32 protein-coding genes and 1 pseudogene are annotated in these 40,621 nt (G+C 50.9%); 21 read left to right on the top strand and 12 right to left on the bottom strand.

Going from position 1 to position 40,621, the window contains the following annotated elements; translation table 11 throughout:
• Positions 1-32: 32 nt before the first annotated feature.
• Positions 33-1,396 (bottom strand): IS3 family transposase gene (locus tag OGV65_RS12240; protein WP_155849795.1). Its coding sequence is split into 2 segments (ribosomal slippage): positions 33-919 and positions 919-1,396, totalling 1,365 coding nucleotides; the frame shifts between segments, so codons are not numbered across the junction.
• Between the two features lie 290 nt (positions 1,397-1,686).
• Between OGV65_RS12240 and OGV65_RS12235 the strand changes: the two are divergent.
• Positions 1,687-2,726: pseudogene (locus OGV65_RS12235) on the top strand (IS3 family transposase).
• A 328-nt stretch (positions 2,727-3,054) separates the two neighbouring features.
• Here OGV65_RS12235 and uspF read toward each other — a convergent pair.
• The 4 genes from uspF to nifJ form a co-directional block, all read right to left on the bottom strand.
• On the bottom strand, positions 3,055-3,489 hold the full coding sequence (uspF, locus tag OGV65_RS12230) for a universal stress protein UspF (protein ID WP_016153190.1): 435 nt from the start codon (positions 3,487-3,489) through the stop codon (positions 3,055-3,057).
• Positions 3,490-3,570: 81 nt separating this feature from the next.
• On the bottom strand, positions 3,571-3,783 hold the full coding sequence (locus tag OGV65_RS12225) for a KTSC domain-containing protein (protein WP_016153189.1): 213 nt from the start codon (positions 3,781-3,783) through the stop codon (positions 3,571-3,573).
• A gap of 145 nt (positions 3,784-3,928) precedes the next feature.
• Complete coding sequence (gene ompC / locus OGV65_RS12220) at positions 3,929-5,062, bottom strand: porin OmpC (RefSeq protein WP_016156616.1); 1,134 nt, start codon at positions 5,060-5,062, stop codon at positions 3,929-3,931.
• A gap of 368 nt (positions 5,063-5,430) precedes the next feature.
• Complete coding sequence (gene nifJ, locus OGV65_RS12215) at positions 5,431-8,955, bottom strand: pyruvate:ferredoxin (flavodoxin) oxidoreductase (RefSeq protein WP_286455003.1); 3,525 nt, start codon at positions 8,953-8,955, stop codon at positions 5,431-5,433.
• Positions 8,956-9,229: 274 nt separating this feature from the next.
• Here nifJ and OGV65_RS12210 point away from each other — a divergent pair, with 274 nt between their 5' ends.
• Positions 9,230-9,496 (top strand): putative hemolysin, encoded by a 267-nt coding sequence (locus tag OGV65_RS12210; RefSeq protein WP_003020360.1) that lies wholly within the window; start codon positions 9,230-9,232, stop codon positions 9,494-9,496.
• Between the two features lie 13 nt (positions 9,497-9,509).
• Here OGV65_RS12210 and hslJ read toward each other — a convergent pair whose 3' ends face one another.
• Together hslJ and OGV65_RS12200 are read right to left on the bottom strand one after the other, a co-directional pair.
• Positions 9,510-9,929, bottom strand: coding sequence for a heat shock protein HslJ (gene hslJ / locus OGV65_RS12205; protein WP_016153186.1), 420 nt, complete (start codon positions 9,927-9,929; stop codon positions 9,510-9,512).
• A 112-nt stretch (positions 9,930-10,041) separates the two neighbouring features.
• On the bottom strand, positions 10,042-11,031 hold the full coding sequence (locus OGV65_RS12200) for a 2-hydroxyacid dehydrogenase (protein ID WP_003833196.1): 990 nt from the start codon (positions 11,029-11,031) through the stop codon (positions 10,042-10,044).
• 690 nt (positions 11,032-11,721) lie between these two features.
• Between OGV65_RS12200 and OGV65_RS12195 the strand changes: the two genes are divergently transcribed.
• From OGV65_RS12195 to OGV65_RS12180, 4 genes are all read left to right on the top strand, one after another.
• The gene (locus OGV65_RS12195) at positions 11,722-14,361 is read left to right on the top strand and encodes a YdbH family protein (protein ID WP_200046741.1); all 2,640 of its coding nucleotides are present in this window, start codon (positions 11,722-11,724) and stop codon (positions 14,359-14,361) included.
• Positions 14,358-14,549, top strand: a complete 192-nt coding sequence (locus OGV65_RS12190) for a YnbE family lipoprotein (protein WP_016156612.1) — start codon at positions 14,358-14,360, stop codon at positions 14,547-14,549. Before OGV65_RS12195 ends, OGV65_RS12190 begins: the two co-directional genes overlap by 4 nt.
• A 7-nt stretch (positions 14,550-14,556) precedes the next feature.
• A complete protein-coding gene (locus tag OGV65_RS12185; protein WP_049041608.1) occupies positions 14,557-14,880 on the top strand; it encodes a YdbL family probable chaperone protein in 324 nt (107 codons plus the stop codon).
• A 127-nt stretch (positions 14,881-15,007) separates the two neighbouring features.
• On the top strand, positions 15,008-15,193 hold the full coding sequence (locus OGV65_RS12180; protein WP_016153181.1) for a hypothetical protein: 186 nt from the start codon (positions 15,008-15,010) through the stop codon (positions 15,191-15,193).
• A 43-nt stretch (positions 15,194-15,236) separates the two neighbouring features.
• Here OGV65_RS12180 and azoR read toward each other — a convergent pair whose 3' ends face one another.
• Positions 15,237-15,842: an FMN-dependent NADH-azoreductase gene (azoR, locus tag OGV65_RS12175; RefSeq protein ID WP_006684422.1), complete on the bottom strand. Its 606-nt coding sequence runs from the start codon at positions 15,840-15,842 to the stop codon at positions 15,237-15,239.
• Positions 15,843-16,043: 201 nt separating this feature from the next.
• On the opposite strand from azoR, the gene hrpA reads away from it, so the two are divergent.
• From hrpA to aldA, 3 genes are all read left to right on the top strand, one after another.
• A complete protein-coding gene (gene hrpA / locus OGV65_RS12170; protein ID WP_047498566.1) occupies positions 16,044-19,946 on the top strand; it encodes an ATP-dependent RNA helicase HrpA in 3,903 nt (1,300 codons plus the stop codon).
• Between the two features lie 85 nt (positions 19,947-20,031).
• Positions 20,032-20,823, top strand: coding sequence for a YdcF family protein (locus tag OGV65_RS12165; protein ID WP_279265766.1), 792 nt, complete (start codon positions 20,032-20,034; stop codon positions 20,821-20,823).
• Between the two features lie 199 nt (positions 20,824-21,022).
• On the top strand, positions 21,023-22,462 hold the full coding sequence (gene aldA, locus OGV65_RS12160) for an aldehyde dehydrogenase (protein WP_016153178.1): 1,440 nt from the start codon (positions 21,023-21,025) through the stop codon (positions 22,460-22,462).
• 40 nt (positions 22,463-22,502) lie between these two features.
• Here aldA and OGV65_RS12155 read toward each other — a convergent pair whose 3' ends face one another.
• Complete coding sequence (locus OGV65_RS12155) at positions 22,503-23,429, bottom strand: alpha/beta hydrolase (protein WP_279265767.1); 927 nt, start codon at positions 23,427-23,429, stop codon at positions 22,503-22,505.
• A gap of 240 nt (positions 23,430-23,669) precedes the next feature.
• Between OGV65_RS12155 and cybB the strand changes: the two genes are divergently transcribed.
• The 7 genes from cybB (at position 23,670) to OGV65_RS12120 (ending at position 31,268) form a co-directional block, all read left to right on the top strand.
• On the top strand, positions 23,670-24,200 hold the full coding sequence (gene cybB / locus OGV65_RS12150; protein WP_019076843.1) for a cytochrome b561: 531 nt from the start codon (positions 23,670-23,672) through the stop codon (positions 24,198-24,200).
• 171 nt (positions 24,201-24,371) lie between these two features.
• Positions 24,372-24,791, top strand: a complete 420-nt coding sequence (locus OGV65_RS12145; protein WP_016153176.1) for a translesion error-prone DNA polymerase V autoproteolytic subunit — start codon at positions 24,372-24,374, stop codon at positions 24,789-24,791.
• A 2-nt stretch (positions 24,792-24,793) separates the two neighbouring features.
• On the top strand, positions 24,794-26,062 hold the full coding sequence (locus tag OGV65_RS12140; RefSeq protein WP_029139549.1) for a Y-family DNA polymerase: 1,269 nt from the start codon (positions 24,794-24,796) through the stop codon (positions 26,060-26,062).
• A gap of 278 nt (positions 26,063-26,340) precedes the next feature.
• Complete coding sequence (locus tag OGV65_RS12135; protein ID WP_200079969.1) at positions 26,341-27,642, top strand: AppA family phytase/histidine-type acid phosphatase; 1,302 nt, start codon at positions 26,341-26,343, stop codon at positions 27,640-27,642.
• Positions 27,643-27,983: 341 nt separating this feature from the next.
• On the top strand, positions 27,984-28,259 hold the full coding sequence (locus OGV65_RS12130; RefSeq protein WP_003833178.1) for a metal/formaldehyde-sensitive transcriptional repressor: 276 nt from the start codon (positions 27,984-27,986) through the stop codon (positions 28,257-28,259).
• A 32-nt stretch (positions 28,260-28,291) separates the two neighbouring features.
• Positions 28,292-29,410 carry an S-(hydroxymethyl)glutathione dehydrogenase/class III alcohol dehydrogenase gene (locus OGV65_RS12125; protein WP_016153173.1) on the top strand — a complete coding sequence of 373 codons (1,119 nt, stop codon included), beginning with the start codon at positions 28,292-28,294 and terminating at the stop codon, positions 29,408-29,410.
• A 169-nt stretch (positions 29,411-29,579) separates the two neighbouring features.
• Positions 29,580-31,268, top strand: coding sequence for a methyl-accepting chemotaxis protein (locus tag OGV65_RS12120; RefSeq protein ID WP_286455000.1), 1,689 nt, complete (start codon positions 29,580-29,582; stop codon positions 31,266-31,268).
• Between the two features lie 45 nt (positions 31,269-31,313).
• On the opposite strand, the gene pcaQ is transcribed toward OGV65_RS12120, so the two are convergent.
• Positions 31,314-32,237, bottom strand: coding sequence for a pca operon transcription factor PcaQ (pcaQ, locus tag OGV65_RS12115; RefSeq protein ID WP_003020288.1), 924 nt, complete (start codon positions 32,235-32,237; stop codon positions 31,314-31,316).
• A 229-nt stretch (positions 32,238-32,466) separates the two neighbouring features.
• Between pcaQ and OGV65_RS12110 the strand changes: the two genes are divergently transcribed.
• From OGV65_RS12110 to OGV65_RS12095, 4 genes are all read left to right on the top strand, one after another.
• The gene (locus tag OGV65_RS12110; RefSeq protein WP_286454999.1) at positions 32,467-33,369 is read left to right on the top strand and encodes a manganese-dependent inorganic pyrophosphatase; all 903 of its coding nucleotides are present in this window, start codon (positions 32,467-32,469) and stop codon (positions 33,367-33,369) included.
• 120 nt (positions 33,370-33,489) lie between these two features.
• The gene (gene hglS, locus OGV65_RS12105) at positions 33,490-34,833 is read left to right on the top strand and encodes a 2-oxoadipate dioxygenase/decarboxylase HglS (protein ID WP_016156596.1); all 1,344 of its coding nucleotides are present in this window, start codon (positions 33,490-33,492) and stop codon (positions 34,831-34,833) included.
• A gap of 193 nt (positions 34,834-35,026) precedes the next feature.
• Complete coding sequence (locus OGV65_RS12100; RefSeq protein ID WP_029139548.1) at positions 35,027-36,682, top strand: glucan biosynthesis protein D; 1,656 nt, start codon at positions 35,027-35,029, stop codon at positions 36,680-36,682.
• Positions 36,683-36,849: 167 nt separating this feature from the next.
• Complete coding sequence (locus OGV65_RS12095) at positions 36,850-37,074, top strand: HP1242/YdcH family protein (RefSeq protein WP_003833168.1); 225 nt, start codon at positions 36,850-36,852, stop codon at positions 37,072-37,074.
• Between the two features lie 208 nt (positions 37,075-37,282).
• Here the strand turns inward: OGV65_RS12095 and OGV65_RS12090 are convergent, their stop codons facing one another.
• Together OGV65_RS12090 and OGV65_RS12085 are read right to left on the bottom strand one after the other, a co-directional pair.
• Positions 37,283-38,314 carry a fimbrial protein gene (locus tag OGV65_RS12090; RefSeq protein ID WP_286454998.1) on the bottom strand — a complete coding sequence of 344 codons (1,032 nt, stop codon included), beginning with the start codon at positions 38,312-38,314 and terminating at the stop codon, positions 37,283-37,285.
• 4 nt (positions 38,315-38,318) lie between these two features.
• Entirely contained in the window at positions 38,319-39,200 is an 882-nt protein-coding gene (locus tag OGV65_RS12085) for a fimbria/pilus outer membrane usher protein (RefSeq protein WP_286454997.1), read from the bottom strand.
• A 25-nt stretch (positions 39,201-39,225) separates the two neighbouring features.
• On the opposite strand from OGV65_RS12085, the gene OGV65_RS12080 reads away from it, so the two are divergent.
• Positions 39,226-40,589 (top strand): IS3 family transposase gene (locus OGV65_RS12080; protein ID WP_155849795.1). Its coding sequence is split into 2 segments (ribosomal slippage): positions 39,226-39,703 and positions 39,703-40,589, totalling 1,365 coding nucleotides; the frame shifts between segments, so codons are not numbered across the junction.
• Positions 40,590-40,621: the final 32 nt, after the last annotated feature.

Below are 40,621 nucleotides of genomic sequence, written 5' to 3'. Positions count from 1 at the left end.
TGGACTGACCCCATAAAGTTGGACAGTTCATGTTAAGCGGCTTTCAGAGCCTGGGTTCGGTATTCTACCGGACTCAGGCCTTTTAATTTCAGGCTTATTCGTTCGTTGTTGTAGTAATGGATATAGCTCTCTATCGCTTTCCTTAGTTCGCTGACACTGCTGAACTGACTCAGATAAAAACATTCCGATTTCAGCGTCCCGAAGAAGTTCTCCATCACCGCATTGTCCAGACAGTTACCTTTACGCGACATACTCTGCGTCATGCCCTTCGCCTTTAACCTGGCCTGATAACCTTCCATTCGATATTGCCAACCCTGATCCGAGTGCAGCAGCGTGCTATCTTCCGGGCTGAGCTTCAGGAACGCATCGTGCAGCATCGTATTAACCATCTCCATCACCGGCCTTTCCGACAGGCTGTAGGAGATAATCTCCCGGTTAAACAGGTCAAGAACCGGTGACAGGTACAGCTTTTTACCCTGTACCGAGAACTCAGTAACATCTGTCACCCATTTTTCGTTGGCTTTTGACGCGCCGAAGTTCCGGTTCAGTATATTGGGCGCTGCCCTGCCAGTTTCGCCTTTCCAGGAACGATATTTCTTCACCCTTATCAGGGACCGGAGCGACAGCTCTGCCATCAGTCGTTGCACTGTTTTATGGTTCACCAGCAGCCCCTGTTTTTTCAGCGAGAGCGTGATCCTGCGGTAGCCATAACGTCCTTTGTGATAGTGGTAAATCTCTCTTATTTTATCTTTCAGTCCGGCATGCCTGTCCATGCGCTTTAGCGCGTTCATATTGTGATACCACGTGCTGCGGGACATACCCGCGGCACGCAGAAGATCACTGAGCGCATACTCCAGCCTTAGCTCACTGATTATTGCGGCTTTTTGCCGTTTTTCTCGCTTTGAACTAAGGCCTTCAGCTTTTTTAGGTAGGCATTCTCTGCACGCAGGTAACGGAGTTCAGCCCGTAGTTCTTCGGGCGATAACGTTTCCAGTGCAGCATCGGTAAGTGGAGATGATTTTTTAGGTTTTTTCATGTCCTTGCTCCGGCCCTGTTTTATCCTCAGAAGTCCTTTCTCACCAGCATCCTGGTAAACATTAACCCAGTGCCGGACAACGGTTTCGGTTGAGATATTAAACCGTGCGGCGGCCTCGCGCATGGAAAGTTCTTCAGCGAGTACAGTCCGGACTACAGCAATACGGAACGACGGTGAATGGCGGTCATTTTTCCAGGTAATACCATCAATACCGTGAAGTTGCCAGGCTCTTACCCAGCGTCGCACCGATGTTCTTTCAACACCAAAACGTTCAGCGGTACGATGTGTGCCATCGAGTCCGGCAAGGTAATGATTAACTACAGCTAATCTGGTTTCGAGGGAATATTTTGGCTTTGCCATAAAAAACTGCACCTTAGTCAGTTGGGTGTCCAACTTTTGGGGTGCAGTCCATATTCGCCGGGGCTTTTTCATATCCGCTTTCCGTAAACCCCATAGTTAACCATCAACTTTCTAGTCTGGTCGTTAAATCCAATCTGTGGGATTTGCAGAAAAACAAAGTAGCAATCCACTCCCCGCGCTGACGGGGTTTTTATTCAAATACGCGTCTGCCTGTAAGTCTCCCGCATAATCGTGCCATTCACATTTAGAGATACTCCGGCATAATCAATCTGCCAACAAAGGAGGTCGCTATGCGTAAAGCCCGTTTTACTGAGCATCTGATCATCGCCGTGATTAAGTCGGTTGAAGCCGGACGAACTGTTAAGGATGTCTCCCGGGAGACCGGTATCTCTGAAGCCACCTACTACAACTGAAAGTCCAGATACGGCGGTATGTAGGCTTCTGATATTAAAAAGATTAAGGATCTTGAGGACGAGAACCGGGCGCTGAAAGACATTATCGAAAAAAAGCTTTAAAACCAGCCTTTAAGCGTGAGCTGGTCACTCATCTGATAACGACATTTGGACTCAGTATCCGTCAGGCCTGCCGGAGTCTGAACCTGAGCAGAACGGTTTACCATTACCGTCCAGATACCACGCGTGACGAACCCGTTATTGTCGCGTTGCAGGCAGTGGCAGGGCGATACCCACGATACGGTTTTCCGAAACTTTTCCTGGTTCTGCGGCGGCAGGGATACCCGTGGAATCACATATTTACTGTCTGCTGGAGCTGAATTTTCGCCGAAAGGGCAAACAGCGCTTGCCGGTGCGTAATCCCTCGCCACCGGCCACGCCTGAAGCGCTGAACCAGAGCTGGTCTGTCGATTCTATGCATGATGCTCTGGTCTGTGGCCATCGTTTTCGCACATTCAATGTTGTTGATGACTTTAACCGTGAGGCATTGTCGATTGAAATCGATCTGTATCTGCCAGCTTTGCGCGTGGTCCGTGTACTCGACAGGATCGCGGCAAATCGCGAACTGGATGATTCAATAGGTATCATGGTCCGGAATCACTGGCCGAATGGGCAGAGAAACATGCAGTAAAACAGGAGTTTATCCAGCCAGGTAAGCCGACGCAGAACGCTTTCATTGAACGCTTTAACCGGACATACCGTACAGAAAAACTCGATTTTCATCTGTTCAGAACGCTGAATGAAGTGCGGGAAATCACGGAGAAATGGTGTCAGAATATAACTGTGAACGCGCGCATGAATCACTGAACAATATGACACCGGAGGAATATCGACAACACCATTATTTGGCCGGGATCTCAAAAAATGCATGGAACTAAAACGGGTCTATTTACACGCTTATCTTTTTGATTATTCGATAAAAATAGTCTTATCAATAAGCTACGTTTTTTAATCCTTCATGTTCAGGTTGTATTGTTCTTTCTTGCTAATATCTTGATTTTGCGACATTTAATAGAGGCTCAATTCATAGTGTGGCATCAGAAGAGTAGGCATCACGCCGGATAGTCCGGCAAAAGAAGTCTGATATAAAAACTGTGGCGTGTATGGTACGGATAAGCGGGAAAAATGTCAGCACATTTAGGACAGGAATCGTGGGGTATAAGAGGTAGAAACAAAAAGCCCGCAGCGATGTGCGGGCCAGACAGCTTAGCGGACTACCAGTACCGAACACTCCGCATGACGTACCACGGCTGCGGCGTTAGACCCCAGCAGGTAGGTGGTGATGTCAGGTCGATGTGAGGCAATAATGACCATATCAGCCGGTAATTTTTTGGCCATCTCCAGAATCTTATCTTTTGGCGCACCTTCTGTGACATGTACGTGCACTCTGTCCGTTGGGATATTGAACTTCTTGATAATCTCTTCCAGTTGAGATTTTGCTTCGGCTTTCAGATCTTCCATGGCCGGTAACTCTGCCGAGTAGGCCAATCCCAGGGAAGCATAATAGGGCAGTGACGGAATTACGGTCAAAAAATGAACCTGTGCATCGTCAATTTTTGCCTCTGCTTCAACATGGGCAATAACACGTTGAGTTAATTCTGAGTCTGAAATATCGATGGGTACAAGAATCGTTCTGTTCATAAAACCTCCTGTTTAAGTATCCACCCAAAGCTTACCGCGTAATTGCACTTTATGTACAATGACAAAGATCACATTTTGGCATCACTTTATTTTTATTTCAGGAAACTTTCCTTTTATTACCCCATCGTAAAATCGACCTTTAGAAACGACGCTCAGGAAATCACGAAAAATACGAGCAGGGACATGCTGATATTGCAGAGTAGACAACTGGTGAAAGCGAATTTCTAGCGTGCGGGAGGATTCGTCATAGCCGACGGATGCAATACGGGATGATTTTACAGGATGATGATTCATTGCAGGTATCCTCTACTACAGGTCTTAATGCAAGATATCATCTATCAAAGATGTATTTTAGCGCAACAGATATAATGTTTTGATCTGGATAAAACAGAATTGTTAGAACATAAAGAGAGCCCGCTGTTGCCAGCGGGCTGACGGATTAGAACTGGTAAACCATACCCAGTGCTACTACGTCATCAGTAGAGATGTCGTTTTGGCTGTAGAAGTTTTTATCTTCATCCAGCAGGTTGATTTTGTAATCAACATAGGTGGAGAAGTTTTTGTTGAAGTAGTAAGTAGCGCCAACGGATGCATATTTCACCAGATCCTGGTCGCCATCAGATCCGTTTACACCCAGATCCTTACCTTTAGACATCAGGAAAGAAACTTCCGGACGCAGACCGAAGTCGAACTGGTATTGCGCAGTCACTTCAAAGTTCTGAGTTTTGTTGGCAATCGTATTATCACTACCGTTTGAGCCACCATAAGGGGTCATGTTGCGGGTTTCGGAGTACATGGTTGCCAGATAGATGTTGTTCGCGTCGTATTTCAGACCGACTGTCCACGCGTCAGCTTTATCACCGCCCGCGGTAGAATCGTTAACCTGCTCGTTAGTACGGTCAGAAGAGGTGTATGCTGCACCGAAGCTTACACCCATACCCAAATCGTAGGTCGAGGAGATACCGAAGCCGTCACCGTTAGAGTTCTTCATGTTACGATCGTCGCCACCGTTATTGGTGCCTTCCTGCTCTGGTGACTGATTTTCGTTCGCGCCCTGGTACTGCAACGCCACGTTCAGACCGTCAACCAGACCAAAGAAGTCGGTATTACGGTAGGTCGCCACGCCGTTCGCACGACCGGTCATGAAGTTGTCTGCTTTGGTGTAAGAGTCGCCACCGAATTCCGGCAGCATATCGGTCCAGCCTTCAACGTCGTACATTACGCCGTAGTTACGGCCGTAGTCGAATGAGCCGTAGTCGCCGACTTTAATACCTGCGAATGCCAGACGAGTCCAGGAGTCGCCTTTATCACCTTCGGTGCCGTTAGCCTGAACCTGATATTCCCACTGGCCGTAACCGGTGATCATATCGTTAACCTGAGTTTCGCCTTTGAAGCCCATACGCATATAAGTCTGATCGCCATCACTGTTAGCGTCATCAGAGAAATAATGCAGGCCGTCTACTTTGCCATAGAGATCTAATTTGTTGCCGTCTTTATTATAAACTTCAGCCGCGTGAGCAGCGCCTGCAGCCAGCAGGGCAGGAATTACGAGAGCCAGTACTTTTCTGTTCATTGAAATAATCCTTTAGTTTTTTTATTAACCTGTGACTACCCATGTAGGGAGTAAAAGCATGCTAAAGGAGAAGTTCCGTAAAGGGATAAATATGAATTGTTACGCCTTAAGTAAAACCTTAAAGAAATAATTCTACGGAAATGATGATAATTGTGGTGAATGTATTGTTGGTAAATATATAAAATAAAAATTATACAATTTAAGTGTGTTGGGCTATTCTGCGCGTGTTATATGCCTTTATTGTCACGTTTTATTTTTCGTTGACGTATTGATAGCTATTATTAATTAGCCAGCGAATAAATTGACAAGCCCGAACAACTGTTCGGGCTTTTTTTTTTGGGTTCCAGGTTAATACTGAGATAAACGCATTACTCGGTACCGCTCTTTTCCGCTTTTCCAGCCAACTGCGCAAGGAAGTCGTAGCGTTTTTGCAGATCGGCTGCGGCGTCTTTCCAGAGCTGTTCTGCGACTTCTGGCTGTTGGGCATTCAGGCGGCGGAAGCGCTGCTCGTTAAGCAATGTTTCGGCCAGGGCGTCTGACGGTGGCCGAGAGTCCAGCGCCAGCGGCAGCTTACCTTCATCTGCTCGACGCGGATCAAAGCGGTACAGCGGCCAGAACCCGGTTGCCGTGAGCTGACGCATCTGATCATGGCTTAGTGCGAGATCGTAACCATGCTCTTCACATGGGCTATACGCGATAATCAGCGACGGACCTGGATAGGCCTCCGCTTCCTGGATAGCTTTCACCGTCTGGTTCAACTGCGCGCCCAGAGAGATTTGTGCAACATACACGTGCCCGTACATCATCATACTGACGCCAAGATCTTTGCGAGCTTTGCGCTTGCCATGCTCACCAAATTTAGTGACGGCCCCGAGCGGCGTAGCTTTCGACGCTTGTCCGCCTGTATTGGAGTAACACTGAGTATCCAGTACCAGAATATTGACGTTCTCGGTCAGGCTCAGGACGTGATCCAGTCCCCCAAAACCAATATCGTAAGCCCAGCCATCACCGCCAATCAGCCAGATAGATTTCTCGACCAGCGCGTCGGCATCGGTTAACAACTGCTGTGCGCCGTCGACATCTTTCAGGTGCTGGCGCAGTGCTGCAACTTGCTCACGGCGCACCTCTGGCGTAGCTTCAGCGTGCAGGGCGTCATTCAGTTCTGCCGGAATGTTATCGGCAAACTGTTCCACTAAACGCATGACGCGTACACGGTGCTGATCCACCGTCAGGCGGAAGCCCAGCCCAAACTCGGCGTTATCCTCAAACAGGGAGTTTGCCCACGCAGGCCCGCGACCATTGGCGTCGGTAGTATAAGGCGTTGAGGGCAGGTTACCGCCATAAATTGATGAACAGCCGGTCGCATTGGCGATCAGCATGCGGTCGCCGTACAACTGCGTAAGCAATTTGATATACGGCGTTTCACCACAGCCAGAGCAGGCCCCAGAGTACTCAAACAGCGGTGTTATCAACTGCGAGGTACGAATATCAATGCGTTCCAGTTTAGTGCGATCGATTTCCGGCAGATTGAGGAAGTAGTCATAGTTAACTTTTTCTTCTTCCACGTGCTCAAGGCGCGACATCATATTGATGGCCTTGATCTCCGGGTTTTGGCGATCTTTCGCCGGGCATACTTCGACGCACAGATTACACCCGGTGCAATCCTCTGGCGCAACCTGCAGGACATATTTCTGACCGCGCATATCGCGTGATTTCACATCCAGAGAATGCAGGCTGGCAGGGGCATTTTCCATCGCTTCTGGTGAAACCACTTTGGCGCGGATAGCCGAGTGCGGGCAGGCGGCTACGCAGTGGTTGCACTGGGTACACAGCTCTTCTTTCCAGATGGGGATCTCTTCAGCGATATTGCGTTTTTCCCAACGCGTGGTGCCCATCGGCCAGGTGCCGTCTGGCGGCAGCGCTGAAACGGGGAGGGCATCGCCCAGACCGGCGAGCATTGCCGCGGTGACGGTTTTCACGAAATCAGGTGCGGCATCAGAAACCACCGGTGGGCGATTAGCGCTATGTGAGTCAACCGGTTGAAGCGCCACTTCGGCAACGGATTCACGCGCCAGGGCCAGCGCCTGCCAGTTACGTTCAACCAGATCCTGACCTTTACTGCTATAGCTTTTCGCAATCGCACCCTGCAATTCAGCCAGAGCGCTGTCGCCTGGTAAGATTTGCGTCAGATGGAAGAACGCCATCTGCATAACGGTGTTAATACGTGCAGCCAGACCACACTCGCGGGCGATTTTGGCCGCATTAAGCACGTAGAAACGCGCTTTCTTCTGATTCAGAACAGCCTGAACTTCCTGCGGCAGACGTGTCCAGACTTCATCCACACTGTACGGGGTATTAAGCAGGAATATACCGCCAGGTTTCAGGCGCTCAGCCATCTGATACTTATCGATAAATTGCAACTGGTGACAACCAACAAAATCGGCTTGCGACACCAGATACGCTGAGCGAATAGGTTGTTCACTAACGCGCAGGTGAGAAACCGTCAGACCGCCTGCTTTTTTCGAGTCATAGACGAAATAACCCTGCGCATACCACGGCGTAGAGTTACCGATAATCTTGATGTTGTTTTTGGTGGCCGACACGCTACCGTCACTGCCCAGCCCGTAAAACAGTGCCTCGAGCTTCGCGGTACCGGGCAGGGTGTTTTCCGGTAACGGTAGCGACAAGTTGGTGACATCATCATAGATACCGACCGTAAAGCGAGATTTCGGCTTCGCGCTACTCAGCTCATTAAAGACCGCCATGACGCAGTCCGGGCCAAACTCTTTAGAAGAAAGTCCATAACGCCCGCCAATCACGCGCGGTAGCGTTTCTCGTTCGCCGCAGTTAAAGGCTTCCGCCAGCGCGGTCATTACATCCAGATACAACGGTTCAGCTTGCGCGCCGGGCTCTTTGGTGCGATCCAGGACGGCGATGCTCCGTACCGTTTCCGGCAGAGCGCGCAGTAAATGTTTGGCAGAGAATGGGCGGAACAGACGCACTTTCAGAACGCCAACTTTCTCGCCGCGTGCCAGCAGCTCTTCGACGACTTCTTCACTGGTTCCAATCGCCGAGCCCATCAAAATAATGACGCGTTCTGCCTGCGGATGACCGTAGTATTCAAATGGCTGGTACTGACGGCCCGTCGCAGCAGCGAAATCGTTCATCGCCTGTTCTACGTGATCGTAAACCGCGTTGTACCACGGGTTTGTTGCTTCGCGTGACTGGAAGTAGGTGTCCGGGTTCGCAGACGTACCGCGAATAACCGGATGCTCTGGGTTGAGTGCGCGCGCGCGGTGAGCATCAATTTCTGCCTGTGGCATCAGCCCGAGGATTGTGTCATCGGCCAGCGGCACTATTTTATTAATTTCATGCGATGTGCGAAAACCATCAAAGAAATGAATAAACGGGACCCGGCTTTTCAGGGTGGCCATTTGCGAAATTAGCGCAAAGTCTTGTGCTTCCTGAACGCTGCTGGCGCACAGCATTGCGCATCCCGTCTGGCGCACCGCCATCACGTCGGAATGATCGCCAAAGATGGATAATGCGTGAGTGGCAATCGTACGCGCCGCAACGTGCAGCACAAACGGAGTCAACTGACCGGCCAGTTTGTACAGCGTCGGGATCATCAGCAACAGGCCCTGCGATGAAGTAAACGACGTAGAGAGCGCACCGGTCTGCAACGCGCCGTGAACGGTCGCTATCGCACCGCCTTCCGACTGCATTTCTACGACACGAGGGGTATCCCCCCACACGTTTTTAAGCCCGTTCCCGGCCCAGGCATCCGCCTGTTCAGCCATCGTCGAACTGGGCGTAATCGGGTAGATGGCGATAACCTCGCTGGTACGAAATGCGACCGAAGCAACCGCACCATTACCGTCAATTGTGATCATACTGACACCCTTACATTGCGCAAAAAAAGGGACACGCGTAACAGCGGCGAATCCTGTAGTTATCCTTTTAGTTTAGCAAAAGCGCTAAAGACAGATTTTCGCTTTTGTGTCCCTCGAATAAACAGAATGAATGGTTTGATCAAAGGAGCAGCCAAAAAATTGCCAGAAAATGTAAACAGTGCGCATAAATGCGCATATTGCCTCTCGACGGCGGTGTTTCCGCTGCCTATTATTTATGGCTGTGTCGTTTGGTTAATATTCAGAGGGGAGTAAGATGCGTGCAGCGTTTTGGGTAGGGTGTGCCGCGTTATTATTATCGGCTTGTAGTAGTGAACCTGTTCAGCAGGCAACCGCCGCGCATGTCGCACCGGGGATGAAGGCCGCAATGTCCAGTTCTGGAGAAGCTAATTGCGCCATGATTGGTGGTTCGCTCTCCGTTGCCCGTCAGCTGGATGGTTCAGCTATCGGAATGTGTGCGTTACCCAACGGCAAACGCTGTAGTGAGCAGTCGCTTGCCGCCGGAAGCTGTGGCAACTATTAAGCCACCGCGTTTCCTACATTAAATCCGCGAGTTTATACGTCAGCGTTTGTTCTGCTGTCGCCAGTGTTAACTGGTCAGCAGTCAGATCGACCTGTGCGCCTTGCTTAAACATGTCGCTGACGATCCCGTCGAGCGCGTTAAGCTGCGGATCGGCGCACATCATGCGGGTCATCGCCATATCTTTAACCTTCAACTCGCCGTCGGACAGTTTGCCCTGACCGTGGAATTGATTACACATCTTTCCCGATACCGTCATGTTTTCGCCAAAACTCAATTCGGGTGGGTTATTAGCGACGGTGACGGCTTTACCATTCACGCTCTGCAAAACGAAGCGGTGATGCTGCAACTGTTCGCGATTGACGGAAACTTTTCCATTGCTCACACAGCCAGCCATCAGCATGCTGAGCGCAATCAACGTGACAACTTTTTTCATTCAATTTCTCTACGTTTGTGACGGGAATACATTCAATATAATAATGATACTGAAGATTTTAGCATCGGTGATTATCTGAAAATGCCCCCCTGAATCCAGGGGAGCACAGGGATTAGAAGAGGGCGTTTGGACAGGTTTCGCCTTTGGAGATCTGTGCCAGATTCTGCAGCGTGGTCTCAGAAATGCTGGTCAATGCTTCGGCCGTCAGGAACGCCTGGTGACCGGTGAACAGCACGTTATGACAGGCCGACAGGCGGCGGAACACATCATCCTGAATCACGTCATTGGATTTATCTTCAAAGAACAGGTCGCGTTCGTTTTCATACACGTCCATACCCAGAGAACCAATTTTCTGGTTTTTCAGCGCATCGATAGCGGCTTGTGAATCGATCAATGCCCCGCGGCTGGTGTTAATAACCATCACGCCATTTTTCATTTGCTCAAAGGCTTCGTGATTGAGCAGGTGATAATTCTCCGGCGTTAACGGACAGTGCAGGGAGATGACATCGGACTCCGCGAACAGCGTTTTAAGATCGACATATTCAACGCCTAACTCCAGTGCGGCAGCGCTTGGGTAGGGATCAAACGCCAGCAGGCGCATCCCAAAACCTTTCAGGATCCGCAGTGCCGCAATCCCAATCTTACCGGTACCGATCACCCCAGCCGTTTTGCCATACATGGTAAAGCCGGTCAGCCCCTCAAGAGAGAAGTTGGCATCACGAGTACGCTGATAGGCGCGGTGAATACGGCGATTCAACGTCATCATCATGCCAATCGCATGTTCAGCGACGGCTTCGGGTGAATAGGCTGGCACACGGACGACCTGCAGGCCGAGCTCTTTTGCCGCGTCGAGATCGACGTTATTGAAGCCGGCGCAACGCAGCGCAATATATTTCACGCCATGCTTTTTCAGCTCTTCCAGAACCGGGCGGCTGCCATCGTCGTTGACGAAGATACAGACGGCTTCACAGCCATGGGCTGTTTTGGCTGTTTTCTCCGTCAGCAGAAAGTCAAAGAATTCAAGTTCAAAACCAAAAGCCTCGTTAACCTGCTGCAGATACTTCTTGTCGTACTGTTTTGTACTATAGATGGCGAGTTTCATAAGACTTTCTCCAGTGATTTTGACGTCACATTAATCCAATTCAAATTATTTTACAAAATCTAAAAAGTTATTGATAGTCATAGGCGTAATGAATAATTTCAGCGCATCTGTTGTTAGTGTGGGCAGGTTACTCAATTTCAACAACTGGATATTTTTCCGTCCAACTCAATACCCGTAATCGATGCAGGTAAAAAGCCAGCCGAATCACATCCAGACAGCTACGCTTATACAGGTAGCAAATATCGGGAGGGGTCATGTTAACTCACTCTGAAGCAAAGCGATGGGCCACCTTAATGCTTAAGGCGGCATTATGTGATGGTATGAAACCTGAGGAGATTTCCCGGCAGGTACATCTGGTCTGCGATCATCATGGTAGGGAGTGCCTCGAAGAGCTCATTGAGGAAATTCTGATAGAAGCTGGTCGTTTAGGACCTAAACATAGCGATGGAGAACTGAGGCCTCATTGAGTCTGAGTTCTTTATATTCCCGACGGCACGTGTAACAGCGTGCCATATAAAATCATGCGTTATCTAATTGAATTAACTATTATTTTATTAATTCTCGTTGATTGATAAATAGTGCATATACTTCATGGGAATTTATTCTTAATGTGGGCATATCCTGTTAAACATGCCACAATACTGGCCTAAACCGGCTTAAATTTTCGCTAAATCAGGATATTAACTACCCATGAAGGGTAAATATAAAGCCGCTCTGGCACTTCTCTTATTATTGATTCTCGTGCCGCTGACGTTGGTGATGACGCTTGGCCTGTGGGTTCCTACGCTGGTGGGCGTCTGGTTACCTGTTGGCACGCGCATCGCGCTAGATGAGAGCCCACGGCTGACACGGCATGGGCTGCATATCCCGGAACTCCGCTATCTGGTCGATGATTGCCCGCTAGCGCGCATTACTCAGGCCGATCTTTCCCATCCCAGCCGCTGGTTGCTTAATGTCGGGACAATTGAGCTGGATTCCGCTTGCCTGGCTAAATTACCGCAGACAGAAGCGTCTCCGGCAGCGCCCAAAACGCTGGCTGAATGGCAATCGATGCTGCCCAATACCTGGATTAACATCGACAAAGTTATTCTCTCCCCCTGGCAGGAGTGGCAGGGAAAACTGTCTCTTTCGCTAACGCCATCGACCCAGCAACTGCGCTACCAGGGTGAAAAAGTGAAATTCCAGGGGCGTCTGCACGGGCAAAATCTCACGGTAAATGAGCTGGATATAGCCGCGTTTGAAGGGCAACCGCCGGTAAAACTGGTCGGTGAATTTACCATGCCGCTGGTTCCTGATGGACTACCGGTGAGCGGTCATGCGGTTGCTACTCTGAGCTTGCCGCAGGAGCCCTCACTGGTGGACGCAGAACTGGAGTGGCAAGAAAACAGCGGACAACTGATCGTCATGGCGCGGGATAATGCCGATCCGTTGCTCGATCTTCCGTGGGAAATAACCCGCCAGCAATTAACCATCAGCGACGGTCGCTGGAACTGGCCTTATCAGGGATTCCCGCTCAGCGGGCGGTTGGGCATGAAAGTTGAAAACTGGCAGGCCGGGCTGGAAAATGCGGTGGTGAGCGGGCGTCTGAACATACTGACCCAAGGCGATGCAGGTAAAGGAAACGCCGTATTAACGCTGGGGCCGGGTAAGCTGGGTGTGGATAGTAGCGATATGCCGTTACAGTTGATAGGCGAGGCGAAACAGGGTGACCTGATCTTCTACGCCAAATTACCCGCCAGACTCACCGGAAGCCTGAACGACCCGCAGCTGGCTTTCGAGCCAGGAGCGCTGCTGCGTTCGCGTGGACGGGTGATTGACTCGCTGGATATTGACGAAATTCGCTGGCCGCTGGCGGGCGTAAAAGTAACGCAGCGCGGCGTAGATGGCCGTCTGCAGGCTATATTGCGCGCGCATGAAAACCAGATGGGCGGTTTTGAATTGCATCTGGATGGTCTGGCAAATGATTTTCTCCCTGACGCGGGCCGCTGGCAGTGGCGGTACTGGGGCAAAGGCAGCTTTACGCCAATGCATGCGCGTTGGGACGTGGCGGGTAAGGGCGAATGGCATGACAACACCCTGAAGCTTTTTGATCTCTCCACCGGATTTGACCACCTGCAATACGGCACCATGAAGGTGGAAACCCCACGCCTGGTGATGGACGAGCCGATCGTCTGGGTACGGGATGCCAACAAGCCGACGTTTAGCGGCGCGCTGTCGCTGGACGCAGGGAACACCACCTTTACCGGGGGGAGCGTGTTACCGCCGTCAACCCTGAAGTTCAGCGTGGAAGGCACCGACCCGACGATTTTCCAGTTTAAAGGCCAGCTTCACGCGGGCGCGATAGGTCCAGTACAGGTAAATGGCCGTTGGGACGGGATCCGTCTGCGCGGACAGGCCTGGTGGCCAAAACAATCGCTCACCGTATTCCAACCGCTCATCCCACCAGACTGGAAAATGAAGCTACGTGAAGGTGAACTGTATGCGCAGGTTGCGTTTTCGGCTGCCCCGGAACAGGGCTTTGAAGCGGGCGGCCATGGGGTATTAAAAGGCGGTAGCGCCTGGATGCCCGATAACCAAATTAATGGCGTCGATTTTGTGTTGCCTTTCCGGTTTAGTGAAGGCGCATGGCAACTGGGTACGCGTGGACCTATTTCACTGCGTGTTGCGGAAGTGGTGAATCAGGTGACGGTGAAAAATATCGCCGCCGATCTACAGGGGGCGTATCCCTGGAGTGAAGACAATCCGTTACTGTTAAGCGATGTCAGCGCCGAACTGCTGGGGGGCAAAGTCATCATGCAACAACTGCGGATGCCGCAGCACGATCCGGCATTATTACGGGTGCAGAATATCTCTTCCAGCGAGCTTATCAGCGCGGTTAATCCCAAACAATTCGCCATGTCTGGCCCGGTCAGCGGTGCGTTGCCGTTATGGCTGGATAACGAAAAGTGGATCATTAAAGACGGCTGGCTGACCAACCCGGGGCCTATGACGCTGCGTATTGATAAAGACACGGCGGATGCCGTCGTCAAAGATAATATGGCAGCCGGTGCGGCCATTAACTGGCTGCGTTATATGGAAATAAGCCATTCCTGGACGAAAATAAATTTGGATAATCTCGGTGTCTTAACCATGCAGGCAACCGTAACTGGCAATAGCCGGGTGGATGGCAAAGTGGGGACGGTTAATTTGAATTACACCCATGAGGAAAACGTCTTTACGCTATGGCGTAGTTTGCGTTTTGGCGACAATTTACAGGCATGGCTTGAACAAAATGCAGCGCTGCCGGAATCCCATTGCCCGGAAGGCAAGGAATGTGAGGAACAACAATGAAAACGATAGCTGCCATGCTGGGTCTGCTGGCTTCATCTCTGCTGATCGGCTGCACACCCAGAATCGAAGTGGCTGCGCCTAAAGAGCCGATCACTATTAATATGAACGTCAAAATCGAGCATGAGATCCATATCAAAGTCGATAAAGACGTTGAGAGCTTATTAAAATCGCGCAGCGATTTGTTCTGAGGTCACGATGAAAAAACAGCTTGCAGTGATCCTGGTGGCATTGAGTTTATTCAGTGGCAATGTGTGGGCATTGACCTTGAATGAAGCCAGATCCCAGGGGCGGGTGGGCGAAACGCTTAATGGTTATCTGGTGGCATTGCAAACCGACGCCGAAACGCAGGCGCTGGTGAGTGAGATTAATAAAGCACGCAGCGCCAGCTATCAGCAACTGGCTGAGAGCAATAACATTCCTCCAGATGAAGTGGCGAAAATGGCCGGACAAAAGCTGGTCGCTCGGGCTAAACCAGGGGAGTACGTCCAGGGCATCAATGGTAAGTGGTTGAGAAAATAATAAATCTTCTCTGCACACAACCGGAGAGGCACGACGCTGACTTATTCATCGACATCGCAATAGTTGCCACACGGCATCAAACTGAGGCTGATATAGTTCAACACCGGTCGCGTTGCGGAGTGAAATCATGTGGCTTTTCAAGTGGTATGTCTGGAATCGTTGGATATTCAAGCTGTTAAGCCGGGATGTTGCCGAGCCAGAACAATTTTTGCTGCATTGCTGGGAAGAGAATCTGGCGAAGTGCAGAGATTATGCAACCATCTGGCGCGATATTAACCGCATTCACGGCAAACAGGTGCAGGTAAAGAAGTAAATGCTGGAGAAACCCTCCCACCGGATGGTGAGAGGGTGAATTATCAGGCAGCGACGACGCTGTCGATAGCGGCTTTCGCATCGGACTGCGCTTTGGACGCCACTTCCGGGCCGTACGCAATGCCTTCAGCAAAGACGACGTTCACGTCGGTGATGCCGATAAAGCCCAGGAATACGTTCAGATACGGCGTGATCAGGTCAGTCGGCGTATCTTTATGGATACCACCACGGCTGGTCAACACGACTGCGCGTTTACCCGTCACCAGACCTTCTGGACCTTTCTCGGTATAACGGAAAGTCACACCTGCACGGGCAATCAGATCGAAATAGTTTTTCAGCTGGGTTGGGATGTTGAAGTTATACATCGGCGCAGCGATAACAATCACATCATGCGCTTTCAGCTCAGCAATCAGCTCATCGGACAACGCCAGCGCTTCCTGCTGACGCGGTGTCAGCGGTGCATCGCTCGGGCGCAGCGCACCCACCAGTTCGCCATCCAGTACCGGAACAGGATTTGCAGCCAGGTCACGGACGGTGATTTCATCAGCGGAGTGCTTTTCACGCCACTGTTCAACAAAATAATCAGACAACTGACCAGACTGAGAGTACCCTGCCAGAATACTGGATTTAAGAACTAATACCTTGCTCATGGGTGTTTCCTTTTATGTGTTTGAAGGGGGAGTGCCCCGTTGCTTGTTGACACTTTATTCACAATCCTGTCGCAGTGATAGCGCAATATATCGAATCCTATGTTCGAAATTATTGAACAACACATGAAAAGCGCTGATGTGGTACTCTATACCTATCATCTAAAAGAGATTTAACCCGGCAGAGCACTGCCTTTTAACGCTATGACAGAACAACAAAAATTAACCTTCAACATGTTGCAGCAACAGCTGGATTCACTGATGCTGCGTGACAGACAGCGTTTTGCCCGCCGCCTGCAGGGCGTGAAGAAGGTTAAAAATCCTGATGCACAACAGGCCATTTACCAGGAGATGGCAAAAGAGATTGATCACGCTGCAGGTAAAGTTGTGCTGCGTGAAGCTGCGCGTCCGGTCATCAGCTACCCGGAAAACCTGCCCGTCAGTCAGAAAAAACAGGATATTCTGGAAGCGATCCGCGATAACCAGGTGGTGATTGTCGCCGGGGAAACGGGGTCAGGGAAAACCACTCAGTTACCCAAAATCTGTATGGAGCTCGGGCGCGGGGTAAAAGGGCTGATCGGCCATACCCAGCCGCGTCGTCTGGCGGCGCGTACCGTGGCGAACCGTATTGCAGAAGAGCTGCAAACCGAGCCGGGCGGTTGTATCGGTTATAAAGTCCGTTTTAGCGATCATGTCAGCGACAACACCATGGTTAAGCTGATGACGGACGGTATCCTGCTGGCGGAAATCCAGCAGGATCGGCTGCTGATGCAGTACGACACCATCATCATCGATGAAGCGCATGAGCGCAGCCTGAATATCGATTTTCTGCTCGGCTATCTGAAAGAGCTTCTGCCGCGCCGTCCGGATCTAAAAATTATCATCACTTCGGCGACCATCGATCCGGAGCGTTTTTCAAAGCATTTCAATAATGCACCGATTATCGAAGTCTCTGGTCGAACGTATCCGGTGGAAGTTCGCTATCGTCCAATTGTTGAAGACGCAGATGACACCGAGCGTGACCAATTGCAGGCAATTTTTGATGCCGTAGATGAGTTAGGCCGTGAAAGTCAGGGCGACATTTTGATCTTCATGAGCGGCGAGCGTGAAATCCGCGATACCGCCGATGCGCTGAATAAGCTGGATTTGCGCCATACCGAAGTGCTACCGCTTTATGCGCGTCTTTCCAACAGCGAGCAGAACCGTGTGTTCCAGTCGCACAGCGGTCGCCGTATCGTGCTGGCGACCAACGTGGCGGAAACCTCGCTGACCGTTCCGGGGATCAAGTATGTGATTGATCCGGGTACTGCGCGTATCAGCCGTTACAGTTACCGCACCAAAGTTCAGCGCTTGCCGATTGAACCGGTGTCGCAGGCCTCTGCCAACCAGCGTAAAGGCCGTTGCGGTCGTGTTTCGGAGGGGATCTGTATTCGTCTGTATTCCGAAGACGATTTCCTGTCGCGCCCGGAGTTTACCGACCCGGAGATCCTGCGTACCAACCTGGCGTCCGTTATTTTGCAGATGACCGCCTTGGGGCTGGGCGATATCGCGGCGTTTCCGTTTGTTGAAGCGCCGGATAAACGTAACATTCAGGACGGTGTACGCCTGCTCGAAGAACTGGGGGCGATAACCACCGACGAACAGGCAACCGCTTACAAACTGACGCCATTGGGTCGTCAGCTCTCGCAACTGCCGGTGGATCCACGCCTGGCGCGCATGGTGCTGGAAGCGCAAAAACATGGCTGCGTACGTGAGGCGATGATTATCACCTCGGCGCTGTCTATTCAGGATCCGCGCGAGCGCCCGATGGACAAGCAGCAGGCTTCCGACGAGAAACATCGCCGTTTCCACGACAAAGAGTCTGATTTCCTCGCATTTGTGAATCTGTGGAACTATCTCGGCGAGCAGCAGAAAGCGCTGTCGTCAAACCAGTTCCGTCGTCAGTGCAAACTTGATTTTCTGAACTACCTGCGCGTGCGTGAATGGCAGGATATCTACACGCAACTGCGTCAGGTGGTGAAAGAGTTAGGGATTCCTGTTAACAGCGAACCCGCTGAATACAGAGAGATCCACGTCGCGTTGCTGACCGGTTTACTATCACATATCGGGATGAAAGATGCCGATAAACAGGAATTTACCGGGGCGCGTAACGCTCGCTTCTCGATCTTCCCAGGCTCTGGTCTATTTAAAAAACCGCCGAAGTGGACGATGGTAGCGGAGCTGGTGGAAACCAGCCGCCTGTGGGGACGTATTGCTGCACGCATCGATCCTGAATGGGTCGAACCGGTTGCCCAGCATCTGATCAAACGTTCATACAGTGAACCGCACTGGGAACGTGCGCAGGGCGCGGTGATGGCAACAGAAAAGGTTACCGTCTACGGTTTACCGATTGTTGCAGCCCGTAAGGTGAACTACAGCCAGATCGATCCCGCGTTGTCGCGTGAACTGTTCATCCGCCATGCGCTGGTGGAAGGCGACTGGCAAACGCGCCATGCATTTTTCCGTGACAATTTGAAGTTACGCGCTGAGGTGGAAGAGTTAGAGCACAAATCGCGCCGTCGCGACATTCTGGTTGATGATGAGACGCTATTTGAGTTTTACGACCAACGCATCAGCCATGATGTAGTCTCCGCGCGTCACTTTGACAGTTGGTGGAAAAAGATCAGCCGTGAAACGCCGGATCTGCTCAACTTTGAAAAGAGCATGCTCATCAAAGAGGGTGCGGAAAAAATCAGTAAGCTGGATTACCCGAACTTCTGGCATCAGGGCAATCTCAAACTACGGTTAAGTTACCAGTTCGAACCCGGAGCCGATGCGGACGGTGTGACCGTACATATTCCGCTCCCGCTGCTCAATCAGATCGAAGAGAGCGGTTTTGAATGGCAAATTCCGGGGCTGCGCCGTGAACTGGTTATCGCCCTGATTAAGTCTCTGCCGAAACCGGTACGACGCAACTTTGTGCCCGCGCCAAACTATGCGGAAGCGTTTTTAGGCCGCGTCACGCCGCTGGAACTGCCGCTGCTGGACTCGCTGGAGCGTGAACTGCGCCGCATGACCGGCGTGACCGTTGACCGTGAAGACTGGCATTGGGATCAGGTGCCCGATCACCTAAAAATCACCTTCCGGGTAGTGGATGATAAGAATAAAAAGCTGCAGGAAGGACGTTCGCTGCAGGATCTGAAAGACGCACTGAAGGGTAAAGTTCAGGAAACATTGTCTGCGGTGGCGGATGACGGTATCGAACAGAGCGGGTTGCACATCTGGAGCTTCGGTCAGCTTCCGGAGAGTTACGAGCAAAAACGCGGTAACTATAAGGTAAAAGCCTGGCCAGCGCTGGTGGATGAGCGTGACAGCGTTGCCATCAAACTGTTTGATAACCCGCTGGAGCAACAGCAGGCGATGTGGTGCGGTTTACGCCGCCTGTTGTTGCTTAATATTCCTTCACCAATCAAATATTTGCATGAGAAACTGCCCAACAAAGCCAAGCTGGGGCTGTATTTTAACCCGTACGGTAAAGTGCTGGATTTGATTGACGACTGTATATCCTGTGGTGTGGATCAACTGATCGACGCCAACGGTGGTCCGGTGTGGACCGAAGAAGGCTTTGCGGCGCTGCATGAAAAAGTGCGGGCTGAACTGAACGATACGGTGGTTGATATTGCTAAGCAGGTCGAACAGATCCTGACCGCGGTGTTTAATATCAACAAACGTCTGAAAGGGCGCGTGGATATGACCATGGCGCTGGGGCTTGCGGATATCAAATCGCAGATGGGCGGGCTGGTGTACCGTGGATTTGTTACCGGCAATGGTTTCAAGCGTCTGGGCGATACGCTGCGTTATTTGCAGGCTATCGAAAAGCGTCTGGAAAAACTGGCTATCGATCCGCATCGTGACCGTGCGCAGATGCTGAAAGTGGATAGCGTGCAGCAGGCCTGGCAGCAGTGGTTCAATAAACTGCCTCCCGCGCGCCGTGAAGATGACGATGTCAAAGAGATCCGCTGGATGATAGAAGAGCTGCGCGTCAGCTATTTTGCCCAGCAGCTTGGTACGCCGTATCCGATTTCCGATAAACGTATTTTGCAGGCGATGGAGCAGATTTCGGGATAAATCGGTACCAGACAGCATACCGGGTAAGGTGACGTCACCGCCCGGTATGCAACCCGATAAAGTATTAAGATCAGGAGTCATGAGTATGAGCCAGTTTCCGACACTTTCCGCAACCACGCTTGCGGCGATCAATACCGTAGGGCGATGGTTGGCGCAGAATGATTTTACGGGGAATATCACCGTTCAGTCAGATTGCGTGATTCTGGCAGGGAACGCGGTTATTCCGACCATCGACGCCGCCTGCCGGATCGCGAAAGAGCAACAGGTTCCCTTGTTGATTAGCGGTGGCATCGGTCACTCCACACGATTTCTGTATGACGCGATTGCAGAGCATCCTCGTTACAACATCATTCGTACCACCGGGCGCGCGGAAGCGGCGATCCTTGCCAATATCGCACATCAGTTCTGGCAAATCCCGGGGGAGAAGATTTGGGTGGAAGACCAGTCAACAAACTGCGGTGAGAATGCCCGTTTTAGCTGTGCATTATTGAATCAGGCGACGGAAAGTATTCATACCGTCATTGTGGTACAGGATCCCACTATGCAACGTCGCACGATGGCAACCTTTCAGCGCGTAACCCGCGATGAGCCGCATGCGCCGCGCTGGTTGAGTTTCCCTGGATTCATCCCTGAGCTGGCCCAACAGCAAGACGGCGTGGATTTTGTGCCAGCAGCAGAAGGTTTGTGGTCAGTGGATCGCTATCTGTCTCTCATAACCGGTGAGCTTCCTCGCCTGCGTGATGATGCCACCGGTTATGGGCCGTGCGGCCGCGATTTTATCGCCCATGTTGATATTCCTCAGAACGTTGAGCAAGCCTGGCAGCAGTTGCAAAATGACATCGTGCTGACTGATTTACTGGAGAGCCGCTCTCTGTAATTCCTGTTGCCCGTTTGTCGGCGTTTTGCGGCAAACGGGCAAAAATCACACCTGTTTTTTCCCTTCATCATCACTTTGCCAGACGCTTTTATGAAGCCGCTCACAGAACAGCCACTCCAGCCATAATACGACCTGCATGATTGATATTAATTAACAATAGTTTTACTTGTTAAAAACAAATCAATCACAGGAGAGCCGCATGTCAGTACCCGTACAACATCCTATGTATATCGATGGGCAGTTTGTGACCTGGCACGATGATGCCTGGATTGATGTCGTCAATCCTGCCACGGAAGAGGTGATCTCGCGTATTCCCGATGGACGTGCCGAGGATGCGTGTAAAGCGATCGATGCTGCACAGCGCGCTCAGCCGCAATGGGAAGCGCTGCCCGCCATTGAACGGGCGAACTGGTTACGCAAAATTTCTGCGGGTATCCGTCAGCGAGCCAGTGAAATCAGCGCGCTGATTGTGGCGGAGGGTGGAAAAATACAGCAACTGGCTGAGGTCGAAGTCTCGTTTACCGCCGACTATATCGATTATATGGCGGAGTGGGCGCGTCGCTATGAAGGCGAGATCCTGCAAAGCGATCGTCCGGGCGAGAATATTCTGCTGTTTAAGCGCGCTTTGGGCGTGACTACGGGCATTCTGCCGTGGAACTTTCCATTTTTCCTGATTGCCCGCAAACTGGCTCCCGCACTGTTGACGGGTAATACCATTGTCATTAAGCCGAGTGAATTTACACCGAATAACGCCATCGCCTTTGCCAAAATTGTTGATGATATTGGCTTGCCGCGCGGCGTATTTAATCTGGTGCTGGGACGTGGTGAAACGGTCGGTCAGGCGCTGGCCGCAAACCCGAAGGTGGCCATGGTGAGCATGACCGGTAGCGTCGGGGCGGGTGAGAAAATTATGGCTGCGGCGGCTAAAAATATCACCAAAGTTTGTCTGGAGTTGGGCGGTAAGGCCCCGGCTATCGTGATGGATGATGCCGATCTTGAACTGGCCGTAAAGGCAATTGTTGACTCGCGGGTGATCAACACCGGACAGGTATGCAACTGTGCTGAGCGCGTGTACGTTCAGAAAGGTATTTATGACCAATTCGTCAATCGTCTGGGCGAGGCGATGAAAGCCGTGCAGTTTGGCAATCCGGCTGAGCGCAATGATATTGCGATGGGGCCGCTGATTAACGCCGCTGCGCTGGAGCGTGTAGAGCAGAAAGTTGCACGAGCGGTGCAGGAAGGCGCCAGAGTGGTGCTGGGCGGTAAGGCCGTTTCCGGCAAAGGGTATTACTATCCACCGACGTTACTGTTAGACGTGCGCCAGGAGATGGCGATTATGCACGAGGAGACGTTTGGTCCAGTGCTGCCGGTAGTAGCGTTTGATACGCTGGAACAGGCGCTGACGATGGCCAATGACAGCGATTACGGTCTGACCTCATCGATCTATACGCAGAATCTGAATACGGCGATGAAGGCGATCAAAGGGCTGAAGTTTGGCGAAACCTATATTAATCGTGAAAACTTCGAGGCGATGCAGGGCTTTCATGCTGGCTGGCGCAAGTCCGGGATTGGCGGGGCTGACGGTAAACACGGTCTGAACGAATATCTGCAAACGCAGGTGGTGTATCTGCAGTCCTAAGTTTTCGCCGGGTGAGCCTGTACGCCACCCGGCGCAATTCTCACACTTTGCTGGCGATCCAGTTCATCATCAATTCCGGCCAGATGGCCAGCGGCAATCCCTGCGCATCGCGAATACCAAATCCGTGCTTACCGCGTTCAAACAGATGCATTTCGACCGAAACCCCTGGCCTACGTAGCGCATTAAAGAAGACCAGGCTGTTTTCCACCTTCACCGTCGGATCGTCAATGGCGTGTAGCAAGAACGTCGGCGGCGTTGTGTTATCCACTCGCTCTTCAAGAGAATAGCGCTGCAGGTCTTCCTTTTCGGGCGTTGCGCCAACCAGCTCAAGGCGAGAGCCTGGGTGACCGATATCTTCGCGCAGGGTGATCACCGGGTACACCAGCGCCATAAAAGCAGGGCGCGCAGATTGTTCGTCTATGCTATCAATCGGCGTATAAACCGATTCGTCAAACCGGGTTCCCAGACTGGCGGCCACGTGTCCCCCGGAGGAGAAGCCCAACACGCCGATACGGTCAGGGTTGATTTTCCATTCATGAGCGTTGGCGCGAATGTAGCGCATGGCGCGTTGGGCATCGGCCAGCGGCGCATTTGCGCCTTCCTCGTGACCATCGCCCGGCATGCGGTAGGTCATCACAAACAGGGTATAACCGTGAGCGTTAAAGAACGGTGCCAGTGCGCTGCCTTCTTTATCCATCACCACGCGACGATAAGAGCCGCCAGGGGTAACAAGGATCCCTGTGCCGTTAGGTTTTGCAGGGGCGTAAACGGTAATTTCTGGTGCACGAATGCCGGTTACCGCACGATCATAAGCAGACGTTCCGGTATGCCGGGGTTCAGGCGTGAATACCGCATCGCTGTTTTTTGCTCCGGGGGCTTCACCCTGCGGCCAGCATGAGAAGGTGGCCGCGTGGGCAACGGCTTGCTCCATCATGTTTTCTAACGCTTCACGACTCAGTGCTTCCATTACTATGCTCCCTCAGTGGCAAAGGTTAGCTATAACATAGTTAATGAATTGAAAACGGGGAGAGACTCACGACGTATTGAATTCGCGGGAAATGAAAGACGGTGGAGGCGAATCTCCGCCGGAAGGCGAGAGCCTGATAAATTTATCCCGCGTACGAATAAGCCGGGTGAGCAAAAGTTAATGAATTTTTAACAAAAGCCCGTTATGGTGACGCATTATTGTTTTTATTCAGGAAGTGTTATGGGGAATAAGTATTCTGGCCTGCAAATTGGCATTCACTGGCTGGTCTTTTTGTTGGTCATTGTGGCCTACAGCGCTATGGAGTTTCGCGGATTTTTCCCGCGCAGCTATCGTCCCTTATTTAACATGGTGCACGTATCCTGTGGCATCACTATTTTAACGCTGATGGTGGCGCGTCTGCTGGTCAGGCTAAAATATCCGGCACCGCCGATTGTGCCAAAACCGAAGCCGATGATGACCGGAATGGCGCATCTGGGGCATCTGGTTATCTATCTGCTGTTTATTGTTCTGCCGATTATTGGACTGGTGATGATGTACAACCGGGGTAACCCGTGGATTGCATTCGGCATCGTTATGCCGCATGCGGCAGAGGCCAATTTTGATGTAGTGGATATGCTGAAGTCCTGGCACGTGACGCTGGCAAATCTGGGCTATTTTGTTATTGCTCTGCATGCCGCTGCGGCCCTGATGCACCACTATTTCTGGAAGGACAATACGCTGCTGCGCATGATGCCGCGAAAACGCTCCTGATGTAATGCCCCGCAAATGCGGGGTATTTTTTTAGCCGATTATTTTTCCAGACATCATAAAAACTTACCGACAAGATGGTTAAACAACGTCCAGTTCATCACACTCGCTACTTGATTGCTGCTCTTATTAAAACTACTGTATATAAACACAGTAAATGAGAGGCAGATTATTATGTTGTTTTTCCAGCCTGCGGAACGCCGCGAAATTAAACACTTTCCGTTATTTAGCGATCTTGTGCCCTGCGGTTTTCCATCTCCTGCACAGGACTACGTTGAGAAACGTATCGACCTCAATGACCTGCTGGTACGGCATCCCAGCGCAACCTATTTTGTTAAATCATCTGGCGACTCTATGAGGGGGGCAGGGATCGGCGAGGGCGATTTACTGATTGTCGACAGCGCCAGAAAACCTGCCCATGGAGACATCGTTATTGCCGCCGTTGAGGGCGAATTCACCGTTAAACGCCTGCAATTACATCCGGTTGTGATGCTGAAGCCAGAGAACAGCGCCTACGCGCCGATCATGATTAGCAGCGAGGACACGCTGGATATATTTGGCGTGGTGACATTTATCATTAAAGCAGCGGGCTGATGATGTTTGCACTGGTGGATGTTAACGCGTTTTATGCCAGCTGTGAGTCGGCATTCCGGCCTGATCTGAAAGGGAAGCCCGTTGTCGTTCTTTCAAACAACGATGGCTGCGTTATTGCCAGCAGCGTAGAGGCAAAGGCGCTTGGCGTTAATATGGGCGCTCCGTACTTCAAACAGAAAGATCTGTTCAGGCGCTATGGCGTGTTCTGTTTTAGTTCGAACTACGAACTGTATGCGGATATGAGCAGCAGGGTGATGTCGATTCTGGAGGAGTTGTCGCCACGCGTGGAGATATACAGTATTGATGAAGCCTTTTGTGATTTAACGGGCGTGCGAAACTGCAGGGATCTTACGGATTTTGGTCAGGAAATCAGAGCAACCATTTTGCAGAAAACACGTCTCACGGTTGGGGTCGGTATCGCTCAGACCAAAACCCTGGCCAAACTGGCGAACCATGCGGCCAAAAAGTGGCAGGAACAGACGGGCGGAGTCGTGGATCTCTCAAATATTGAACGCCAGCGTAAGCTGATGGCAGCACTCCCGGTTGATGAAGTCTGGGGCATCGGACGCCGTATCGGCAAAAAACTGGACGTTATGGGTATTAAAACGGTTCTCGACCTGGCGGATACCGATATTCGCTTCATTCGTAAACATTTCAGCGTCGTGCTTGAGCGAACCGTCCGGGAATTGCGTGGTGAACCTTGTCTGGCGCTGGAAGAGTTTGCGCCGGATAAGCAGGAAATTATCTGCTCAAGATCGTTTGGTGAAAAACTCACGGATTACAACGCCATGAGAGAGGCCATTTGCACCTATGCTTCACGTGCTGCGGAAAAGCTGCGCAGAGAACACCAGTACTGCCGGTTTATCTCTACGTTTATCAAAACCAGTCCGTTTGCCCTGAATGAACCTTATTACGGTAACAGCGCATCGATAAAACTGCTGACGCCAACTCAGGATAGCCGGGACATTATTACAGCAGCCACGCGCAGCCTGGACGCCGTTTGGCGAGAGGGGCTACGTTATCAAAAAGCGGGCGTTATGCTGGGGGATTTTTTTAGCTCTGGCGTTGCACAGTTGAATCTTTTTGATAATAACGCCCCGCGGCGTAACAGCGATAAATTGATGGACCTACTGGATACTCTTAATGCTGAAAAGGGGAAAGGAACGCTCTACTTTGCCGGGCAAGGGATACAGCAGCCGTGGGCGATGAAGCGAGACATGCTTTCACCACGTTATACAACGAGATACAGTGATTTGCTGCGGGTAAATTGATAGTCAAACAAGGCTTCTGCCCACCTTATTTATACCGGATCAATTATCCTTTCAATGACAGGACGTTGTAAATTGCCAACGATTCCATAACCTTGGATACCTTTCCAGTGCGGCTAAATTAGCGCTCCTTTAATACTTAGATAAGAGACAAAGTTGATATTCAAAAAGTTGGATTGTTGTGAACTCAGGAGTAGGATTATTTCTATCTGATAGAACCAGTTATCGAACTGGCTTATACGAGTTGTTTGTTTTTCACTTACGAAAAGGTGGTGCTGGTAATGAGTACATTCATCATTCGTTTATTATTTTTTTCTCTCTTATGCGGTTCTTTCTCAATACATGCTGAAGAGCAGAACGGTATGAAACTTGAGCGGGTTGTGATAGTGAGTCGTCATGGAGTAAGAGCACCTACGAAGTTCACTCCAATAATGAAAGATGTTACACCCGATCAATGGCCACAATGGGATGTGCCGTTAGGATGGCTAACGCCTCGTGGGGGAGAACTTGTTTCTGAATTAGGTCAGTATCAACGTTTATGGTTCACGAGCAAAGGTCTGTTGAATAATCAAACGTGCCCATCTCCAGGGCAGGTTGCTGTTATTGCAGACACGGATCAACGCACCCGTAAAACGGGTGAGGCGTTTCTGGCTGGGTTAGCACCAAAATGTCAAATTCAAGTGCATTATCAGAAGGATGAAGAAAAAACTGATCCTCTTTTTAATCCGGTAAAAATGGGGAAATGTTCGTTTAACACATTGAAGGTTAAAAACGCTATTCTGGAACGGGCCGGAGGAAATATTGAACTGTATACCCAACTCTATCAATCTTCGTTTCGGACCCTGGAAAATGTTTTAAATTTCTCACAATCGGAGACATGTAAGACTACAGAGAAGTCTACGAAATGCACATTACCAGAGGCTTTACCGTCTGAACTTAAGGTAACTCCTGACAATGTATCATTACCTGGTGCCTGGAGTCTTTCTTCCACGCTGACTGAGATATTTCTGTTGCAAGAGGCCCAGGGAATGCCACAGGTAGCCTGGGGGCGTATTACGGGAGAAAAAGAATGGAGAGATTTGTTAAGTCTGCATAACGCTCAGTTTGATCTTTTGCAAAGAACTCCAGAAGTTGCCCGTAGTAGAGCCACACCATTACTCGATATGATAGACACTGCATTATTGACAAATGGTACAACAGAAAACAGGTATGGCATAAAATTACCCGTATCTCTGTTGTTTATTGCTGGTCATGATACCAATCTTGCAAATTTAAGCGGGGCTTTAGATCTTAACTGGTCGCTGCCCGGTCAACCCGATAATACCCCTCCTGGTGGGGAGCTTGTATTCGAAAAGTGGAAAAGAACCAGTGATAATACTGATTGGGTTCAGGTTTCATTTGTTTATCAGACGCTGAGAGATATGAGGGATATACAACCGTTGTCGTTAGAAAAACCTGCCGGCAAAGTTGATTTAAAATTAATTGCATGTGAAGAGAAAAATATTCAGGGAATGTGTTCGTTAAAAAGTTTTTCCAGGCTTATTAAGGAAATTCGCGTGCCAGAGTGTGCAGTTACGGAATAAGTAACTAATTATTATATATATAGCGTATTAAAAAATAGAAACCCCCGGTTTGTAGTCGGGGGTATTCGTATTGATCATAATTACATGAGTCTTTCAATTGCCTGTTCTTTGCGAGTGACAATCCAGTTACGCTGCTCCAGAAAAAATCCGGACTGTTCAGCGATGCAGAATACATCGACAAAGCGCTCGGTGTTGCGGCTCTAAAACCGCTTTACACGGTGATATGCCCACATATGTCTAAATGTGCTGTTTGTGCAACTCATTAAAGAATAACAAGTTATTAATTTTACAATTAGTTAAAAAGACTGATAGTATACCCCCCTATAGTATTTGGAGGGCGTATGCCGCATTCACCCGAAGATAAAAAACGCATTCTCACCCGTGTACGCCGTATTCGCGGTCAGGTTGATGCGCTTGAGCGCGCGCTGGAGTCCGGCGAGCCGTGTTTGGCTATCCTGCAACAAATTGCCGCCGTGCGCGGCGCGTCCAATGGCCTGATGGGCGAAATGGTTGAGATCCACCTGAAAGACGAACTGGTCAGCGGGGAAACAACCCCAGACCAGCGTGCCGTGCGCATGGCTGAAATCGGCCATCTTCTGCGTGCTTATCTAAAATAACACCATCACCTCGCAATAATGGGAAGAGACAAATGAAATCACGTGCAGCAGTTGCATTCGGCCCTGGCCAACCGTTAAAAATTGTCGAAATCGATGTCGCACCGCCAAAGAAAGGTGAAGTGCTGGTTAAAATTACCCACACAGGCGTGTGCCATACTGATGCTTTTACGCTCTCAGGCGACGATCCGGAAGGGGTTTTCCCGGCGGTGCTCGGCCATGAAGGTGGCGGCATTGTGGTTGAAGTGGGTGAAGGCGTTACCAGCCTGAAACCGGGCGATCATGTGATCCCGCTATACACCGCAGAATGTGGCGAGTGTAAGTTCTGTAAATCGGGTAAAACTAACCTGTGTCAGGCCGTACGTGCGACCCAGGGCAAAGGTCTGATGCCGGATGGCACAACCCGTTTCTCGTATAACGGCGAGCCGATTTATCACTATATGGGCACCAGCACCTTCAGCGAATACACCGTTTGCGCGGAGATCTCTCTGGCGAAGGTTAACCCGCAGGCTCCGCTGGACAAAGTGTGTCTGCTGGGGTGTGGCGTGACCACCGGTATCGGAGCGGTCCATAACACCGCAAAAGTGAAAGAAGGTGATACCGTCGCCGTATTTGGTCTGGGCGGTATTGGCCTGGCGGTGATTCAGGGCGCGGCGCAGGCGAAAGCCGGGCGTATTCTGGCCGTTGATACCAATCCGGAAAAATTTACGCTGGCAGGTGAAATGGGCGCGACCGATTTCATCAATCCGAAGGATTACGACAAACCGATTCAGGATGTGATTGTCGAGCTTACCGATGGCGGCGTGGACTTTAGTTTCGAATGTATCGGTAACGTTAACGTGATGCGCGCGGCGCTGGAATGCTGCCATAAAGGATGGGGCGAAAGCATCATTATTGGCGTGGCAGGAGCCGGACAAGAGATCAAAACGCGTCCGTTCCAGTTGGTTACCGGGCGTGTCTGGCGCGGTTCCGCATTTGGCGGCGTGAAGGGTCGTACTCAGCTTCCTGGTATGGTTGAAGATGCGATGAGCGGGAAAATTCAGTTGGATCCGTTTATTACCCACCGTTTACCGCTGGAGCAGATTAACGACGCGTTCGATTTAATGCATCAGGGTAAATCCATCCGTACCGTTATCCACTTTGGCGATAACTGATTCATTGGCCAGCGGATTTCACCGCTGGCACTTTCCTGAATTTTTTAGAATTATGTTGTGAAAGTGTGACGAATCCGGCGCTTTTCACGGTAAGTAAACTTCCCGGATTGCCGATGACTATCTAACGGGCGTGTTTTCACGCATAAACCCTACAAGAGAGTCGACGGTCATGGACAACACTACATCGATGCAAGCCCAGCATAAACTGGGCTTTCTGCATCAAATCCGGCTGGTTCCGCTGTTTTCCTCCATTCTCGGTGGCATCCTTCTGCTGTTCGCCTTAAGTTCCGGGCTGGCAAGCTATTTTCTTATGCAGGCCGATCGCGATCAGCGCGACGTGACCGATGAGATTCAGGTCAGGATGGGGTTATCTAACAGCTCTAACCACTTGCGTACCGCGCGTATCAACATGATCCACGCCGGCGCGGCGAGCCGTATTGCCGAAATGGATGACATGAAGGCCAATATCGCCGAGGCAGAAAAACGGATTAAGCAATCGCAGGACGGTTTCAATGCTTATATGTCACGCGCGGTAAAAACGTCTGCCGATGAAGCGTTAGACGCTGAACTGAGCGCCAGCTTCAAAGCCTATACCGACGGCTTACAGCCGATGCTGAAGTACGCTAAAAACGGCATGTTTGAAGCGATCATCAACCATGAAAATGAACAGGCCAGACCGCTGGACTCTGCGTACAACAAGGTGCTGTTAAAGGCGATCGACATTCGTACCACCAGGGCGAATCAGTTAAGCGAACAGGCGCATCAGCGTACACAGCTTGGTATGGCTTTTATGCTGGGCGCATTCGTTCTTGCGCTGGCGCTGACCGTGATGACGTTCATTGTTCTGCGTCGTACCGTCATTCATCCTCTGTTGCGTGCCGCCCAGCGCATTGAGCAAATTTCAGCGGGGGATCTGACCATGCCGGAGGAACCGACCGGGCGCAGCGAAATTGGTCGCCTGAGCCGCCATTTGCAAACAATGCAACGTTCGCTGGGGAAAACGGTAGGCACGGTGCGTCAGGGTGCGGAAGAGATTTATCGCGGTACCAGTGAGATTTCGTCGGGGAACACCGATCTGTCTTCACGTACCGAACAACAGGCTGCGGCGATTGAACAAACGGCGGCCAGCATGGAAGAGTTGACGGCGACGGTGAAGCAAAACGCCGACAACGCGCATCATGCGAGCAAGCTGGCAGAAGATGCCTCCGGTAAGGCCAGTCGGGGCGGTCAGATGGTTTCTGGCGTGGTCAAAACTATGGGCAATATCTCAACGAGTTCGAAGAAAATCTCCGAAATCACAGCCGTTATTAACAGCATTGCTTTCCAGACCAATATTCTGGCGCTGAACGCAGCGGTTGAAGCGGCGCGGGCAGGAGAGCAGGGCCGTGGGTTTGCCGTGGTTGCCAGTGAGGTGCGCACGCTGGCAAGCCGCAGCGCTCAGGCGGCAAAAGAGATTGAAGGATTGATCAGCGAATCAGTCCGACTGATTGACCAGGGCTCCGGAGAAGTGGTCGCTGCGGGCAATACGATGACGGATATTGTCGATGCGGTAAAACGCGTCACCGACATTATGCTGGAAATTGCGGCGGCCTCTGATGAGCAGAGCCGGGGTATCGTCCAGGTGAGCCAGGCAATTTCAGAAATGGATAAGGTAACGCAGCAAAATGCCTCGCTGGTTGAAGAAGCCTCTGCCGCAGCGGCATCGCTGGAAGAGCAGGCGGCGCGCTTAACGGAAGCTGTTGGCACATTCCGTTTAACAGGGACAAGTGCTATTAAACGCGCGCCTGTGACGACAAAGCCTGACCATTCACGCCCGCAGGCGGCAACTGCCAGTGGCGATAACTGGCAAACGTTTTAACAATAAAATCAATTAAGGGACCTGATGGTCCCTTAATTTTTGGCATCAAAACGGTACAGTTTTGCGTATTGCGGCGATCAGGATCTGCGCGGCCTGAGAGAGCTGCACATCGACACGGGTAAGAATACCGATGGGTTCACCCGCACCGTGGGTGGGTATCGGCAACGACACCAGCGTCGCCTGGCGTAAATCTTCTCTAACTGCGCCTGAAGGGACAAACCACACATAGTCGTAATCGACCGTCAGTTGGCGGGAGAGCGATGCTGACAGCGTTTCAATACAGCCCGGCGGCATTTTGCAGCCCTGACTTTGCAACAACGCCTCTGCGTGCTGGCGAGGGGCGGTTCCTTTTGGTGAAACCACCACCGGCCACTCCATCACCCGACTCAGTGTGATGGTTTCCTGCAACAACGGGTGGTTAGGGCGCACGACCAGTTTGAGCGATTCCAGAAATAACAGCTCGTAGTTCAGACCAACCATCAATTCCGGATCGGCCATACGGCCAATGCCGAGATCAATTTCCCCTGACTTTAAACCCGCCAGGATCATGGGATTGCTCATGGTGGCAACCTGCAGCGTGGTCTCCATTTGCTGCTTATGGAACGGGCCAATGACCGCCGGCAGAATGCCCAGGGCCGCGGTGGGTAAGGCGCCAATCCGTACGACATCCGTCTGTGACTCTTCGCGCTGGTTTAAGGCTTGTCCGGCGGTGTTGAGCGCATCCAGCACTCTGACTGCGTGGGTAAGAAACTGTTCTCCGGGCAGCGTTAATTGTGCGCCAAGACGGCCACGCTCAAAGAGCCGGGTACCGGTCAGTTGCTCCAGTTCATTCAGCGTTTTGGAGAGGGCTGGTTGGCTCAGGTTAAGGGTCTCAGCCGCGCGGCCCAACGTTCCCTGCTGTGCAACGGCGACAAAAGTATGAAGGTGGCGCAAGCGAATGCGCTGATTGAACAGAACATTTTTTTCCATAAGCGATGTTAAAAACAGAGTCGTATCGGTGACAAGTGAAGTTGTTCGATTTTGATAACTTGATAGCAAAATATTATTAACATTTATCCTATTTTACTTACAACTGATTTATTTTGCTTATGTTTTGTACAGCGCAGCCGGGTGGTGGGATCATGGAAAGAATCCGTCCAGTCGATATACTTTCGTTAGTGTTTGCTTTTGAACCATTCTCTTCACAAGGCACTGATTAATGATAGATGTAATAGGGCACCTTAACCCCGATAGCGATGCCATTTGTACCGCCGCCATGACGGCGCGTTGGCTTACTTTACGTGGCCAGCAGGCGACGGCATGGCGTCTGGGCGAACCTAACCGCGAAACGCAATTTATCTTTGAGCATGCGGGACTGACGATGCCCGAACGGCTGACGTTTGAACTGACCGATCGTGATGTGTGGCTGGTCGATTTCACCGAGCCTGCCCAGGGGCCGGCATCGCTGGCAGAAAGTAACGTCGTGGGAATTATCGATCATCACCGACTCGGTGGATTAGTCACTCGTCTGCCACCAGAAGTGTGGGTGAAGCCAGTTGGCAGCAGCGCGACGCTGTTATGGCAACTGATGACGGAAGAGGAGCGCAGCCAGTTGTCTGCCGCTGAGGCCGTTTTATTGCTGGGTGCCGCATTGAGTGACACTGTCACGCTTCGTTCGCCAACAACCACCTCTGACGATCGTCTGGCGGTGGAGGCCCTGGCCCAAAAAACCGGTGTGGATCTCGAGGCGTTTAGTCGCGACCTGCTGTTTGCTAAAACAAGCGTGGAAGGCATGAGCGCCCGCGAGCTTCTGCAGAAAGACATTAAAACCTTCACCATTCATGGACATTCGGTGTGTGTGGCGCAGCTTGAACTGTATGCGCTGCAACAGGTGGATGCGGTGCTGGACGATCTCCGTCTGGAAATGGCGCGCTATGCAGAGGAAAAGAATGCCGCGCTGGTTGTACTGATGCTCACCGATATTAATCTGGGCGACACCAGCCTGTGGTTTACCGGTACAGCGCTGTCAGACATCCCGCAGCCCTGTAAGGTGGAGGGGATGCTCAGCCGTAAAAAACAGATGTTGCCCTGGCTGGAAAGTCATTTAAAACCACGCCAGTAGGTTCTGTTCACCGTCTGTAGGGGTGGGAAATTTACGCGGGGTCACACTTTGTAAATTCTTCCCACCGGAGTCAGCGGCGTTTTCTACACTCCAGGTAATATTCACTGGAGGCATGACATTATGGCGAACACCATCACGGCAGATGAGATTCGGGAACAATTTTCGCAGGCAATGTCAGCAATGTACCAGCAGGAAGTTCCGCAATATGGCACGTTGCTGGAACTTGTCGCTGATGTGAATCTGGCGGTACTGGAAAATAATCCTACGCTGCATGAAAAACTGGCGAATGCAGATGAGCTGGCCCGGCTAAACGTTGAGCGCCACGGCGCCATTCGGGTGGGCACTGCGCAGGAGCTTTCTACGCTACGCCGGATGTTTGCCATTATGGGCATGTATCCGGTGAGTTATTACGATCTCTCCCAGGCCGGTGTTCCCGTGCATTCCACCGCGTTTCGTCCCATTGACGATGCGTCGCTTTCGCGCAACCCGTTTCGGGTATTCACCTCGTTATTGCGGCTCGAATTAATCGAAAACGCCGCGCTACGGCAAAAAGCCGCGGAGATCCTCGCGAAACGCGATATTTTCACCCGTCGTTGTCACGAACTGCTGGATGAGTTTGATGTGCAGGGCAGTTTTACGCCTGAGCAGGCGCAGGAGTTTGTGCAAGAAGCGCTGGAAACTTTCCGCTGGCATCAGCATGCCACGGTCGATGAGGCGACCTATCACGCATTGCACAATGAGCACCGGCTGATTGCTGATGTGGTGTGTTTCCCTGGGTGTCATATCAACCATCTGACGCCGCGTACGCTGGATATCGACCGGGTTCAGTCGATGATGCCGGAGTGTGGCATTGAACCCAAAATACTGATTGAAGGGCCGCCGCGCCGTGAGGTGCCCATTTTATTGCGCCAGACCAGTTTTAAAGCGCTGGAAGAGCCGGTGTTATTTGCCGGTGAAATGCGTGGCACTCACACGGCGCGTTTTGGTGAAATCGAACAGCGCGGCGTGGCCCTGACGCCGAAAGGCAGAGCATTGTACGACGAATTGCTGAATAAAGCGGGAACGGGAAAAGACAACCTGACACATCAGCTGCATTTGCAGGAGGTGTTCAAAGCATTCCCGGACAGCGAATTTCTGCTGCGCCAGCAGGGACTTGCCTGGTTCCGCTACCGGTTGACGCCGTCGGGCGAGGCGCATCGACAGGCGATTCGCCCGGATGACGACCCGCAGCCGCTCATTGAGCGAGGCTGGCTGGTTGCTCAGCCCATTACCTACGAAGATTTTTTACCGGTGAGCGCCGCGGGGATTTTCCAGTCTAATCTGGGGAATGAAACTCAGGCCCGTAGCCACGGTAATTCCAGCCGCGACGCGTTTGAACAGGCGCTGGGGTGTGCGGTTTATGATGAGTTTGCGCTGTATCAGGAGGCGCAAGATCGCAGTAAACGGCGGTGTGGTTTACTTTAATTGAATTTACATGGGATTCGGTCTGTTCCCATCGACATAAAATATTTTCGATTTTGTACAGATAATCGGCGACCAACAATTGGATTATTAATGAATTTTGTCTAGAGTGAGCGGTCAGAAATGTGCACTCTCTTGCCGCTGATTATGGCCGGCGCGGGACCATTTACACGACCAGAAGGACTCACTTTCAGGCATGAATCGCAGACGATTTATTAAAGGTTCAATGGCAATGGCCGCCGTGTGCGGAACCAGTGGTATTGCATCACTCTTTTCCAGCGCCGCCTTTGCGGCAGAGTCTGACATTGCAGACGGAAAAACCGTACGTTTTGATTTTTCCGTTCTGCAATCGATGGCCCATGACTTAGCACAGAAGCCCTGGGGCGGCGCACCGCGCGCGTTACCTGACACGCTGGCCAAACTGACGCCTCAGGCCTACAACAGCATTCAATATGACGCAGAGCAGTCTCTGTGGAACAATGTTGAAAATCGTCAGCTTGATGCGCAGTTCTTCCACGTGGGAATGGGCTTCCGTCGCCGCGTACGCATGTTCTCGGTTGATGGCAGCACGCATATGGCGCGCGAAATCCACTTCCGCCCGGAACTGTTTAAATACAATGATGCGGGTGTGGATACCAAACAGCTGGAAGGGCAGACTGACCTCGGGTTCGCCGGGTTCCGCGTGTTTAAAGCGCCAGAATTAGCCCGTCGCGATATCGTTTCTTTCCTGGGTGCCAGCTATTTCCGCGCCGTGGATGACACCTATCAGTACGGTTTATCGGCCCGCGGTCTGGCGGTAGATACCTACACCGACAGCAAAGAAGAGTTTCCTGATTTCACCTCTTTCTGGTTCGAAACGGTCAAACCGGGCGCAACCTCCTTTACCGTGTATGCGCTTCTCGACAGCCCCAGCGTAACCGGCGCATTTAAGTTCGTGATCCACTGCGAGAAAACGCAGGTGATCATGGATGTACAAAACCACATCTATGCGCGCAAAGACATCAAGCAGCTCGGTATTGCACCGATGACCAGCATGTTTAGCTGCGGCAACAACGAACGTCGGATGTGTGACACCATACACCCGCAAATTCATGATTCCGACCGTCTGGCGATGTGGCGGGGCAATGGCGAGTGGATCTGCCGCCCGCTGAATAACCCGCAAAAACTGCAGTTCAACGCCTATACCGATAACAACCCGAAAGGGTTTGGCTTGCTACAGCTCGATCGCGACTTCTCCCATTACCAGGATATCATGGGCTGGTACAACAAGCGTCCGAGCCTGTGGGTCGAACCGCGTAACCAGTGGGGCAAGGGGACTATCGGCCTGATGGAGATCCCGACGACCGGCGAAACGCTGGATAACGTCGTCTGCTTCTGGCAGCCTGAAAGGTCGATCAAAGCGGGCGATGATCTGGAATTCAAATATCGCCTGTACTGGAGCGCACAGCCGCCGGTGCGTTCACCGCTGGCTCGCGTGATGGCGACCCGAACAGGCATGGGCGGCTTCCCGGAAGGATGGGCGCCGGGCGAGCACTACCCGGAAAAATGGGCGCGACGTTTTGCTGTTGATTTCGTCGGTGGCGATCTAAAAGCCGCAGCGCCGAAGGGTATTGAACCGGTGATTACGCTCTCCAGCGGTGAAGCGAAACAGATTGAGATCCTTTACGTGGAACCTATCGACGGTTATCGCATTCAGTTTGACTGGTATCCGACCTCTGACTCAACCGATCCGGTAGATATGCGTATGTTCCTGCGTTGTCAGGGCGACGCCATCAGTGAAACCTGGCTGTATCAGTACTTCCCGCCAGCGCCGGATAAACGTCAGTACGTTGACGACCGCGAGATGCGTTAATCACTCCCTTTACGGCTCTCCGAATGGGGAGCCGTATCTGTAATCCTCTTCACAACCATTCTGTACACTATTTACTCGATCCCGTTCGCATTTTTCTGTAAGTCAAGTGGGTACTCTGGAGGTGTGTATTTCTTATACACGTTCTTTTCCACTAACAGGGAGAAAGTATGTTTCCAGAATACAGAGACCTTATTTCCCGACTGAAATCCGAGAACCCTCGCTTTCTGTCCTTATTCGAAAAACACAACAGCCTTGATCATGAGATCTCCAGACTGGAAGGTTCGGATGGTCGGGGGTATAGTTTGGACATTGTTCGCCTTAAGAAACAGAAACTCCACCTGAAGGAAGATCTGCTCAAAATATTGCAAAAAGAGAGTGTCAGTGAGAGCTAAGTAAAACGGCGCTTGCTGTGTAAAAGGGCTTCCAAAAGGGAGCCCTTCCTGTTTGAGGGGAAATCATCCAGAACGCACCTGCTTGTTGTCTTCAGATAATTGACATTTCGAACACCAGCGTCTCGCCTTCGTCACGTTAGTCTGAGTGTTTCATTGTTTACCGAGCAATACCATCCCATAACCTGAGGCAGATTTGCCACCTCTACAATTATGGAAATGACAGATAAAAAGTGGCTTCTGCGTCGGCTTTACCACCAGTTACTTCATTTTCAGTCTGAATATACTGTGCGCTAAACGGAAGGGATACCTGGGATTGTTGCACATCACTCACCTGTAGCGTGTAATCAGGTTGGTTAAATGTTATGGCATTCTTATTTTTATCAAGTATCTGGACCCCTAATCCTGTTGCTGAATTATCTTGATCTGTCAATTTTAATACTTTACTACTCCCATTTTGCGTATTACCTTCGAAACGTAATGCTACGCTAGTCCCTTCATCACAGGTGAGGTCAATATTAAAATCTACGGGGGTAGAGGTGGAGTTAATTCCTTTAAAGGTGGTTTCTGCATTGATACCAGAAGCTGGAGATAAGGAGACAGGAATATCAGGTGTATTAATATTACACGTAAGTGCCTTTATATCCAGAAACGTATTACTAAAAACCATAGAAAAGCCAAGGAGATCATCCCACGAGATCCCCACATCACTAAAGCGTGAAAAGTCAATAGTACCACTATGTAGTTCACCGATAACTTGCACAATAATTCTGAAGTTTCCCTGTGTAGTGAAACTATTCCCTGCATGTGCAATGCTTCGTCTTTTCGGGTATTCTAAACAGTAGGTGCTTGGTTTATTATAAGACGATTTTAGATCGTAGTAGATTTTAATTCCTAAGCCAGAGTCTGAGCCATCAGTGAGTAGTAATTTATACAAACAAACATCGCCACCCACCTGAGGGGCAGGGAGTGTCGCAAATCCTTCGCTATAGTTCTGAGTGCCAGAATCACAAACTATATTGCCTGAGATTGTAGAGTGTTGATAATTATCATACAGAATGGTATTAACAGGAGTATTTTTATCAAGTGATGTTCCCAGAGTTAAATTCTCGAATGCAACTGTTGCGGGTCCACCGTTACTGAAGTTACATTCAGCATGGCAAAGTGACCAAGGGAAAATACTGGCTAAAAATAAAAGAAGTAATATTTTTCGGCGCATGTTGGTTTTTCTTGGTATTTTCATAATGTTAATCGCAATTGAGAGATGTAATTAATAGTTGAGTCGCGTTTTTCACATCGTGAAAAAGCGTCGGCAATAAAACAATTCGACAGGATTGATTAGCGGATTTACCCCATTTAACCAGCCAGGTTTGATTAGCCTGTGTACCGGAGAGATAAGCCTGTCCATGTTGTCCAACTAGCGTAGAAAATTGACCATCATCGGAGGTGACAACCGCCCCAAAGGGTATGTCTTTGCCCGCATGTGTTAGCGTCAGTAGCATTCTTTGACCGAGGCGCGGGGAAAAATTAGCGACGACCATCGCGCCTTCAGTGGGGATCACTTCCTGTACGGGATCCTGGATTTCAGCATCTGCCGGTAACGTTTGTGGATTGATCGCTACCCGGTTGCGTTGAAACGCTGAAGCATAAGGTACGATGGAATAACCCCGCCAGTCGGTGTAAATAGCGTTGCCACGGTTTACACCAAGTCCTTCAGTCTCGGGAGCGCGAATCAGAATTGAAGCATCACCAAGCGATTGTGCAAGCGTCACCCCATAAGGGTGAAGAACCATTGCTCCTTGAATACCATAGTTCAATCGTTGATAGTCATGACCGTAGCTCCAACCCCCATTGATCGTTCCTTTGCTGGTGCGGTAGCTCATAGAGGCATTTCCACCATAGCCTTGCCCCTGATTACCGTGACTTTGTTGCAGGTTATAGCTGAGATTATTATCTTTCAGTGCCGTACCGTTAAGCGCCACACTATTCAAAGAACGACCGTCATTACTGTTGTTATTGCTATAACTGACATGTGCTCCAGGTAACCATTTGTCCAGCGGTATGCTCATGGACAATGAGAATTGTTGATCGCTGCCCGTGTTATGGACTGCACCCCAAAAGTTGGACACCCAACTGACTAAGGTGCAGTTTTTTATGGCAAAGCCAAAATATTCCCTCGAAACCAGATTAGCTGTAGTTAATCATTACCTTGCCGGACTCGATGGCACACATCGTACCGCTGAACGTTTTGGTGTTGAAAGAACATCGGTGCGACGCTGGGTAAGAGCCTGGCAACTTCACGGTATTGATGGTATTACCTGGAAAAATGACCGCCATTCACCGTCGTTCCGTATTGCTGTAGTCCGGACTGTACTCGCTGAAGAACTTTCCATGCGCGAGGCCGCCGCACGGTTTAATATCTCAACCGAAACCGTTGTCCGGCACTGGGTTAATGTTTACCAGGATGCTGGTGAGAAAGGACTTCTGAGGATAAAACAGGGCCGGAGCAAGGACATGAAAAAACCTAAAAAATCATCTCCACTTACCGATGCTGCACTGGAAACGTTATCGCCCGAAGAACTACGGGCTGAACTCCGTTACCTGCGTGCAGAGAATGCCTACCTAAAAAAGCTGAAGGCCTTAGTTCAAAGCGAGAAAAACGGCAAAAAGCCGCAATAATCAGTGAGCTAAGGCTGGAGTATGCGCTCAGTGATCTTCTGCGTGCCGCGGGTATGTCCCGCAGCACGTGGTATCACAATATGAACGCGCTAAAGCGCATGGACAGGCATGCCGGACTGAAAGATAAAATAAGAGAGATTTACCACTATCACAAAGGACGTTATGGCTACCGCAGGATCACGCTCTCGCTGAAAAAACAGGGGCTGCTGGTGAACCATAAAACAGTGCAACGACTGATGGCAGAGCTGTCGCTCCGGTCCCTGATAAGGGTGAAGAAATATCGTTCCTGGAAAGGCGAAACTGGCAGGGCAGCGCCCAATATACTGAACCGGAACTTCGGCGCGTCAAAAGCCAACGAAAAATGGGTGACAGATGTTACTGAGTTCTCGGTACAGGGTAAAAAGCTGTACCTGTCACCGGTTCTTGACCTGTTTAACCGGGAGATTATCTCCTACAGCCTGTCGGAAAGGCCGGTGATGGAGATGGTTAATACGATGCTGCACGATGCGTTCCTGAAGCTCAGCCCGGAAGATAGCACGCTGCTGCACTCGGATCAGGGTTGGCAATATCGAATGGAAGGTTATCAGGCCAGGTTAAAGGCGAAGGGCATGACGCAGAGTATGTCGCGTAAAGGTAACTGTCTGGACAATGCGGTGATGGAGAACTTCTTCGGGACGCTGAAATCGGAATGTTTTTATCTGAGTCAGTTCAGCAGTGTCAGCGAACTAAGGAAAGCGATAGAGAGCTATATCCATTACTACAACAACGAACGAATAAGCCTGAAATTAAAAGGCCTGAGTCCGGTAGAATACCGAACCCAGGCTCTGAAAGCCGCTTAACATGAACTGTCCAACTTTATGGGGTCAGTCCA

Origin of the sequence: Citrobacter sp. Cb004 (genome assembly GCF_030337065.1) — a bacterium.
In the GTDB taxonomy this organism is placed as follows: domain Bacteria; phylum Pseudomonadota; class Gammaproteobacteria; order Enterobacterales; family Enterobacteriaceae; genus Citrobacter; species Citrobacter braakii.
Note: the sequence above shows the minus strand (reverse complement) of the source record. Positions and strands in the feature narration are given on the sequence as shown.

Bases quoted from the DNA above. Each gene is read 5' to 3' on its own strand.
- uspF (WP_016153190.1), bottom strand. From the start codon at position 3,489: ATGAACAGAACGATTCTTGTACCCATCGATATTTCAGACTCAGAATTA.
- OGV65_RS12225 (WP_016153189.1), bottom strand. From the start codon at position 3,783: ATGAATCATCATCCTGTAAAATCATCCCGTATTGCATCCGTCGGCTAT.
- ompC (WP_016156616.1), bottom strand. From the start codon at position 5,062: ATGAACAGAAAAGTACTGGCTCTCGTAATTCCTGCCCTGCTGGCTGCA.
- nifJ (WP_286455003.1), bottom strand. From the start codon at position 8,955: ATGATCACAATTGACGGTAATGGTGCGGTTGCTTCGGTCGCATTTCGT.
- OGV65_RS12210 (WP_003020360.1), top strand. From the start codon at position 9,230: ATGCGTGCAGCGTTTTGGGTAGGGTGTGCCGCGTTATTATTATCGGCT.
- hslJ (WP_016153186.1), bottom strand. From the start codon at position 9,929: ATGAAAAAAGTTGTCACGTTGATTGCGCTCAGCATGCTGATGGCTGGC.
- OGV65_RS12200 (WP_003833196.1), bottom strand. From the start codon at position 11,031: ATGAAACTCGCCATCTATAGTACAAAACAGTACGACAAGAAGTATCTG.
- OGV65_RS12195 (WP_200046741.1), top strand. From the start codon at position 11,722: ATGAAGGGTAAATATAAAGCCGCTCTGGCACTTCTCTTATTATTGATT.
- OGV65_RS12190 (WP_016156612.1), top strand. From the start codon at position 14,358: ATGAAAACGATAGCTGCCATGCTGGGTCTGCTGGCTTCATCTCTGCTG.
- OGV65_RS12185 (WP_049041608.1), top strand. From the start codon at position 14,557: ATGAAAAAACAGCTTGCAGTGATCCTGGTGGCATTGAGTTTATTCAGT.
- OGV65_RS12180 (WP_016153181.1), top strand. From the start codon at position 15,008: ATGTGGCTTTTCAAGTGGTATGTCTGGAATCGTTGGATATTCAAGCTG.
- azoR (WP_006684422.1), bottom strand. From the start codon at position 15,842: ATGAGCAAGGTATTAGTTCTTAAATCCAGTATTCTGGCAGGGTACTCT.
- hrpA (WP_047498566.1), top strand. From the start codon at position 16,044: ATGACAGAACAACAAAAATTAACCTTCAACATGTTGCAGCAACAGCTG.
- OGV65_RS12165 (WP_279265766.1), top strand. From the start codon at position 20,032: ATGAGCCAGTTTCCGACACTTTCCGCAACCACGCTTGCGGCGATCAAT.
- aldA (WP_016153178.1), top strand. From the start codon at position 21,023: ATGTCAGTACCCGTACAACATCCTATGTATATCGATGGGCAGTTTGTG.
- OGV65_RS12155 (WP_279265767.1), bottom strand. From the start codon at position 23,429: ATGGAAGCACTGAGTCGTGAAGCGTTAGAAAACATGATGGAGCAAGCC.
- cybB (WP_019076843.1), top strand. From the start codon at position 23,670: ATGGGGAATAAGTATTCTGGCCTGCAAATTGGCATTCACTGGCTGGTC.
- OGV65_RS12145 (WP_016153176.1), top strand. From the start codon at position 24,372: ATGTTGTTTTTCCAGCCTGCGGAACGCCGCGAAATTAAACACTTTCCG.
- OGV65_RS12140 (WP_029139549.1), top strand. From the start codon at position 24,794: ATGTTTGCACTGGTGGATGTTAACGCGTTTTATGCCAGCTGTGAGTCG.
- OGV65_RS12135 (WP_200079969.1), top strand. From the start codon at position 26,341: ATGAGTACATTCATCATTCGTTTATTATTTTTTTCTCTCTTATGCGGT.
- OGV65_RS12130 (WP_003833178.1), top strand. From the start codon at position 27,984: ATGCCGCATTCACCCGAAGATAAAAAACGCATTCTCACCCGTGTACGC.
- OGV65_RS12125 (WP_016153173.1), top strand. From the start codon at position 28,292: ATGAAATCACGTGCAGCAGTTGCATTCGGCCCTGGCCAACCGTTAAAA.
- OGV65_RS12120 (WP_286455000.1), top strand. From the start codon at position 29,580: ATGGACAACACTACATCGATGCAAGCCCAGCATAAACTGGGCTTTCTG.
- pcaQ (WP_003020288.1), bottom strand. From the start codon at position 32,237: ATGGAAAAAAATGTTCTGTTCAATCAGCGCATTCGCTTGCGCCACCTT.
- OGV65_RS12110 (WP_286454999.1), top strand. From the start codon at position 32,467: ATGATAGATGTAATAGGGCACCTTAACCCCGATAGCGATGCCATTTGT.
- hglS (WP_016156596.1), top strand. From the start codon at position 33,490: ATGGCGAACACCATCACGGCAGATGAGATTCGGGAACAATTTTCGCAG.
- OGV65_RS12100 (WP_029139548.1), top strand. From the start codon at position 35,027: ATGAATCGCAGACGATTTATTAAAGGTTCAATGGCAATGGCCGCCGTG.
- OGV65_RS12095 (WP_003833168.1), top strand. From the start codon at position 36,850: ATGTTTCCAGAATACAGAGACCTTATTTCCCGACTGAAATCCGAGAAC.
- OGV65_RS12090 (WP_286454998.1), bottom strand. From the start codon at position 38,314: ATGAAAATACCAAGAAAAACCAACATGCGCCGAAAAATATTACTTCTT.